Origin of the sequence: Comamonas aquatica, assembly GCF_018064205.1 — a bacterium.
GTDB classification, from domain to species: Bacteria; Pseudomonadota; Gammaproteobacteria; order Burkholderiales; family Burkholderiaceae_C; genus Comamonas; species Comamonas aquatica.
Genome location: NZ_CP072916.1, coordinates 1,530,102 through 1,582,826, shown reverse-complemented (window position 1 = coordinate 1,582,826; position 52,725 = coordinate 1,530,102). Strand labels below are relative to the sequence as shown.

Here is a 52,725-nt window from a genome sequence, read left to right as displayed (position 1 = left end):
GGGCCAGGCGCTGGTGCTTGCGGGGGGAGCGGTGGACTGGCGCAGCAGGGCTGCGGCGGCGCCCAGGGAGATCACGCCCAGCTGCACGCTGGCCTGGGGCCAGGCCAGCAGGGCGGCACAGGCCACGACAGCCAGGGCGCGGCGCCACAGGTCGGGGCACAGGCTGCGGGCCATGCCCCAGATGGCATGGGCGACCACGGCCACGGCCACCAGCTTGAGTCCGTGCAGCAGCCCGGACTGGGCCAGGTGCGGGGCGTGGGCCAGCCCCACAGCCAGGGCCACCAGGGCCAGCGCCGAAGGCAGGGTGAAACCCAGCCAGGCCGCCGCCATGCCGGCCCAGCCGGCGCGCCATTGCCCCAAGGCCATGCCGACCTGGCTGCTGGCCGGTCCGGGCAGAAACTGGCACAGCGCCACCAGTTCGGCATAGTGCGCATCGCTGAGCCAGCGCCGGCGCTGCACGAACTCGGTCTGGAAGTAGCCCAGGTGGGCGGTGGGTCCACCAAAGGACGTCAGCCCCAGTCGCAAAAAAATGGCAAACACTTCCAGCGTCCTGCGCCATGCAGGGGCAGGTGGGGGCAGCGTGGAGGGGGGACGGGACATGGCAGACGGTCGTGCGCAAAAGCGCCGGAAAGGGGGGGCACGGAAAGTGCACGATAGCCCCCGATTGTGACGCGGCGGCGTCTGCGGCGCCAACGGGCACCGCGCCGGAGCGCGGCGGCCTTCAGTCGGTGGCGCTGGGCTCGCGCTGCCTGAGGCGCTGGCCCACTGCGAGCACCAGGGCCGCCCCGCACACCGCCGCGATGTACTTCAGCGCCGGATACTGCTGGCTCACGCCCAGCAAGAGCTGGTCGTTGACGATGGTTTCCCCGGCCACCCAGCCGATCAGGGCCGCGCCCACCAGCACGATCCAGGGGAAGCGCTCCATCAGGCGGATCATCAGCGTGGAGCCAAACAGCACCAGCGGAATGCTCAGCGCCAGGCCGAAGACCAGCAACACCATGTCGCCCTGGGCCGTGGCGGCGACAGCGATCACGTTGTCCAGGCACATCACCAGATCGGCCAGCAGGATGGTGCGGATGGCGGTGAACATGCCCGCGTGGTGGTGGGGCGTATGCGTGCTGGTGGTGCTGGGGGCTTCCCCCTGGAGCAGGCCCACGCCGATCCACAGCAGCAGGCAGCCGCCCAGGATTTCGAGCAGGGGCAGCTGCATCAGCTGCGCGGCCACCACGGTCAGGGCCACGCGCAAGGCAATCGCAAACCCACAGCCCCACAAGATGGCCTTGCGTTGCTGTTCCGGGGGCAGGGCCCTTGCCGCCAGGGCAATCACCACGGCGTTGTCGCCGGAGAGGATGACGTCGATCCAGATGATCTTGAAGATGCCGATCCAGAAATCGGCCGTCAGCAAAGTGTCCATGGCGGTCAGTGTAGGCATGGGTGACAACCGCGCTCCAGCGGTCACGGCGATGCATGCGTGCCGGGCATGGGCTTGCTGCGCTGGCTTTACAAACCACGGCAAGCGGCGCATAAGACCTGCTCACCCCCCCCTGGATACGTCATTGCTCAGCCTTGTCGCACTACTTGTTCTGGCTGCAGCTTCGTTCCTCGTGCCAATCGCCAATCGAAGATGTGCAGGGCGGTGTTGGCAGCGCTCAGTGCGAGCGCGTTCTTTGTGAGAGACGGAGCGGCGGAGCCCGGCATGCCGAAGTCCAAGGACTGCCGTTTTGCTGAAAAAGTGAGCAGCCCAGGCAGTTTGTGCGTAAAAAGTTTCGTTTTTCGCCGTGGGTGTCCAAAACTCGCGGCATAATCTTGGCTTCTCTCAAGGGGAGTCGCCAAGTTGGTTAAGGCACCGGATTTTGATTCCGGCATGCGAGGGTTCGAGTCCTTCCTCCCCTGCCAGATTAGTTCTGGTCTGCACAAGCAGGTCAAAACGCCGTAGGGGAGTCGCCAAGTTGGTTAAGGCACCGGATTTTGATTCCGGCATGCGAGGGTTCGAGTCCTTCCTCCCCTGCCAAGACATCCAGCCCAGTTCGTGCAAGCGAACTGGGCTTTTTTTTGTCTGCACGGTCCAGTGCGCGCTGCGTGGCCCAGGCGTCGCGTGTGGCAAGGCCCCCGAGGGGGCAATGCCCTGTTTTTGGGGTTAAATTGGCCTCTGGCCCTTGTCCAGCGCGCGATATTAGCTATGAAAAAAGGCTCCGACAGGAGCCTTTTTTGTGCGCGGTTTGTGCACGACCGGGGGCAGGGGACTCAGGCCGCCACCAGCTCGACGGTGTAGCCCTGGCCCGTGGCGATGATCTCGAACAGGCGGTCGATGTTCGGATGGCTGCCGGGGTGCTGGCGGGCCGACTCCGTGTGCTCGGCAAACAGCTCCAGCCCTTCCTGGGCGGCGGCGGCGTTCAGGCTGCCGTGCTTGGCGGCCAGGGCAGCGTACAGGCGCAGCGAGCCGGCCTTGCCCGGCTGGTTGGGGATGACGGCGGCGACCTGGCCCTGGGCATCCATCAGGCGCAATTCGGCCAGGTGGTCGATGGAGGGCAGTTGCTGGAGGTTGTCGGCGAAGGCCATGCGGGCAGTCCTTATCAAAAATCAAAAGCGGAGGAAAAGCACCATTGTGCCCAAGCCATCAGGCCTCGAAGGCCTGGATGGGGTGGCGTGCATCTTCCAGCAGCCACAGGCGCTGGCGCGCGCGGGTCATGGCCACGTACAGGCGGTTGCGCTCCACAAAGGCCAGGGCGTGCGGCACTGGCGCGGGAAAGCGGCCCGGTGCCAGAAAGGGAATGGCCACGGCCTCGAATTCCTGGCCCTTGGCCTGCTCGATGCTCAGGATCTGGAAATGCGCCGGCTGGCCGGTGTGCTGCAGCCGTTGCCGGCGCTGCACCATGCTGTCAATCTGCTGCAGCACCTGGGGCACGGACAGCCCCGCCACCAGGTCGATGAAGCCCTGCACCCGGGTGCGCAGGCGCTGTGCCTCGGCGTGCGGCATGGGTGTGGCGGCAAACAGGCCCCAGACATCGGCCTGTTGCAGCAGGGCCTGGGCGTTGTCCTGCAGGGCCAGCGGCAGGTGCAGGAAGTTGCCGAAGGCGGCAAAGTTACGCCGGCCGCCTTGCGCGGTGTGCTCGCCGATCAGAAAGCGCCAAATGCCTTGCGGGTGCTGGTGCATCTGGGTGGCCATGGTTGGCAGGTCGCTGTCTTCCTGGCGCGTATCGACCCGGCCTTTGCCAAAGTACAGGGCCCCGTCGATGAAGCGCTCCAGAATCTGTGGCCCCAGCGGGCAGGGGCTGCTTTTCCAGTCGGGGGCCTGCAGGCCATGGGCGTACATCAGACCCAGCAATAGGGCCAGCTCGCGCTCTTCGTAAAAGTGCGGCAGGCCGTGCAGGCTGGCCACTTGACCGGCGGCGGCCACGGCCCATTCCAGCGCTGCGGCCTCGTGCGGGTGGCGCAGGATCACCGTCAGCGGGGGGGGCGTGGCGCCGTCGCGCGCGCTCAGGCTGGCCTGGGCTTGCAGCAACTGGCGGATGCAATCGGCATCGTCCTGGTACGACCAGCGGTAGACCGTGCTGTAGCGCTTGGCGGAGGCCTGCATGCCCACGGGGAACCAGCGGTTGACCGCCTGGGCCACGGCCGGGCCAAAGCGGCGCGACTGGGTCAGCGGCAGGGTGGCCGTGGTCTGCGGCAGAAAGTCGGCCAGCTGGTGCAGCTGGTTGCGGAACACGGACCAGGCCTGGGTGTCGATGTGCTGGTTGAAGTCCCCGGCGCCCAGAAAACGGGTGGCCGGGTCGTGCAGCAGGCGGCGCAAGACCGTCAGCGCGGCCAGGTCCAGGTCGTGCATTTCATCAAACAGCACCAGGTCATAGGGCGCGGGCAGGGGGCCCTCTTCTTCTTGCGCCAGGGCGTAGGTGCAGTCGCCCTCTGCGTAATAGCGCACATCGCCGCAGGTATCCAGGCGCAGGCGCTCGTAGGCGCAGAAGATGCGCGCCAGCGTGTAGTCCAGCAGGTGCTCTTCGCAGAACGCGGCCAGATCGCCGCCGGCATCCTGCACGCGCTGCAGCAGCAGGGACTTCTTGGCCGCGCGGTTGAAGGCCCAGAAGGCCTGCATGTCCACTTCCGCCGGCATGCTGATGCGCTCGTCGGGCTGGCGCTGTAGCTGGGCTTCCAGCTCCAGCAGTGCCTGCTGGGCTTGTTGGCGCAGCTCCACCGGGTCGGCCACAAAGCGCACGCCGGCATCGCGCTGGCGCAGGGCGCGGGCGCTCCAGCGCTCCAGCGTGGTGACCTGCAGCTGGCCGGGCACCTGGTGCACCAGCGCGCGCAGGCGGTGCTGGAAGGCCTGGACCCCGGCCCGGGAGTGGGCCAGCACCAGGATGCGGGCATCCGGCTGGGCGCGCAGGGCCTGCACCGCACAGCAGGCGAGGGTGGTGGTTTTGCCGGTGCCGGCCAGTGCGGCGATGATGGCCGAGGCTGCCTGGCTGTGGACGATGGCCTGCTGCTCCGTGGTGAGCATCAGGGGTTGGCCATGGTCGGTCGGGAAGGCATTGGTGCGTTGCATGGGCTGCAGCATACGTGAATCTGTACGTGCATACAGGGGCGTGTGGTGCCGGGATGGGCCACGGCGCAGCGTGCAGCCCGTTGGCCGTGGGGCCTTCAGCGCGGGGACTGCAGCACCGTGTGCAGGATGTAATCCCACTCCTCGGGCGTGACCGGGGTGATGGACAGGCGATTGCCGCGCTGCAGCACGCGCATGCTGGCCAGCGCCGGGTGTTCGCGCAGTTCGGCGATTGACACGTAGCGCGTCTTGCGCAGCGCCTGCACGTCCAGCATCAGCCAGCGCGGCTGGTCGGGGGAGGACTTGGGGTCGTAGTAGGGGTCGGCCGGGTCGAACTGGGTCGGGTCCACACGCAGATGGCCCGCAATGCGCGCAATGCCGTGGATGCCCGGGTCGGCGCAGCTGGAATGCCAGTACAGCACGCCGTCGCCGACCTGCATCTGGTCGCGCATGAAATTGCGCGCCTGGTAGTTGCGCACGCCGCTCCAAGGCATGAGCTGGCCAGGGGCATTCAGGGCGTGATCGATAGAGTATTCGTCGGGCTCATTCTTCATGAGCCAGTAGTGCGGCGTCGTCATGGCGCTATTTAAGCATTGCAGGCCTGGCCGCGCCGGTGTTCACGGTGGTGACCCTGGGGGCTGCGCCCCGGCCTGCACGGCCTGGGCCTGCTGCACCACCCGCACGCAGTCCTGGATGTGGCGCTCTCCCAGGTAGCGCAATGCGCCATAGCCCACGGCGGCGGCGATGGCCTGGCCGGCAAACGGGATGAACTTGGCCAACTGCTTGCTGCCCATGCGCAGGCCCACGGTGCGCGCCAGGCGCAGGATCATCTGGCGCGTCAGCAGCTTGCCGATGAACACGGAGCCGACCATGGCGACGGCTTTTTGCACGTGCGCGCGCAGGTCGGGGTCCAGGGCGTCCAACTGCTCGGGGCTCAGGCCGAAGTGCTCGCTGATCTGCGGCAACAGCTTGGACAGCAAGGCGGCATCCACGGCCCAGTCGAGCCCCGGGATGGGCACGGCACTGACGGCACCGGCCACCAGCGCCCGCTGGTGCAGCAAGGCCCGACTGCGCTGCTGGGCCTGTTGCAGCGCCTGGGCATCGCGGGGCATGGCACCCAGCCACGGCGGCGGGGCATCGGTGTGCATCGCGGTGCTCAGGACTTGCCTTTGCCGCGCACCAGGTTGTAGAGGAACAGCAGCACGATGGCGCCAATGATGGAGGCGATCCAGCCGGCGCTGCTGCCGGCCGGGTACCAGCCCATGGCGGCGCCAGCATAGCTGGCCAGCATCGAGCCGACCACGCCCAGCACGATGGTCATGATCCAGCCCATGCTGTCATCGCCCGGTTTGAGAGCGCGGGCGATCAGGCCCACGATGAATCCGACCAACAAGGTTCCCAGCAAGGACATCATGGCCAAGCACTCCTAGAAAGCGTTGAGGAACTGCCACTCTAGAGGGCTGCAGGGGCACCAGGCGTCGGACAAGACCTCCTTGTCCGGCGCACGCCGCCATGCCAGGTGCCAGCGCCCTTCAGTGCGCCATGTTGTGCGCGCGCAGTGCCGCCTGCTGTTGCACATGCCGTGCAAAGTGCTGTAGCAACTGGGCGGCTTGCGGCGTGTCGTCGCAATGCGGGCGGCCGCGGCCGGTGGGCGGCCAGGCTGTGGGCGGGATGTGGTCGATGTAGGCCTGCATGGCGGCGGCACTGAACTCCGGATGGAACTGCACGCCCCAGACGTTGTGGCGCCAGCGGAAGGCGTGGTGCGCCTCGTGCGAGTTGCCGGCCAGCGCGCGGGCCTCGGGGGGCAGCCGGCGCACGCTCTGGTAGTGCACAGCCTGGGCGTCGAAGCAGCCGGGCATGTGCCGCCACAGCGGGTCGTGGCTGACATCGGCCTGCACGGCGACGGGGATGGTGCCCAGCTCCAGGCCTGCGGGATGGGGGCCGACCTCACCGCCCAGCAGGTGCGCCAGGATCTGGTGGCCAAAGCAGATGCCCAGCACGGGCACGCCGGCATCGCACACGGGCCGCAGCCAGCCCTGCAGATCCTGCATCCAGGGGGCGTCGTCGGTGACCATGGCGTGCGAGCCGCTGATCACCACGCCGGCGCAGTCCGTTGCTTCGGGGTAGTGCAGGGCCGCATAGCGGCAGCTGGGGGCATCGATCACGGCCAGCCGCAGCCGCTCGGCCGGCAACAGCTCCGGCGGGTGCAGTCCTTCGGCAATCCACTGCTCAAAATCCCCCAGCGACTGGGCGATGTGGTCAAAGGTGTTGCCGGTCTTGACGATGTAGAGCGTGGGCATGGGCGTGAGACGGGGTCAAACGGTGCAAAAAACAAGCAAGTTATGCGCCAGAGCAGAGCTTGGACTGAGGTTTAACGCATAACTGGCTGCGCAGGGTCCATCGTGGGAGGAGAATGTCGCCCTTGCGTTTGGCGAGGTTGGCGTTGGGCGGCCCGGCTGCGCAGTGACTCAATTAAAGAAAAACACGGTATGCAACAACTGACTGAATGGCTCCAGGCCTTGAACGGATGGGTCTGGGGCGTCCCCATGATCGTGCTGATCCTGGGAACGGGTTTTTACCTGCAACTGCGCCTGGGCCTGATGCCTTTGCGCAATATTGGCTACGGTTTCCGGATGATCTGGAAGAGCCGCTCGGTGGACGATCAGCACCACGGCGACATTTCTCCCTACGCCGCCTTGATGACGGCCCTGTCGGCCACGGTGGGGACCGGCAATATCGCCGGTGTGGCGACGGCCATCGCCGTCGGCGGCCCGGGTGCCGTGTTCTGGATGTGGATGACGGCCCTGGTCGGCATGGCCACCAAGTACGCTGAGGTGGTGGTGGCGGTGAAGTACCGCGAGAAGAACGCAAAGGGCCAGTGGGTGGGCGGCCCCATGTATGCGATCAAGAACGGCCTGGGTCCGCGCTGGCGCTGGCTGGCCACGGCCTTTGCCGTGTTCGGCGGCTTTGCCGGCTTTGGGATTGGCGCCATGGTGCAGGCCAACGGCATTTCGTCGGCCATGCACGGTGCCTTCGGCCTGGACACCTGGATCACCGGCCTGGTGGTGGCGGCGCTGACGGCGGCGGTGGTGCTGGGCGGCATCCAGCGCATCGGTGCGGTGGCGGAAAAGCTGGTGCCCTCGATGTGCGTGGTCTACATCGTCTGCGTGCTGTGGGTGCTGGCGCATTTCTATGAGCAGATCCCGGGCGCGCTGGTGCTGATCGTCGAGCAGGCCTTCAACCCCACGGCGGCCGTGGGCGGCTTTGCCGGCTCGACCGTGCTGATGGCCATCCGCATGGGCGTGGCGCGCGGCATTTTCTCGAACGAGGCGGGCCTGGGTACGGCCGGCATCGCGCAGGCGGCCGGCAAGAGCAACGACCCCGTGTTCTCCGGCGTGGTCGGCATGATGGGCACCTTCATCGACACCATCATCGTCTGCACCATGACCGGCCTGGCCATCGTGGTCAGCGGCGTGTGGGACAGCGGCGCCAGCGGCGCCCTGCTGAGCACGCAGAGTTTCGAGGCGGCCATGCCCGGCGTGGGCAAGTACCTGCTGGCGATCTCGCTGGCGCTGTTTGCCTTCACCACCATCCTGGGCTGGGCCTATTACGGCGAGAAGTGCTGGAACTACCTGGTCGGCCCGGTGTGCGAGAAGCCGTTCCGCCTGCTGTGGGTGCTGGGGGTGTTTGTGGGCGCCGTGGTCACGCTGGACGTGGCCTGGCTGGTGGCCGATACGCTGAACGCGCTGATGGCGATCCCCAACCTGATTTCGCTGCTGCTGCTGTCGCCCGTGGTGGCGCGGCTGACCCGCGAGTATTTTGCGGCGCGCAAGGCCGGGGAGCACCACTGAGTGGTCTGGGGCTGCGCAGCGGCGCAGCCCCCTAAAAAATGAGCGGTTTGCGCTTTAGGTATGCGGTTTTCAGGTTGAAAAGCACCTGAAACCTTGTGAATACCAGCGCCAACCGCTCTTTTTTTATGGGCCAAGTGGTGGCACTAGGCCGCGGCAGTGGTGTCGTCGCCGAAGTAGGCGCGCAAATGCTGCAGGGCATTCGGGTGCTTCATGCCGGCGCGCTGCAGGACCTCGTCCACGCTGCAGCCCGCATCCAGCCACTGCACCAGCACGGTGTTGCGCAGCACCTGCGGGCCCATGCGCGCGGGCTCTGGCAGGTTGTGGCGCTGGGCGGCCTGCTGCAAGGTCTTGGTCACCAGGTGCAGCAAGGTGTGGTTGGACAGCTGCGGCGCCTTGCGCGTGCAGAACAGCGCGCTTTGCCCCTGCATGGCGTGGTAGCCGGCGCGCGCTTGCAGCCAGGCGCTGAGTGCGCTGTGCAAATGGGCCGACACCGGCAGGCTGCGCGATTGGCGGTCACGCTGCCCCACCACATCAATGGCCTCGATCACGCGCGGCGTGCCGTCGCTCCAGCGCAGGTGACCAATTTCCAGCAGGCGCACTTCCTCGGGCGTTAGGCCGAGCTCCATCAACAGCACCAGCACGGCGCGGTCGCGGCTGCTGACCAGGTCGTCCGGGGCGGGCAGTTGGCGCTGCAGCGCGCGCCACATGCGCGGCGACAGGATGGCCCCCTTGGGGTCTTCGCTGGGCGGCATGTCCTGGGCGGTGATGCCCTGTGCCGGATTGCTGCGGATCCAGCCTTGCAGCAGGGCATGGTCGTACACGCGGTCCAGCACACGCCAGTAACGGCGGCGTGTGATGTCGCTGGGCTGGGCCTGCTTGGGGCTTTGCGGGCTGTGGTTGATGAAGTCCAGCACCTGCACGGCGCTGGCGTGGGCCCAGGCCTGCTCGTCCCCCGCCGCGTGGCCGGCCAGAAAGCGCAGCCACGATTGCCAGATGAAGCTGTAGGGCTTGGCCGCCTCGGGGCTCAGGGGCGACCAGGGGTTCTGGCCGCAGTGCAGCAGCCAGTGATCAAACACGTGCTCGCCGCGCAAGGGCGGCAGGGCAGGGGCCGGTGGGGCCGGGGCAATCAGGTCGGGCATTCAGGGCAAGCAAACAGGCGGCGGGCCGCGGGGGGCGCCCGGCAGCCCGGGCGGCCCAGGGATTTTCCTTGATCTGCGCCGCATTGGTGGGCGTGGACGGTGGGCTGGCGGGCAGCGGCTGCAGGTCGGCACCGGCGCCCACCGGCACCAGGGTGCAGATGCAGCCCAGCTGCAGCGACTGGATGCCGTAGGGCTGGCACAGCTGCTGTGCCTCCACCAGGGTCTGGGCCAGGCGCTGCGTCATGTGCAGCCAGGCTGCGGGGTCCTGGATGCCCGGTAGGGCCAGCGCCAGCTGGTGGTCCTGCCAGCGTGTCGGGGCTGCGCAGCTGCTGGGGCAGCCATTGCGCCAGCCAGGCCATGGCCGCGTCGTGGTTGGCTGCGGTGGGCTGGGTGGCGGGGCTGGCCTGCGGGCACAGCTGGACGATGGCCACCCCCAGAAAGGTCGATTTGCGCTGGCTGTGCTGCAGCTGGCTGCCCAGGCGCGCCATGAACAGCTGCGGGTTGGGCAGGCCGGTGGCCGCGTCGTGCAGGGCATCGTGCGGCAGTTGGGCTTCCAGACCGGGGCGTTCGGTCACGTCGCTGGCCACGGCAATGAAATGGTGGGGGCGTTGCAGTTCGTTGAGCACCGGCGAGATCGACAGCCGCAGCACCCAGGCGCTGCTGTCGCGGCGGGTGAGCGTGATTTCGTCCTGCCAGTAATGCGCGGTGGCCACGGTTTTCCAGAGTTTGCCGGTGTCCGGCGGCAGGTCGGCATCCTCGTAGAGCGCCTCCAGTGGCTTGCCGATGCAGCTGTCACGGGTTTGCTCCATCAGGCGCAGAAAGGCGGGATTGGCCTCGGAGATGTTGTGGTTGGCGTCCACGATCGCCACCCCTTCGCGCACGTGCTGGAACACGCTGGCGGCAATGCGCAGTTGTGCATCGGTGCGCTTGCGCTCGGAGATGTCCTGCAGATAGCCGACAAAAATGGTGCCCGATGGGGTCTGGGCCTTGCCGATGGTCAGTTCGATGGGAATCAGGCGCCTGTCCTTGCGCAGGCCCAGCACCTCGCGGCTGTGGGCGCCGATGGGTTTGTCGGGCTGGTTGATGTGCTTTTGCACATGGGCATCGTGCTGCTCCGCCAGGGGGGAGGGCATCAGCATCGACACATTGCGGCCCAGCACCTCGTCCCGGCTGTAGCCAAAGATCTGCTGCGCCGCGGGGTTGAAGTCCTGCATCAGTCCCTGGGCGTTGATGGTGATCACGCCGTGGCTGGCGGTGTTGATCATGGCCGCCAGCCGTGCGTCGCGGATGGCCACGGCCTGCCACAGGTCGCGGTAGCGCAAGATGGTGCTGGCCAGTCCCAGCACCACCACCACCAGCAAGCTCACCAAGGCCACGATCAGGGCCAGGGTCTCGGGCATCAGTTGGGGCTCTGCGGCGGGATGCACGGCCGCATGCTCCAGGCGCAGCGACAGCATGGACAAGTAATGCATGCTGGCCATGGCCGCCGTCAACAGGGCTGCGGGGGCGCAGCACCAGAGCCCCCGCGTGGGCGGTGCCTGGGTGCGCAGGCGGCGGTGCAGCGCAAACGCAGCCACGGAAAACACCAGCCCGGTCAGCAGTGACAGCAGAAACAGGGGGCCGTCGAACCGCAGGTGCCCGGGCAGGTCCATGGCGGCAATCCCGCTGTAGTGCATGGTGGCAATCCCCAGGCCCACCAGGCAGCCGCTGGTGACCAGCCGGGCGTTCGTGGGGCGGGGGCCTTGCAGTGACCACATGGCCAGCCCCGCCGCCGCCAGGCCCGGCAGGATGGACAGGGCGGTCCACTGCGGGTTATAGCTGACGGCCGGGTGCAGTTCCATGGCCAGCATGCCGATGAAGTGCATGGCCCAGATGCCCAGACCCAGCACCAGGCTGGCGCACAGCAGGGCCAGGTGCCGGTGGGGGGGGCTGCTGGCCTGCCGATTGGTCTGGGCGATGTAGAAGGCGGCACAGCTGCTGGTGAAGGCCACCGCCAGCGACAAGGCCACCAGACTGCCGTCGTGGCTGGCCGACTACCCGTCGGCAGCCAGGGAGGAAGCGTCAAAGATCAGGAGATCCAGCATGGTGAGAGGCCTCGGGTGTCATGGTCGCGGCAGATGGCGGACTTTTGAATCTACATTACATGTAACGTCTATCCATCCCACAGATCGACTGCACACAACCCAGTCTGGAAACAATAGGGCAATTTCTGCGGTCTGCCATGGTTTTTCCAGGGAAATCGGTCATGCGGCGGGCAGGGGTTGGTTTTTGGCTGCAGCCAGCCCGTTTGCAAAGTGCGTGTGCATGGCCTGCCGTGCCGCACCGGGGTTGCGCTGGGTCAGGGCCTGCACGATGGCGGCATGTTCCTGCAGGCTGTCCTCGATGCGCCCGCGTTTGAACAGGGATTGGTGGCGGTTGAGCTTCATCACCTTGCGCAGGTCGGCCACCACCTGGGACAGAAAACGGTTGTCGCACAGGGCCAGCAGCTGCATGTGGAAGGCCTCGTTGACGCGGAAGAACTGGTCGGCATCGGCGACCGCCGCTTCCAGTTCCTGGTGCAGCCGCTGTAGTTGCTCAAGCTGCGCAGCCGTGGCCTGTTCGGCCACGGTGGCCGCGGCATCGCTTTCCAGCAGGGACAGCAGGTGATAGACATCGCGCAGGTCTTTCTCCGACACTTCCGTCACATAGGCACCGCGCCGCACCTTCATGGTGACCAGGCCTTCGGCGGCCAGCACCTTCAGTGCCTCGCGCAGGGGGGTGCGGCTGATGCCGAAGGCCTCGGCCATCTTCATCTCGTCGATCCAGCTGCCGGGCTCCAGCTCGCGGCTGTAGATGCGCTGCCGAATCAATTCGGCCACCTCGACGTACAGCGGTTTGGGCGTGAGCAGGGTGGTGGTGTCCGTCATGGATGTATTAGGGCTAACCCCATAAGTTTCGTCATGGTTATGAATCAATAATTATGAATCACGAAAAGTTCCGGAGAACTGGCGTTTTCCAGAACATGACCATCACGGAGATTGTTTTACCCATGGGCATCGATGCAAAGCAAGGCCAAGCGGCGGCCACAGGAACTCCCGAGGAATTTCCCACCGCCAGCCTGACGGACTGGGAGAAGGCGGCCAGCAAGGCAGCCCCCCAGGGGGATCTGCGCAACCTGAACTGGGTCACGCCGGACGGTATCGAGGTCAAGCCCTTGTACACCGCCGCCGACACGGCCGATCTGCCCTATGCCAACACCTTGCCGGGTTTTGCCCCCTACATCCGTGGCCCTCAGGCCACCATGTACGCCGGCCGTCCCTGGACCATCCGCCAGTACGCCGGGTTCTCCACCGCCGAGGAATCGAATGCTTTCTACCGCAAGGCGCTGGCGGCCGGTGGCCAGGGCGTGTCCGTGGCGTTCGACCTGGCCACGCACCGCGGCTATGACTCTGACCATCCGCGTGTGACGGGCGACGTGGGCAAGGCCGGCGTGGCCATCGACTCGGTCGAGGACATGAAGGTGCTGTTCGACCAGATCCCGCTGGACAAGGTCTCGGTGTCCATGACCATGAACGGCGCCGTGCTGCCCGTGCTGGCCGGCTACGTGGTGGCGGCGGAAGAGCAGGGCGTGAGCCAGGACAAGCTGTCCGGAACCATTCAGAACGACATTCTGAAAGAGTTCATGGTGCGCAACACCTACATCTACCCGCCCCAGCCGTCGATGAAGATCATCGGCGACATCATCGAGTACACGGCCAAGCACATGCCGAAGTTCAACTCGATCTCCATCTCGGGCTACCACATGCAGGAAGCCGGGGCCAACCAGGCGCTGGAGCTGGCCTTCACCCTGGCCGATGGCAAGGAATATGTGAAGACCGCGATTGCCAAGGGCATGGACGTGGACGAATTCGCCGGCCGCCTGTCCTTTTTCTGGGCCATCGGCATGAACTTCTACCTGGAAGTGGCCAAGATGCGCGCCGCGCGCCTGCTGTGGTGCCGCATCATGCAGGGCTTCAACGCCAAGAACCCCAAGAGCCTGATGCTGCGCACGCACTGCCAGACCTCGGGCTGGTCGCTGACCGAGCAGGACCCCTACAACAACGTGGTGCGCACCACCATCGAAGCCATGGCTGCCGTGTTCGGCGGCACCCAGTCGCTGCACACCAATGCGCTAGACGAAGCCATCGCGCTGCCCACCGAGTTCTCGGCGCGCATCGCCCGCAACACGCAGCTGATCATCCAGGAAGAGACCCACATCACCAACGTGATCGATCCCTGGGCCGGCTCCTACATGATGGAAAAGCTGACCCAGGACATGGCCGACAAGGCCTGGGCCATCATTGAAGAGGTCGACGCCATGGGCGGCATGACCCAGGCGGTGGACAGCGGCTGGGCCAAGCTCAAGATCGAAGCCGCGGCCGCCGAGAAGCAGGCCCGCATCGACTCCGGCAAGGAAGTCATCGTCGGCGTCAACAAGTACAAGCTGGCCAAGGAAGACCCCATCGAAATCTTGGACGTGGACAACGTCAAGGTGCGCGACAGCCAGATTGCCCGACTCAAGGATTTGAAGCAAAAACGCGATGTAGCCAAGGTGCAGCAAGCGCTGGATGCTCTCACAACTGCAGCGCAGAGCGGCGAGGGCAACCTGCTGGATCTGGCCATCCAGGCCGTGCGCCTGCGCGCCACGGTGGGCGAGGTCAGCGATGCGCTAGAGAAAGTCTTTGGGCGCCACCGCGCCGATACGCAAAAGGTGACTGGTGTGTACGCTGCTGCTTACGACTCGGCCGAAGGCTGGGAAAAGCTCAAGTCCGAAATCGACGAAGCCGCCGAGCAGCTGGGCCGCCGCCCCCGCGTGATGATCGCCAAGCTGGGCCAGGATGGCCATGACCGCGGTGCCAAGGTGGTGGCCACGGCCTTTGCCGACCTGGGCTACGACGTGGACATGGGCCCGCTGTTCCAGACCCCCGAGGAATGCGCCCGCCAGGCCATCGAGAACGACGTGCACGCCGTGGGCGTCTCCACGCTGGCCGCAGGCCACAAGACCCTGGTGCCCGCCATCATCCAGGCGCTCAAGGAGCAGGGCGCGGACGACATCATCGTCTTCGTGGGCGGGGTTGTGCCGGCCCAGGACTACGATTTCCTCTACAACGCGGGCGTCAAGGGCGTGTATGGCCCCGGCACCCCGATTCCGGCCAGCGCCAAGCATGTGCTGGAACAGATCAAAAAGGCGAATGCGCTGTAACCATCCCTGGTCCGTTCGACGAAAAAGAGGACAGCGCGCGTGACGCCTGAGCAAATTCAACACGGCATCCTGCAGGGCAATCCTGCGGTGCAGCGCCGGGCCATGGCCAAGGCCATCACCTTGCTGGAATCGACCCGCACTGACCACCGGGTGCAGGCCGATGCCTTGCTGACCGGCTTGCTGCCGCACACCGGCCAGGCCTTGCGCTTGGGCATCAGCGGTGTGCCGGGGGTGGGCAAGTCCACCTTCATCGAGGCCCTGGGCCTGTTCCTGACACGCCAGGGGCACCGGGTCGCGGTGCTGGCCATCGACCCGTCGTCCACCGTGTCCGGTGGCTCCATCCTGGGCGACAAGACCCGCATGGAGCAGCTGTCCGTGGACCCGAACGCCTACATCCGGCCCAGTCCATCCAGCGGCACCCTGGGCGGCGTGGCCGAGAAGACCCGCGAAGCCATGCTGGTCTGCGAGGCCGCGGGCTACGACGTGGTGATCGTCGAAACCGTGGGCGTGGGGCAGAGCGAGATCGCCGTGCATGGCATGACCGACATGTACTGCGTGCTGCAGCTGCCCAACGCCGGCGATGACCTGCAGGCCATCAAGAAGGGTGTGATGGAGCGCGCCGACTTGGTGGTGATCAACAAGGCCGACATCGACCCGCACGCCGCCACCCGCGCCCAGGCCCAGATCACATCCAGCCTGCGCCTGCTGGGCATGCACGGCCACCCCGAAAACGCGGCCCACAACGAGCAGCTGTGGCAGCCCCGGGTGCTGCAGCTCAGCGCACTGAAGGCCGAAGGGGTGGAGCAGTTCTGGCAGTCCGTGCAGGATTTTCGCCAGCTGCAGACCGCCAACGGCCGGCTGGCGCGCCGGCGCGAGCAGCAATCACTGGCATGGATGTGGGAGCGCATCGACGCTGGGCTCAAGCAGGCCTTCCAGCAGCACCCCAAGGTCCAGGCGTTGCTGCCGCAGGTGGTGGGAGAGGTGTCCAGCGGCCGCCTGGCCGCCAGCACCGCCGCGCGCCAGTTGCTGGCGGCGCAGGCAGGTCCGTGAGAGCATGCGCTGCGGCCCGAGATTCTTGAATCCACATTACATGTAATTGAAATACCGTCCCAACAAGGAACCGAGGAAGACAAGCATGGAACAAGCTGACAACATCCTCCAGCAACTGGAGAAGAAACGTGAACTCGCCCGTCTGGGAGGCGGCCAAAAGCGCATTGATGCCCAGCACAAGAAGGGCAAGCTCACCGCGCGTGAGCGCATCGAGCTGCTGCTGGACGACGGCACCTTCGAAGAATGGGACATGTTTGTCGAGCACCGCTGTACCGACTTCAGCATGGAGAACACCAAGATCCCCGGCGACGGCGTCGTGACCGGCTACGGCATGATCAACGGCCGTCTGGTGTTCGTGTTCAGCCAGGATTTCACCGTGTTCGGCGGTGCGCTGTCCGAAACCCATGCCGAGAAGATCTGCAAGGTCATGGACCAGGCAATGAAGGTCGGCGCCCCCGTGATCGGCCTCAATGACTCCGGCGGTGCGCGCATCCAGGAGGGCGTGGCCTCGCTGGGCGGTTATGCCGACGTGTTCCAGAAGAACGTGCTGGCCAGCGGCGTGGTGCCGCAGATCTCCATGATCATGGGCCCCTGCGCGGGTGGCGCCGTGTACTCGCCGGCCATGACCGACTTCATCTTCATGGTCAAGGACAGCAGTTACATGTTCGTGACCGGCCCCGAGGTGGTCAAGACCGTGACGCACGAGGAAGTCACGGCCGAGGAACTGGGCGGTGCCGTGACCCACACCAGCAAGAGCGGCGTGGCCGACATGGCCTTCGACAACGACGTCGAGGCGCTGATGATGCTGCGCCGCCTGTACAACTACCTGCCCTTGAACAACAAGGAAAAGGCACCCATCCGCAGCACCACCGACCCCGTGGGCCGCGCCGACCCGTCGCTGGACAGCCTGGTGCCCGAGAACCCCAACAAGCCCTACGACATGAAGGAGCTGATCCTCAAGACCGTGGACGATGGTGACTTCTTCGAGCTGCAACCCGACTACGCCAAGAACATCCTCATCGGTTTTGCGCGCATGGCCGGGCAGACGGTGGGCATCGTGGCCAACCAGCCCCTGGTGCTGGCCGGCTGCCTGGACATCAAGTCGTCCATCAAGGCCGCGCGTTTCGTGCGCTTCTGCGACGCCTTCAACATCCCCGTCATCACCTTTGTTGACGTGCCCGGTTTCATGCCCGGTACCAGCCAGGAGTACGGCGGCATCATCAAGCACGGCGCCAAGCTGCTGTACGCGTATGCCGAAGCCACGGTGCCCAAGATCACCGTCATCACGCGCAAGGCCTACGGCGGCGCCTACGACGTGATGGCCTCCAAGCACTTGCGCGGCGACGTCAACCTGGCCTGGCCCAACGCCGAGATCGCCGTGATGGGCGCCAAGGGTGCGGTGGAGATCATCTTCCGCGAGGACAAGAACGACCCCGCCAAGCTGGCCGCCCGCGAGGCCGAATACAAGGCCCGCTTTGCCAATCCGTTTGTGGCCGGTGCCCGTGGCTTCATTGACGACGTGATCCAGCCGCACGAGACGCGCAAGCGCATCTGCCGCTCGCTGGAGATGCTCAAGAACAAGGAGCTGGAGAACCCCTGGCGCAAGCACGGAAACATCCCTTTGTGAGCACAACAAGAACAACCAGGAGATCGCACACCATGTTTACCAAAATCCTGATCGCCAACCGCGGCGAAATTGCCTGCCGCGTCATCGCCACCGCCCAGAAGATGGGGATTGCCACCGTCGCCGTCTATTCCGACGCCGACAAGGAAGCGCGCCACGTCAAGCTGGCCGATGAGGCCGTGCACATTGGCGCCGCGCCCAGCCGCGAGTCCTATCTGGTGGCCGACCGCATCATTGCTGCCGCCAAGCAGACCGGTGCCCAGGCCATCCACCCCGGCTACGGCTTTCTGAGCGAGAACGAGGCCTTCGCCAAGCGCTGCGAGGACGAGGGCATCGCCTTCATCGGCCCCAAAGCGCACTCGATTGCCGCCATGGGCGACAAGATCGCCTCCAAGAAGCTGGCCAACGAGGCCCAGGTCAACACCATCCCCGGGTACAACGACCCCATCGCCGGCCCCGAGCAGGCGGTGGAGATCGCCAAGGGCATCGGCTACCCCGTGATGATCAAGGCCTCGGCCGGCGGCGGCGGCAAGGGCCTGCGCGTGGCCTTCAACGACAAGGAAGCCTTCGAAGGCTTTGCGTCGTGCCAGAACGAGGCGCGCAACAGCTTTGGCGACGACCGCATCTTTATCGAGAAGTTTGTCGAGCAGCCACGCCACATCGAAATCCAGATCCTGGGTGACAGCCACGGCAACGTCATCTACCTGAACGAGCGCGAATGCTCCATCCAGCGCCGCCACCAGAAGGTGATTGAAGAAGCGCCCAGTCCCTTCATCAGCGACGCCACGCGCAAGGCCATGGGCGAGCAGGCCGTGGCCCTGGCCAAGGCCGTGCAGTACCAGTCGGCCGGCACGGTGGAATTTGTGGTTGGCAAGAACCAGGACTTCTACTTCCTGGAGATGAACACCCGCCTGCAGGTGGAGCACCCCGTGACCGAGTGCATCACCGGCCTGGACCTGGTGGAGCAGATGATCCGCGTGGCCGCCGGCGAGGCACTGACGATCCGCCAGGAAGACGTCAAGCGCGACGGCTGGGCCATGGAGTGCCGCATCAACGCCGAAGACCCGTTCCGCAACTTCCTGCCGTCCACCGGCCGCCTGGTGCGCTTCAACCCGCCCGAGCAGAGCATGTGGCAGGGTGATACCGCCCACCTGCACGGCGTGCGCGTGGACACCGGCGTGTACGAGGGCGGCGAGATCCCGATGTTCTACGACTCGATGATCGCCAAGCTCATCGTGCACGGCAAGGACCGCGCCGAGGCGATCGCCAAGATGCGCGAAGCCCTGAACGGCTTTGTGATCCGTGGCATCAGCTCCAACATCCCGTTCCAGGCGGCGCTGCTGGCGCACCCCAAGTTCCAGAGCGGGGACTTCAACACCGGCTTTATCGCCGAGCACTATGCGCACGGCTTCAACAGCAGCGATGTGCCGCACAGCGACCCGGACTTCCTGGTGGCCCTGGCCGCCCACATGAACCGCCGCTACCGCGCGCGCGCCTCCACCATCAGCGGCCAGATGCGTGGCCATGAGGTGGTGGTCTCGGCCGACTACACCGTGGTCGTGCTGGGCGCCGAAGGGCAGAACCAGCACCACCCCGTGACGGTGAGCGATTTCGAGTACGACAGCCGCAAGAGCACGGTCACGCTGAACGGCAAGCGCTATGAGTTCCAGAGCTTCAGCGCCATGCGCGAGCTGCGCCTGCAAGGCAGCTGCAACGGCCAGCCCTTCACCGTCCAGGTGGAGCGCGGCACGCCCAAGAACCCGCTGGCCCTGCGCATCACGCACAACGGCACGCAGATCGACGCCATGGTGCTGTCGCCCCGGGGCGCCCAGCTGCACCAGCTGATGCCCTACAAGGCGCCGCCCGATCTGTCCAAGTTCCTGCTCTCGCCCATGCCCGGCTTGCTGGTGGATGTGGCCGTGCAGGTCGGCCAGAAGGTGCAGGCTGGCGAAAAGCTGGCCGTGATCGAGGCCATGAAGATGGAGAACATCCTGTTCGCCACGCAGGATGGGGTGGTCAGCAAGGTCAGCGCCGGCAAGGGCGATTCCCTGGCCGTGGACGACGTGATCCTCGAATTCGAGTGATGCGTGGGTATGGGCCCCGGTGCGCGGCGCCGACATGGCGGCTTGCGCCTGCGCACCGGGGCTGACAGGCAGGGCCCGCATGGCTTAGGCTGTGCGGGTTTTTCCTTCTCTGATCATTTATGCCAAATCCCCCTTCAACGCTGATCCAGCCTGCGCAGACAGCTATGGCTTTGCAAGCGCAACGTTCTTCCTCCCGCGGCGCGCAAGTGGCCCGCGGGCTGCTGGCCGTGGTGGGGGCGGTGCTGCTGCTGGATGCGCTGGTGCTGATCGCCCTGGGCCACTTCAACGTCGGCGTACAGGTGCCGGCCGTGCTGGGCGCTGGCGCGCTGGTGCTGGCCTGGCAGTGGCCGGCGGTGCAGGCCTGGCGCCAGGCCCGGCCCTGGCGCCACCGCATGTGGCGCGCAGCCTGGGTGTTGCTGGCCCTGTGGGTGCTGAGCGTGCTGTGGTTCTGGAGCCGCTTGTTCAGCCTGGGCCTGGAGCCACCGCAGGTGCCCGCCGTGCAGGCCATCGTGGTGCTGGGCAGTGGCACCCTGGACGGGCAGCCGCGCCCGGTGCTGGCCCAGCGGCTGGACACCGCGGCCGAGCTGGCCCGGCTGCAGCCCGGGGCACTGATCGCCGTGTGCGGCGGCGTGGACTGGGGCGAGACCGAATCCGAGGCCGAGGTCATGGCGCGCTACCTGCGGCAGCGCCACGGCATTGCGCCCGAGCGCCTGGTGCTGGAAAAGCTCAGCACCAGCACGGAGCTGAACCTGCAGCTCAGCCGCCCGCTGCTGGCCGCGCGTGGCGTGGTGGCGAATGCGCCCACGGCCCTGGTCAGCAGCGACTTTCACCTCATGCGCGCACTGCGCATTGCCCAGCGCCAGGGGCTGAGCCAGATGTACCCCGTGGCCGCGACCACGCCGCTGGCCACCCGCTTCAACGCCTGGCTGCGCGAATATTTCGCCATGGCCAGCAGCTGGGTGCTGCGCGAAGTCTGAGGATTTCAACCATCAAAACAACCTCCAGCGCTTGCTGTGCTTGCGCTGACAGCTATTCAATAAGGATTCACACCATGCACCAACGTCCCTTCAAAGTCCTGGGCATCCAGCAGGTCGCCATCGGCGGCACCGACAAGCAGCGCATGAAGCGCCTGTGGGTGGACATGCTGGGTCTGGAGCAGACCGGCACCTTCCAGAGCGAGCGCGAGAACGTGGACGAGGACATCCTGGCCATGGGCCAAGGTGCCATGAAGGTGGAAGTGGACATCATGCAGCCCATGGACATCGAGAAAAAGCCCGCCGTCCATGCCACGCCGCTGAACCACATCGGCCTGTGGATCGACGACCTGCCCAAGGCCGTGGAATGGCTGACCGCCCACGGCGTGCGCTTTGCACCGGGTGGCATTCGCAAGGGCGCGGCCGGTTATGACATCACCTTCTTGCACCCCAAGAGCAACGACGAATTCCCGATTGCCGGGGAGGGCGTGCTGATCGAGCTGGTGCAGGCCCCGGCCGAAGTGATCGCCGCGCTGGGCTGAGGCCCCACGCACCGCCGAACCCGCTGGCGGTGGGCCTCCAAGGCGGCACCCCCGTCGCCTTCCGTCGCAGTCGCACTGTGGGGGCCGGGCCGCCTGAAGCCTGCGCGCCATAGGAGGTGTGCATGCCCCGCCATGCGGCACCCCCTGAATTTCAAGAAAGCCCGACATGCGCTGGATTGCCATCTTCACCGACACCCCCACCATGCTGGCCGTGCGGGCCCAGCAGGGCCAGGCCCACCTGGATTTTCTGGCGCGGCACAAGGCCGAGATCGTGCTGGCGGGCGGCTGCCGCAGCGATGCCGGCGGCGACTACGTCGGCGGCCTGTGGGTGCTGGAAGTGCCCGACCGCGCCCGGGCCGTGGCGCTGATCGAGCAAGACCCGTACTACCTCAGCGGCGCGCGCCAGTATGTGCTGCGCACCTGGGGCAAGGCGTTTGAGGAAGACCGGGTGGTGCTGTAGCCGCGCATGGGCGTCGCAGCGGCCTGTGGTGGTGCTCTGGCGAATAAGTTTGGCCCGCTGCGGTCTTCAGCACTTCCGTTGCTGATGGCCGCCTGTCGCAGCGATGTCTTGGACCCGCGTGATCGGCCGTAGTGCCGCTACCTGAGCGACCGACATTGGGATTTAGCTGGCTTGCAAGGGCAGGCGAATGCCAGCTGCTATCAGGGACGATACATGCGGAACTTCTGCGCATCGCCGATGGCGAAATAGTCTGCGGGGCCCCCCGCGCGCAGGATCGCCCCGGAATTGGCCGTGTCGAACACCCCGTCCTTGAGCAGCCGACGATCGATGTAGACCTTGACCACTTCCCCAAGCACAAGCCAGGACGGAATCGGCTCATGGCTGGCGGTCCGCAACTGGTGGATGTCCGTCAAACGGCATTCGAAGGTCACCGGGCTTCGTGCAACTCTGGGTACCTGTATCAACTCCGAATCCACCGCCTCTAGCCCTGCCAGTTCGAACTCATTCACCTCCGGAGGGACGGCAGCACAGGTCTGGTTCATGGCCTCGGCCAACTCACGTGTGGCCAGATTCCAAGCGAACTCTCCGGTCTCCTGGATGTTGCGTACCGTGTCTTTCCAGCCGATGCTGGAGAAGCCGATGATGGGAGGGACGTAGTTGAAGGCGTTAAAGAAGCTGTAGGGTGCCAGATTGACCTGCCCGCTTGCGCTCCTGCTCGAAATCCATCCGATTGGTCGCGGCCCGACGATGGCGTTGAAGGGGTCATGCGGCAGTCCGTGCCCTTTGCGGGGCTCATAGGTGTGCGAGTCAGTTTTCATCGATGGTTGTTGCAGCGTCTGGCCTGTCGGGAGAAACACCCAGTGGCATGCGTGGGCGAGGCTACCAGTCTAAAGGGGCGACCTGGAGATCGGGTTGCTGGGGGCTCCACCTAGCCTGCGTGAACCGGCCAGCTTTTCCCAGAAAACGTCCAACTTCGGGGAGTGACGGGAGGGACATCTCTCAACTCTATGTGTAAGCCATGCCTGTGACCCAGGCGGTATTGGGCGCCATGGCCGTTATGGCTGCTCCTGCAGATGAGGCGCAGCCATAGCGGCTGCAACGCCTCGTGAGCGTGCTCTTCGGTCTTAAGCTTTTTGGGCCTTCGATCCCCCACGTCGCAGCAGCTTGACAACGTGGTACCTGCTATAAGGCCCCCTGTCATGCATCACCAGTGTCAGCGGGCGATCGCCATCGACACCACCGCTATGTGTACTCACGCCTCCAGGAAGTGAAACATCGACCACGCTGTGGCGGATTCCAAAAATTCAATGGGGCTTAAAGCCCCATTGAATTGATTGGAATAATTAGTTGCTGCTGTTTTGATTCCTGGTTTTAAATAGTGAGAAAACAATACCTGCAGCCAAAAGACCACCTGTGACTGCCAAGCTGATAGAGGCCGGCACCTTCCCATCAAACATAAAGTCTCCCAAGAATATTTTGGCACCAATAAATATCAGAACCAAAGCCAACGCATACTTGAGGTAATGGAATCTGTGCACCATAGCTGCCAAAGCAAAGTACAGCGCTCTCAACCCTAGGATTGCGAAGATATTGCTGGTGTAAACAATGAATGGATCAGGTGTGATCGCAAAGATAGCGGGGACAGAGTCAATCGCAAACACCAAATCCGCGATTTCAACCAGTATCAAGCACAACAGCAAGGGGGTTGCAAATAGGGCGGTTTTTCCAGAATTTTGGTCAATTTGTCGCACAGTGAACGCTTGGCCGTGCAATGTCTCTGTCACCCGCATGTGGGATTTTAAAAAACGGAGCACGGGGTTGTTGGAAATATCTGGTTGATGATCAACCATAATGAGCATTTTTATACCTGTTGCCAACAAAATAACTGCAAACAAGTACATCACCCAGGAAAATTCCATCACCAGCGCCGCGCCAAGACCGATCATGACTGCTCGCAGCACGATTACGCCCAGGATGCCCCAGAAAAGTACGCGATGCTGATATTCACGAGGCACTGCAAAATATGTAAATATCAAAGAAATAATAAATACATTATCCATTGCCAATGTCTTCTCAACCAGATAGCCTGTCATATACAGCTTGACGGCTATCCATCCTCTTTCTTCTGGACTGGCTGCCGCTGCAATTTGCGGATCCACGGCCCCCGTGCCAGAGTAATGGACATAGATCCAGTAAACAGCTGCAGCCCAGGCAAGGCCCAAACCTATGTACAAGCCTGACATTTTCAAGCTATCGCTGATTTCGATGGCGCGCGCATCTTTGTGCATGATGCCAAGATCGAAAGCCAAAATAGCGATGACAGTGCTCAAGAAGGCAAACCATATCCAGAGTGGCATGCCTAACCAAAGGGTAGAGAGGAATTCCATGATGTGAGAGGATGGGTTGATAAACCTCACTCATTGGAGTGAGATCAGTGTCGACGCCTCCATTCTTCTCAACGTAACAGCACTAAAAAAGCAGCTTTATAATGATCTGCACTTCGTTTTTTTCGAAGTATTCATGCATCCACTATGCTCAACTATCGACACCTCTACTACTTCTGGGTTGTGGCCAACGAAGGTGGCTTTGCCCGAGCAGCGGAGCGTTTGGATATGGCCATCCAAACAATCAGTGCACAAGTGCGACTTTTAGAGTCCTCGATAGGCCATCAATTGCTCAAACCTTCCGGGCGAACTGTGGTTCTCACCGATGCAGGCCGTGCCGTATTTTTGCGTGCGGATGTAATATTCCTGCTAGGGTCACGCATCCCAGAGGAGGCTGCCGCAGCAGCAACCGGGCCATCGGTACGTTTATCCGTAGGTCTTTCAGACGGAATAGCAAAGCTCGCAGCACACAGACTGCTTCAACCAGTACTGGCAACTTCTGGTTTAAAGCTTATCTGCCATGATGGCGAGCTTGAGCAGTTGATGGCAGAGTTGGCTTTGCACAAGCTGGATTTGGTATTGGCCTGTCAGCCACCACCGCATAACTCCAGCTTTCGTTTGTCGAGCGAGCGTTTGGTTGCTTCTCGGGTCGATTGGTATGGACCTGCCGCTTTGGTTAGTGATCAGAAAATTGCGGATTTTCCGCAAAGTCTTAAAGATTTGCCCATACTTGCACCGACATACCATGCAGCACTGCGTGAGCGCATGGATCGCTGGTTAGAAAATCTGGGCATACAAGCTCAGATTGTTGGCGAATTCGAAGACAGTGCCTTGTTGAGTATTTTTTCTGCCCAAGGGATGGGCGTTTTTCCTGTGACAGAGTTAGGTTCTGCAGATCTTGTAAATATACAAAGCCTGAAACTTCTTGGATGCAGCGATGGGCTTAATGAAGAAATCTACGGGATATATAGCTCACGTAGCAGAAATCACCCCTTGGTAAGAAAAATATTAAATATTTAGATTGTTTTACATGAAATAATTTTATACTTTTAATTATTTAATTTGATCCACTTTAATTTTAAAATCATTCACTACTGAGTGGCAAATTTATATATTCTTGATTTTGAATGTGCAAGAAGTTTCTCGCATGAAATAGCCACAGGGCGAGTCAATCATTTTTCAAAAAATTTTCGAAAACTTCGCGGCCTGAGTCTGAAACGTGCGCGGCAAGCACGAGTTCCGCTGCAGATGGCAAGTACAGATAGCTTGTGATGATTTCGGATTCAAGCTGCCGACTTGGCTTCAGCTCCATCTTTTGGAGACTCTAGGGCGCGCAACAGATCAACCAGTTGCAAATCCAATTCGTGCAGCGCATCGGCAGACAACGCTGAGAGCAGAGCATGCTCGTTGACCACGTGTGCTTCGACAACACGCTCAATCAGCGCCAGTCCATCGTCGGTGAGCCGCACCAGGGTGCTGCGTGCATCCTGGTCATTGGGGACACGTTCCACCCAGCCCCTGGTTTCCAGACGTTTGAGCCGATGGGTCATGGTGCCTGAGGTGACCATGAGCATAGAGAACAACTCCGTAGGACTGAGGCAGTAGGGCGCGCCAGACCGCCGCAGCGTGGCCAGCATATCGAACTCCCACATGCTGAGTCCAAACTTCGCAAACTCCGCTTCCAGCCGCGCCTCCAGCAGCACTGCACAGCGTTTGATCCGTCCAATTGGGCCCATGGGGCTGACATCCAGATCGGGGCGCTCACGCCGCCACTGGCCAAGGATGACATCCACGGCATCACGTGGCGGAGAGAACGTAAGGTCTTTCATTTGTCTTGACTTCAAGGTAATTGGTTTGCACAATGAATTGTCTTGATTTGAAGATAACACATGCCTGCTGATACTCCTCCACGCCCATGGCGTGACGCACTGCTGACGGCATGCGCTCCTGTAATCTGGGGATCCACTTACATCGTGACCTCGGAGTTTCTACCGCCGGATCGGCCCTTCACCGCCGCACTGATTCGCGCGCTGCCTGCAGGGCTGTTGCTGCTGCTGGTTACGTGGCGGTTGCCGCACAAGCAGCATTGGGGGCGATTGGCCGTGCTCAGCGCTTTGAACATTGGTGTTTTTCAGGCACTGCTGTTTGTCGCCGCCTACCGTTTGCCAGGCGGCTTGGCAGCGGTGTTGGGAGCGATTCAACCGCTTTTGGTCATGTTGCTGGCATGGGCTGTAGACCGCCAGGCGCCAAGGGGCATCACCGTGTGCTGTGCTGCTGCAGGTGTATTTGGCATGGCCATGTTGTTGCTGTCGCCGCAAACCGTGTTCGAACCCATCGGCATGGCAGCGGCCTTGCTGGGTGCGGCCTCAATGGCCACAGGTGTTTGGTTGACACGCTGTTGGCAGATCGGATTGCCAGTGCTATCCATGACGGGCTGGCAGTTGGTGCTGGGAGGGATGATGCTGGCCCCAGTTGCATGGCTCGTAGATGCGCCACTGCCTGCATTGACGGCATCGCAGTGGGCGGCCTACGCCTATCTCAGCGGGGCAGGTGCGCTTGTGGCCTATGTGCTGTGGTTTCGGGGTGTGGCACGTCTGCCGTCCGTGGCTGTGGCGTCGCTGGGCCTGTTAAGCCCTCTGACCGCAGTCATTCTGGGATGGGTGTTGCTATCCCAGTCCATGGGCGGTATTTCGCTGTTGGGGCTGCTGGTTGTGTTGGTCAGTGTGTTTGGCGTGCAATGGACATCCAGTCGCTAGTCCCTGTGCGGCAGTGCCGCACCTCAATCGACCAGTTTTCCTGTTGCGACCCATATGACCGCAGCGGACCAAGCAGTCATCGCATCACGCATGCCATCCATACGTTCCATCATTCAAAGCTGTACCCCAACTTCACCCCCACGGCGGTGGCTGAACTCTGGCCAAAATGGGCCATGGGTGTGCGGGTGCTGGAGACATCGGTGGCACCCAGGCGCTGGTAGCTGATCCAGGGCGTGATCTTGACGCGCTCGTGCTGGTAGCTCAGGCCCAGGGTGTAGCCCATGCGCCCGCTGCTGGGGCGCAGCGGGGACAGGGGGGTCTTGCCGCTTTTGGGGTCATAGCCCAGTGCCACAAAGCCAGACCACTGCGGGCCCAGTTTCTGCGCCAGCCCCAGGGTGTAGGTGGTGGCGTCGTCCAGGTCCGTCAGGCTGCGCCCCTGGGTGGCGGCGGCAAAGGCCTGGGGGCTGAGCTGGAACTGCGACCACTGGCTCCAGCGGATCTGGCCAAACACCAGGGTGCTGGGCGTCAGGCCGGTCTGCAGGTCCAGCGTGAAGCTCTGGGGGGAGTTGGACTCCGTGGTCGTGGTCCCCGCCCGCAGGTTTTCGCGGGTGGTGACGTGGTGCTTGATGGCGGAGTAATAGGTGCCCGCGATGCGCAAGCCGATCTCGGGGCGCTCGTAGCTCAGGCCCAGCAGGTAGCCGGGGCGGGTGCTGGGTGCAAAGTCCACGCGGTAGCCATTGAGCGGGCCAAACGCCAGGCCGTTCAGGGCCACATGGCCTTCGGAGCGCTGCACGCGCAGCCCCCCGTGCACGGCCCAGCGCTCGGTCCAGCGGTGGCGCAGCGCGCCCATCAGCTCATAGGTGCTGATGCGGGCCTGCGTGCCGCCAAACAGGCGGGAGGACTGGCGGTCGTAGTCAATGTCCAGGCCATAAGGGCGGGTCAGCATGACCAGCACGGAGTTGCGGGCGTCCACGTCCTGCTTGTACGCAAAGCCCCATTGCGCAAAGCGGGGCGCCACCTGGCCGGTGGATTGGCCCCACGCGTCCGTACCCTGGATCTGCGGGCGCGAGGCATAGGCCTCGACGCTCAGGTGCGCGCCTTTTTCAAACAGCGGCGACAGGCTGTGGCTGGTTCTGTCCACGCCGCCGGCGAGGGCGCAGGTGCTCAGCGCCAGGGTTGCACAGGCCATGCCGGCCGGCTTCATTCGCAATGCATTCACCGACGGGGACATGGTGGATATGTAAAACAATGTTTTTTAGGAGCGCGCATTGTGCATGGAATCGGCCAGGCTGCAGTGGCGTGTGTGAATGCATGGCCTGGACCCCACAGTTGTCGCGTCGGCGTCATGCCGTGGTGGATGGAAGAGGGGCGATGTGCTGGATAGCCAACGCTGCACCGTATGCTGCGCACTGTCTGTGTCGGCGGCGTGCACTGCCGCCCAACCCTGTTGGACCCTGCCATGGATGCCACCCCTGCTTATTTCGACCGTCAGTACAACGCTCGCGCCAGCGTGCAGGATGCCGGGGCGCTGATTGCCCGCTACACCCAGCACAGCCAGGCCGCCTTCGCCTTGCCCGGTGCCGTGCGCCACCAGCGCTACAGCCCCCGGTCTACAGATCTTCTGGATATCTATCTGCCTCCAGCCCAGGCTGGACAAGTGCCAACAGCTCCTGTTTTCATCTACCTGCATGGCGGCTACTGGCGTGCGCTGGGCAGGGACGACTCGGCCTTCATGGCCCCGGCGCTGACGCAGGCGGGCGCCATCGTCGTCGTGCCCGACTACGACCTGGCCCCGGCGGTCAGCTTGGACCACATCGTCGACCAGGTGCGCCAGGCCTTTGCCTGGGTGGTGCGCAACATCGCCATCTATGGCGGCGATGCCCGCAACATCTGTGTCTGCGGCAGCTCGGCCGGCGGGCATCTGGTCGGCATGCTGCTGGCACGCGGCTGGCAGGACGACTACGACCTGCCCGCCAGCGCGGTGCCGGCTGCTGCCTTTCCCTTGAGTGGGCTGTTTGACCTGCAGCCGCTGCTCCACACCCACATCAACGACTGGATGCGGCTGGACGATGCCGCCGCCGTGCGCAACAGCCCGCGTTTTGCGCTGCCGGATGCGCGCACGCACGGCCACTGCCAGCTGCGCGTGGCCTGCGGCGAGTTTGAAAGCCGCGAATTCCACCGCCAGTCGCGCGAATACCTGGCCGCCTGGCGCGCGCGCTGCCTGCCCGGGCAGTGGGTGGAGGCGCCGGCCACCAACCATTTCGACCTGCCGCTGCAGCTGGCCGAACCCGATTCCACAGTCCACCAGACCGCGCTGCAGCTGATGGGGCTGTCAAGCAAGCTTGCACAAAGCTGAGGGCATGTGAGCATGCATGCAACAAGGGCCGGCCATAAGCTGCACAAAACAGAGCAGCCTGTGTAGGCTGTGCGGCGTTGCGCCCGCGCACCTTCCCACCATCCAGACAAAGAGACAAGCACCATGACCCCAGCCCGCCGCCGCTTCCCCTTGGCACCTTCCGCCCTCGCTGCTGCCGCCCTGTGCCTGGCCGCCGGCAGCGCCAGCCTGGCGGCCGCTGCGGCCGAAACCATCAAGGTTGGCGTGGCGCTGGACATTTCCGGCCCGTTTGCCGGCCCCGGCGCGGAAATCCGCGACGGCCTGAACCTGGCGGCCAAGCAGCTGGGGAACAAGCTGGGCGGGCTGCCGGCCGAATTCCTGCAGGCCGACACCGCCGGCAACCCCGAGACCGCGCGCCAGGTGGCGGACCGCTTCCTCAAGCGCGACAAGGTGGACTTCTTCACCGGCCCCGTGGGCTCCAACGTGGTGCTGGCCGTGGGCCCCAGCGTGTTCGGTGCCAAGGTGCCGTTCCTGTCGGCCAACCCCGGCCCCAGCCAGCTGGCGGGCGCGCAGTGCAACCCCTTCTTCTTCGGCACCAGCTACCAGAACGATGCCATGCACGAGGCCGCCGGCCAGCATGCGGCCAACAAGGGCTACAAGAAGGTGGTGGTGCTGGCCCCGAATTACCCCGCCGGCAAGGACGCGGTCAACGGCTTCAAGCGCGCCTACAAGCAGCCCGTGGCCGACGAGGTCTACACCAAGGTCGGCCAGCTGGACTTTGCCGCCGAGCTGGCCCAGTTGCGCGCCGCCAAGCCCGATGCGGTCTACATCTTCCAGCCCGGGGGCATGGGCATCAACTTCATCAAGCAGTTCATGGGCGCGGGGCTGAACAAGGACATCGTGCTGATCTCCTCGCCCTTCACGGCCGACGAGGACATCATCGCCGCCGTGGGCGAGCCCATGGTCGGCATCTACAACGCCTCGTCCTATGCCCACGACCTGGACAACGCCACCAACAAGCAGTTCGTGGCCGAGTTCCAGAAGGCCTATGGCCGCCTGCCCACGCTGTACGCGGCCTTTGCCTATGACGTGGTGATGAACATCGACGCCGCCGTCAAAAGCCTGAACGGCAAGCTGGACGACCGCGCCGCCGTGGCCAAGGCCGTCAAGACGGCCAAGTTCAGCTCGGTGCGTGGCCCCGTCAGCTATGGCAACAACCAGTTCCTGGTGCAGGACTACTACCTGCGCCAGGTCGTCAAGACCAAGGACGGCAAAATCACCAACGCCCTGCAACCCGGCAAGCTGTTCACCGCCCACCAGGACAGCTACGCCAGCCAGTGCGGCATGAAGTAAGGCGGGGGAGGGCATGCAGACCATCTCGCCCCGCGATTTCACCGGCCAGCGCGCCTGGGAGGCCTTGCCCATCGCCACGCTGAGCGGCACCACCAGCGTGCGCCTGCACTGGACCGACCAGCCCTACCGCTGGCACGTCAACGATGGCCACGAGGTGTTCGTCGTGCTCGACGGCGTGGTGCACATGCACACGCGCCAGCACGGGCAGGAACAGGTGCACCGCATGCAGGTGGGCGACATCTTTTACGCCGCCCCCGGCGACGAGCACGTGGCCCACCCCCAGGGGGCGGCGCGCGTGCTGGTCGTGGAACGCGAGGGCAGTGTCTGAATGCACCAGGAGCCCCCATGGAACTGATTGGCTGGGACGACTTCACGCGGGTCGAACTGCGCGTCGGGCGCATCGTGGCGGCCGAGGTCTTTGCGCAGGCCCGCAAGCCCGCCTACCTGCTGCAGGTGGACTTTGGCCCCGAGATCGGCATCCGCAAGTCCAGCGCCCAGATCACCCACCACTACACCCCCCAAGGCCTGATCGGCAAACAGGTCGTGGCCGTGGTGAACTTTCCCAAAAAGCAGATTGGCCCCGTCATGTCGGAATGCCTGGTCACGGGCTTTCACGACGCCGACGGCGGCGTGGTGCTGTGCGTGCCGGACCAGCCCGTGCCGCTGGGCACCAAGCTGCTGTAACCCCTTTAGCGTATGGATGCGGTTTTTTTGTTGGAGCAGGCCCTCAACGGCCTGGGGTACGGCCTGATGCTGTTCCTGCTGGCCGCCGGGCTGACCCTGGTGTTCGGCATCATGGACACGCTGAACCTGGCCCACGGCGCGCTGTTCATGGCCGGCGGCTATGTGTCGGCCACGGTGCACACACACACGGGCTCGTTCCTGCTGGCGGTGGTGGTGGCCATGGCCGTCACCGTGGCGCTGGCGGCGCTGCTGGAGGCGGCCCTGGTGCGCCGGCTCTACGCGCGCGACCACCTGTCCCAGGTGCTGGCCACCTTTGGCGTGGTGTTGGTCGCCGATGACGTGGTCAAGTACCTCTGGGGACCGTCGCCCATCATGGCCGACACGCCCAGCGCGCTGTCCGGCCCGGTGGAGCTGTTCGGCTTTCTGCACTATCCGGCCTACCGCTTGCTGCTCCTGGGCGCCGGCCTGGGCGCGGCGCTGGCCCTGTACCTGCTGGTCAACCACACCAGGCTGGGCATGTGGGTGCGGGCCGGGGCCTCCAACCGCGCCATGGCCGAGTGGATGGGCGTGCGCGTGCGCCGGGTGTTTGCCCTGGTGTTTGCCATCGGTGCGGCCCTGGCCGCCCTGGCCGGTGCGCTGGTGGCCCCCATCACCGCCGTGCAGGTGGGCATGGGCGAGAGCATTTTGATCCCCGCCCTGGTGGTCATCGTGATCGGCGGCATCGGCTCGGTGCGTGGCGCGCTGGTCGCCAGCCTGCTGGTCGGCCTGGTCGATACCGCTGGCCGCGCCTTGCTGCCGCCGCTGCTGCGCGAGGTACTGTCGCCCAGCCTGGCGGCCGACGTGGGCCCCGCCGTGGCCAGCATTGCCATGTACCTGCTGATGGCCGGGGTGCTGGTATTCAAGCCTTCCGGCCTTTTCCCTGCGCGCGCATGAATTCCGTGTCCGATTCTTCCCAGGCCTTGGCCAACACGTCTGTGCCGCCCCCGCTGGCGGCCCCCCACCATCCCCGCTGGGCCGGCGCTGCCGTGCTGGCCGCCCTGGTGCTGCTGCTGGCGGTCTTTCCGTGGCTGGCCCCGCTGTGGGGGCTGGACTATTACGTGGACCTGGTGCGTCGCATGCTCACCGTCAGCATCGCCGCGCTCAGCCTCAACTTCCTGATCGGCCGCGCCGGGCTGGTGGCCCTGGGCCATGCCGGCTTCGTGGGCGTGGGTGCCTATGCCGTGGTGGCCATGGTGGAGGGCGGCTTTGCCAACGCCTGGCTGATCTGGCTGGTGGCCGCGCTGGCGGGCACGGCCGTGTCCGGCCTGATCGGCCTGGTCGCACTGCGCACCCGCGGCGTGTACTTTCTGATGATCACCCTGGCGTTTGCGCAGATGCTGTACTACCTGGCCGTGTCGCTGCGCGCCTACGGCGGGGACGATGGCTACACGCTCTACACCCCGCTGGTGCTGCTGCGCCAGGCCGATGGCGACGTGCTGGCACAAGGCAATTGGCTGTTTGTCGTTGTGCTGCTTGCGCTGACAGCTATCTTTTTGTGGCTGTCGCGCATGGAGCGCTCGTACTTCGGCCGCGCGCTGGAAGGCATCCGCGACAACGAAACCCGCATGCAGGCCCTGGGCTACCCCACCTTCCGCCTCAAGCTGCTGGCCTTTGCCCTGGCCGGGGGCGTGGCCAGCCTGGCCGGTGCGCTGCTGGCCACGCAGAACGGCTTTGTCAGCCCCTCGCTGATGCACTGGACCCAGTCGGCCCTGCTGATCGTGATGGTGGTAGTGGGCGGCATCGGCCTGCGCTGGGGCGCGCCGCTGGGCGTGGTGCTGTGGGGCGCGCTGGAAGAAGTGCTCAAGCACAGCACCGACTACTGGCACGCCCCCATGGGCGTGCTGCTGATTGCCGTGGTGTTCTTGGCGCCCAAGGGGCTGGCGGCGTTCTTTGCCAAAAAAAATAGCACCCAGCGCAAGGAGGGCGCGGCATGAGCCTGCTTTCCATTCAAAACCTGGTCAAACGCTTTGGCGCCTTGACCGCCACCGACCACGTCAGCCTGGCGGTCGAGCGCGGCCAGATCCACGCCCTGATCGGCCCCAATGGCGCGGGCAAATCCACGCTGGTGCATTTGATCTCCGGCCTGCTGCCGGCCGACGGCGGCAGCCTGACGCTGGATGGCACGGAGCTGATCCACCTGGCCCCGCACCAGCGCGTGGCCGCCGGCCTGGCGCGCTGCTTTCAGATCACCAGCATCTTCCCCCGGCTGACGGTGGCCGAGAACCTGCTGCTGGCCGCCCAGGCGCAGGGCCGCAACAGCTTTCGCAGCTTCCACGTGCGCGATGACGACCCTGCACTGCTGCAGCAGGCCTGGGCCCTGGCCCAGCGCGTGCAGCTGCAGGCACGCTGGAACGATGTGGCCGGCACCTTACCCCATGGCGCCCAGCGCAAGCTGGACGTGGCCCTGGCGATTGCCGCCCAGCCCAAGTTGCTGCTGCTGGACGAACCCATGGCCGGCATGGGGCCGGTGGAATCCAGCGAGATGGTGGCGCTGATCCAGCAGTTGCGCGCCAGCTCGCCCGACATGGCCATCCTGCTGATCGAGCACGACATGGACGCCGTATTCCAGCTGGCCGACTGCATCACCGTGCTGGTCTACGGCAAGGTGCTGGCCCAGGGCAGCGCCGCCCAGATCCAGGCCGACCCGCGCGTGCAGGCCGTGTACCTGGGGCAAGAAGACGAGGTCGACGCCAGCCTCCCAGAACCCCAGGAGGGCGCAGCATGAGCAATGCCACCACCCCCTTGCTCGAAGTGCGCGGCATCGAGGCCGGCTACGGCGCCAGCCAGGTGCTGTTCGGCGTGAGTTTGACGATGGAACCCCACCAGGTCGTCAGCCTCATGGGCCGCAACGGCATGGGCAAATCCACCACCATCAAATGCATCACCGGCGCGCTGCCCGTGCGCAAGGGGCAGATCCTGTTCGAGGGGCGTGACATCACCAACCTGCCCGCCGATGTGATTGCGCGCCTGGGCATCGCCATCGTCCCGGAAGGGCGGCAGTGCTTTCCCAACCTGACGGTGCGCGAGCATTTGGTGGCCTTTGCGCGCCCGCCTGCCCAGCCTCAAAAAGGAGAGCTGACTGCGCAGGCTGCACCTTGGGATTTGGCCAGAATCTATGAACTGTTCCCGCGCCTCAAGGAGCGCGAGCACCATATGGGCAACCAGCTTTCCGGTGGCGAGCAGCAGATGCTGGCGATTGGGCGGGCTTTGTCGACCAATCCCAAGCTCTTGATTCTGGACGAGGCCACCGAAGGTTTGGCGCCAGTGATTCGGGAGGAGATTTGGACGTGCTTGGCGCAGCTCAAGACGGAGGGCCAAGCCATTTTGGTGGTGGACAAGTATGTGAACCGCCTTTTGGAGATTGCAGCTCTGCATTGTGTGTTGGGTCGCGGTCAAGCGGTTTGGCAGGGCAACTCCGTGCGGATGCTCGCAGAAAAATCCACCATGTCCGAGCATCTGGGATTTTGAAAAAATCACTGTCTTTGCTTTGACAGCAAAGCGTCAATTGCTACGAAAATAAATAGCTTATGAACGTACAGAAAACCGCTATGATCATCGCCGGTGGCTCCGGCATGGGCGCTGCTGCGGCCCGCAAATTCGCTGCCGATGGCTACCACGTCGGCATTCTGTCGTCCTCCGGCAAGGGCGAAGCACTGGCCCAGGAGCTGGTTGGTATCGGTGTCACCGGCACCAACCAAAGCCAGGCCGATATCCAGCAACTGGTCGATCAGGTCATGCAACGCTGGGGCCGGGTGGATGTGCTGGTCAATTCCGCAGGCAAAGGCCCGCGTGCGCCGGTGCTGGAATTGACCGATGCCGACTGGCACGCCGGCATTGACGCCTATTTGCTGAACGTGGTGCGCGCGGCGCGTTGTGTGACGCCCATCATGGTGCAGCAGGGTGGCGGGGCCATCATCAATATCTCCACGGCCTGGGCGTTTGAACCGGTGGATTTGTTCCCCACCTCGGCCGTGGCGCGCGCGGGGCTGGCCAGCTTTACCAAGCTGTTTGTGGATGAATACGCCCGCCACGGGGTGCGCATGAACAATGTGCTGCCCGGCTGGATCAACAGCCTGCCCGAAAAGGACGAGCGCCGCGCGGCCGTGCCCATGCAGCGCTATGGCACGGTGGAAGAGATTGCGGGGACGATTGCCTTCCTGGCCAGCGATGCGGGGGCCTATATCAACGGCCAGAACATCCGCGTGGATGGCGGGCTGATGCGTTCGGTGTAAACGCCGCGGCGGTGAAGGATGCCCGTGGCCTGCGCAGGGCCACGGGGTGTGCACCGTACGCAGGGCGCGCACGCTCCTGGGGGGGGCGGCCATGCAGGGCAAGCATGCTTGCGGCGCCCGCACATTCGGCAGCTGTGCCGCTGACCTAGGGCCGTCGGCGGTCAGGCTAAGCCCTGTAGGGCTGTGGATGCGCACCGGGCCAGCTTTCACAGTGTTTTAGCCATCTAGCCCAGGTCCATCAAGCGCAACCCGCTATATTTTTAGATGGCCCAAACGCTGCCCGCCGACGCATGGGCCTGCGACCCGGGTGCGGTATCAGGCGTAGACGTGGTCAAAGAACTGTCGCTCCAGCTGGACGGCGCGCTGGAAGTAGCGGGTGGCTTCGGCACTGGCCTCGGGGCTCAGCGTGGGGCCGACGCGGTCCAGCTCAGCGCGCAGCCAAGCGACAAAGCCACGGAAGAAGTCGTTGGCGTGCAGGGTGATCCATTCGGCATGCTCAAAGCGCGCGGGCAGGGGCTGGTGTTTTTTGGCGGGCTGGTCGGCCCAGTCCAGGTACAGCCCCTCGGCCACGGCCAGCACGGCGATGCAGTTGGCGTAGTTCAGGCTTTGCGCGGCCTCGTGCATCAGCTGCTGGAAGGCCTGGGTGGGCGCGGTCAGCGCGGGCTGCAGGCGATCGGCTGGTGGCACGCCCAGCACGTCAAAGCTGCGCAGGAAATAGGTGTTCTCGTCGCTGGTGATCATGGCCGCGAACTGCGACAGCGTGACGCGCGGGGCAAACACGTCGGCACTGGCAATGGCCGCGCCCAGCAGGGCGACAAAGCGGTTGATGAACTGGTAGTCCTGCACCAGATAGCGGCGCAGCACTTCGTCGCTGAGGCTGCCATCAAAGATTTCGTCCACAAAACGGTGCTGGATGCAGGCGTTCCAGTCCTCCCAGCACGACTGGCGCAGCTGCTCGGCAAAACCCAGGCTGGCGTCGGTGGCGGAGAGGGTGGCAACGGGGGCGGTGGACATGGGCGGGCTCCTGGATGTTCCGGTTCAAAGCAAGGGGGGTATTGTGACCCGCGGCCACGGCCTTGCTGCCCACCGCGTGCGGGGTGCGCCAGGTGCGGGCGCTGGGGATGGTGGGGTGGGGGTGTGGAAAGCGGGCAGGGTGCCGACGGCATGCGGCAAGCCGCTCACGGTGAGGCGATCAGGCTGAATGGCGATGGTGCGGGACCATGCCGCCAGTCGAGGAGTGCCACGCTGCAGCCAGGGCGGTGTGGGCATCTGCCGCCCGCACCGTCACTCCGCCGGGATCTGGAAGGCCGCAAAGTGGTTGGCCAGGTGCATGGCGTGGGCCTGCTCGTACTCGGCATGCGTGAGTGCGCCATACGCAAAGTGCGGCTGCAGCGGCCCGCGCCACTGCAGAAACTGCCCGCAGGCCGTCAGCAGGCGCAAGCTGGCAGCGGCCAGCGGGGTGCCGGCCGCCAGAGCCGGGCTGCCGGGGATGGGCGCGGTCAGGTCGTGCCGCATCTGGCCGCGCCAGGCAAACAGCTGGAACGCGGGGCGTCCCGCCAGCCGCTGGAACAGCGCGGATTGCTGCGTGGGGTAGCCGGTCATGGAGTACTCGACGCTTTGCGCCAAGTGTTCCAGCGTCTGGGCCCAGCCCCAGGCGGTCTGGGATTGCAGCGCCGGCGCGGCCCCCAGGCGGCGCATTTCGTCCAGCGCGGCGGGCAGGCTGGACAGGCGCAGATCGCGCAGCTGCGGGCCGCAGCCCAGCAAAGGCGCGGTGCCCAGTGCGGCACCGCTGGCCAGAAAAGCTCGGCGGGAATGGGGCATGGCGGTGTGGACTCCCTCTTGTCTATATAGATAGTCAGCCTGCTTTTATGCCCAGCGCGCCCGCGTTTGCCCAGAGGGCATGTGCTAGGGCCAGGCCACAGTGCAATCGTTGGAGGGCGCGCGGCCGATGGCCTGCGGTGCTGCCGTTGCCGGGAGTGGGGCGGGTGCTGCAGCGCGGTGCCTGGGCGGTGCGGCCATGGGCCCGCGCGGTCGTGTGTCGGAGGGGTGTTGGGCGCTGTGTGCCTGGTGCTCAGCCCGCAGGTGGTGGGGTGTGGGGGCGCTGGGCCACGAGGTCGGCCAGCAAATGCAGCTGTTCGCGCTGCAGCGCAATCAGCTCGGTCCACTGGTTTTTCTGCAGCTGGTCAATTTTGTCGTGCAGCATCATGATTTCCAGCTCGGCCTTGAGATTGACCTCGTAGTCGTGCTCGCTGCGCACGCGGTCCTTGTCGGCCTGGCGGTTTTGCGACATCAGGATGATGGGCGCCTGGATGGCCGCCAGCATGGACAGCACCAGATTCAGCAGAATGTAGGGGTAGGGGTCGAAGGTGTGGCCCTGCCAGGCCAGCAGCACGGCATTCATGCTGACCCAAATCAGCATGGTCAGTCCGAACAGCAGCACAAACGTCCACGAACCGCCAAAGCCGGCAACGGCATCGGCCGCACGCTGCCCCAGCGTGCCCTGGCCGCGTTCCAGCTCCTGGCCAAGGTTGCGCGAGATGTGGCGGCGGTGGGTGATGTGCTCGGCCACCTTGCGCGCGCGTTCATCGAGCGCGTCCAGCGCCGTGGTGCGCAGGGTGGGAGAGGCAGGGTCTGGGTGGTGCATGGCGGCTCCTCACAGCGAAGACGGAATCGCACCCAGTATGGCCGCAGCGGGCGTAGCGCGAAAGCCGTCGGACTCCGTGTTCAGTCCACCCTGCAGGCGGTGGCTGAGGCCGCTTCCCGGTGTATGCCAGCGGCAGAATATGACAGGCGCTGCTGTGGCGCAGGCTGGCTGCACTGGTCTGGCATACAAAGCCCGGCTGGTCGATCAATCCTCGTCCATCAAGTGTGCCGCCTGGTTGCGGATGACGGATTCCGCCCGGAAGTAGCCCAGCACCGTGGCCACGCTCTGGTGGCCGGTCAAGGCCATGGTTTCGGCCAGGGGCACGTTGCGCTTGCCGGCTTCGGTCACAAAACCGGAGCGCAGGGAGTGTGCGGAAAAATCGCCTTCGATCCCGGCCAGCGCACAGCGCTCCTTGACGATGGCGCGCACGGCGGCGGCCTGCAAGGGCTCGCCCAGGTGGCCACCCTTGCGAATGCGCCGAAAGATGGCGCCTTCGCGGATGCCGCTGGCGGCCAGCCAGGCGGCCAGGGCCTGACCAGCGGCCCCCAGCACGGGCTTGCTGTTGTCAGGCAGGTCGGCACCACTCTGGTTGGTTTTGGAAAACGCCAGCTCATACAGGTATTGGCCGGGGCCGATGCACTTGAGGTACTGCATGTCGGCATGGCTGACCTCGGAGCGACGGCGGCCACCACTGCTCCAGGCAAACAGCAGCAGGGCACGGTCGCGCAGACCACGCAGGCTGTCGTCGCAGGTGGCCAGCAATTGCTGCAGCACGTCCTTGGTGATGGCGGCTTTCTTCTGCGCGCGTTCCCCGCGCTTGGCGTAGGCCTTGCGCGTGCGCGAGAGCAGTTCGCGCACTTTTTCATCGTGGCAGGGGTTGGGCAGCCCCCGGTTCTGGTGCGCCTTCGACATGACCGCCACGCGGTGCACCAGGGTGTTGTGGCTGGGGGCACCCAGCCTGGCCTTGCAGCCCGATTGCACCAGGGCCGCATCGATGGAGGGGGGCAACTCACAGCGCAGGCCATAGGGCGTGCTGCGCTGGGCATGGTCGGCAATAAACAGCAACACGGTGTCAACCGGCAGTGGCAGGGCAATCGCCTGACCCAGCCGGAACTGGTGCCAGCCGGCCCAATAACGCATGGCGCTCTGGTAACTGCGCACCGTGTTCTCGGCTTCTCCCTCGCGCAGCAGCTCTCGCAGTGCGTGCAGGGTGCTGTCGCTGAGCTGGACAACGGCAGAGACGGGTTGTGCCAAGGAAAGTGCGCGGAAGTCGGTCATCTGTTGTATTTCTTCTGTCGTGCGTATTATGTAATATGTATTACATGTGATGTTGTACAATAATATTCAATAACTCACGATAACAATCTCTTATCGATGGTAATCTAACTTCTATGCAACCCACAGCACCCAAAACGCCGCGCGGCATCCAGGAAGCCGATGTATGGGCCGCAGCCGACGCGCTGCTGGCCGAAGGCCACAAGCCCACCATCGAAAAAGTGCGCCTGCACATGGGCCGGGGCTCGCCCAACACCGTGGCGCCGATGCTGGACGCCTGGTTCAGCACCCTCGGCGCGCGGCTGGGGCTGAACCAGCACACCCAGGATTTGCGCAACAGCGTGCCCACCGAGGTGCTGGAAGCCGCGCAAGGGTTGTGGTCGGCCGCGCTACAACACGCACAGCAAGCAGCTGACCAGGCACTGTCGGACCGCGAAGCAGAACTGCAACAAAGCCAAGCCCAGTTGAAAGCGCAAGAAGCCCGTTTGGCGCAGCGGGAAGAGGGCTTGCAGCAGCAAAAGGAGGCCATGGATGCAGCCCTGAAGCTGGCCCATGCACAACGCGAAGACCTGTCGCGCCGGTTGGATGAAATGCAGCAACAACTGCAAGAGCGCCATGCCCTGGTCGAAAGACTCCGCCAGGAAAATGCCGATCAGCGCAAGCACCAGGAAGCGTTGCGGGAGCAACATGCCCAGGAACTGCAAGTGGCGAGCCAGGAGCGCCAACGCCTGGCGGAACAGTTCGCCGGCAATGAACGCCGCATGCTGGCCGACCTGGACCGCAGCCGCCAGGAGGTGGAGAAAAGCAAGAAAGCCCAGCAGGACGCTGAACGCAAGGCCGAATCCCGTTACGAAGAGCTGCAGGCGCGTTACCTGCACAGCGAGGAAGAACTGCTGAGCGCCCGCGCCGCGAATGTGCAGCTACAGCAATCGACCGCGGTGGCGCAGGAGCGGGTGCAGGAGCTCAAGACACTGCTGGAAATGCGCGCCACGCAACAGGCCACCGTCACTGCAGTTGACTCACCAGCAGACAAGCAGCGCTCCAACAATCGCTCACTGCAACGCCGCGCCTTGTCGCAACGTGCGCTGCGCTTGCCGCGCAAGTGAGTTGAAACCCAGTGATTCGATGAAGGTCTGTCACTAGGATGGCAGGCCTTTTCCTTGCCGATGCCGCAAACCATATCAAGGTTTACGGCTCGCACTGGACAAACGTTTTTTCCTTATGTGTCGAGGCTGGCCAGGCAGATTCATACGGTTGAGCAACCTCAGCAGATTGCCGGTTGCAAAAGGGATGTCGTGCTTGCCGCTCAGCCAGTTATGCAAAGTGCTCTCAGTGACGTGCAGATACTTCGCACAAGCAGCCAGGTCCATGCCCAGGGACTGGTACATCGCATTGAACCTCGAAGCAAGCTGCATGCGGGAATCCGGGTTATGGCGGCGCAGGTGCCTACGCCGCTTATTTAAATACAATGGGGTTTTATGTACTTTTACAACAGCATAAGAGCCCACTTTTGCCGAAACCAAGGCCAGACACTTGCACTTGTCGCCGCATAAAGGTTGCCGGTATAACCAGTGCCCATGATTGAAGAAAAGATCTTCTGGGGCATCGTGATCGCAGGCGCAGTCCTGATCGCGTGGGTCACATGGCCCAAGAAAAGCGCCAACGTGCTGCGCTTCAAGAAGGTGCCCAAGCGCAAGCAAGAGCGCAGCCACCTCGACACGATTTACAACCCCAAGCAGTACCGACGCCCGAGGCGCTGACGCGCAAACAGCCGTGTTTATCAGCGACGAGCTGGCGGCGTGCCTGGTCGAATGGCATGCACCGCGAACCTGGCCAGTGAAGGCGCAACCGCTACGACGCGACAGTGTTTGACCTGGTTGAAGCGGGAAGCGATGGCCAGGCGCGCAGGTGGCCGGGTGAGCACATCAAAGGGCAGGCGCGCGAGAACCGGCGAACTGCTGGCGACAGGCCCCAAACAAAGCATGCGCGCACATGGTCCTGTTAGAACTGCCAGCCCTTGCGGGTACCGACCACGGTGCCAGTCCATGTGGGCGTGGCGTCGACCGGGGGCCGAGGGTCTGGGTACCAGTCGACATTGCCACCGGCCAGGAGGTTCTTGGGGGTGACGGTCATGATTTCACAGGTGCCGGGCTCGGGGGCCATGGGCTGTCCAGTGTCGTCGTAGCAGTTGCACCTGGTGCTGGAGCGCACGCAGCCGGCCAGGGTGGGGCCTTTGGGCTTGGCCTCGGGGGCTGGGGCCGTAGTGGCGGCCTGGAGGTCTGCTGCAGGGGCTGCAGCCTGGCTTGGCTTGGTCGGGGCCTGGGCGACGGTCTCGGGCTTCTTGCCACCGGCGATGCGTTCCTGCAGGCGGCCATAGGCCGTGGGGCCGAGGTACGCGGCAGACAGAACGCCAATCAGGATGAACCAGACCAGGCCGGGAATCTTGCGGGGCTGCTTGGTGTGGGCGTCAGCGCTGCGGTACAGCTTGAACACCTTTTTGCTGTAGCGCCAGGGCTGCTTGGTCAGGCTCTTGGCGTACAGCAGCTGGCGGCTGCAGTGGTCCCACTCGTACACGATGCACATGTGCGAGTTGGCCATGCGGCGCACATGCAGGTGACGACCGACCAGGCCGTGCACGTGGCGGTCGGTGTTGATGACGTTTTGCGTGATCAGGATGAAATCCACGCCCATGTGGCGGTGGGTGTCCAGGGCCTGGATATCGTCGGGGACTTTGGAGCCGTTGGCCCGGGGCGGCCAGGCGCGCTGGAATTCGTCGAACACGATCACGGCACCAGGCTTGGCCCAGGTGTGCCAGTCGCGCAGACCTTGGTTGTCTCCGGCGTCGATCAGCTCGTGTTCGATCAGCAGACCCCGGATGTTCGTGTAGATCACCCGGGGGTGCAGCGTGGTGACGCCGTCGTCATCGGTCACAGGCACATGGGTGCCGATCAGGGGCAGCAGCAGCTTGGTGATGGCGTACAGGGTCTTGCCTGCACCTGGGGTGCCTGTGATGACGGTGATCATCCGGGGTTCCTTCCAAGAATCTGCGTCGCACGCTGCACTTGCCACAGCAACAGCTTGGTCGTGATGGCGCCGAGGATCATCCCCAAGCCTTGACCACCGCCTGCGTACAGAAACAGGTTGAGCATGTCCGCGGGCAGCGTGTTGATGCCATCGCGCACCATGTTCTTGACGGTATCAATCACGAGCTCGAAGCCGGTGATCGTGACGACGCTGAATCCGAGGGCTGCCAGGATGCGACCGATCAGCGGCTGCATCATGGACAGGAGCCAGGTGCCGAGCTTCATGATTCAGCCCTCCCAGGCATGACGATGAACAGCGCGCCGAGGGCACAGAGCACCAGCAGGATGGGGCGCACGTAGGTGGCGACGTAGTCGCAGGTCTGGGCCCAGTCGTAGACCTTGATGGACTTGCCTGCCAAGGTGGCATATTTGTCAGCAGGGCAGGAGCCGTTGCCCCAGCTGTTCTCTATCGAGTACGAGACTTCAAACGTCGACTTCGGGATTTCTTCCTCAGGGGTGTCCAGCTCGGCGCAGGCCAGGGACTTCGGGTTCTTGTCGCAGAAGTCGCGGTCTTCTTTGCCATCCTCCCGGGGGGTGTCGGTGCCCGGTTCTGTGGTGGGTTCTGGTGAACCTGTTGGGCTCTCCGTGGGGCGGTTCACGGGCTTCACGTCGACCTGCCAGGGGGCGCTGGGACTGGGTGCAGGCTCCACCTTCACGCCAGGCTGCACGAAGGGCTGGTTGGAGGGCGAGACGGGCTGACTGGGGTTGTAGCTGGGGTTCGGCACGGGGTTGCCCGTGGGGATGAACATGGGCTGATATTCGGGCAGCTCAACAGGCAAGGGCTCTGGGATGTGGCGAGGCACATCGGCAGGCATGGGGCGCTTGATCATCTCTTCAATAGCCTGGTCTTGTGTGACTGTTTTTGGTGGTGGAGTTTGAACGCAGCCTGCTGGGGTGATGTACCAGCCAGATGGGCAACTGGATGGACGCGAACTAGCATTTTCGGTGCTGTATGTCTTGTACGTGGAGTCGTAAAGTGTGTAAGAAGACTGCCCCGTGCCAGACACAGAAAACCGGTTGTAGCCATTAACTGTGTTAAGCCAGGCAGCGTGATGTGCACCAGCTTGGGAAAGTGTCGGGAAATACTTGCCAGGATTGCCAGGGCCGTACCATTCAAGACCAGTAGAAACAGGGGAAGAGGTATCAGGGGCTGACCAAGTGCCCGAAACCTGGTCATATGCAAGTGAGGCCAGGCCGAGCCAGCCAGCGACAGCTGCGGCGGTGCGAAGGTAGGGGTTCATCATGACCGCTGCAGCAGCCAAGCGGGGGGCGTTGGCTGCAAAACGCATGGTGGCAGGGATGGAGACTGCACGGCCACCGACATTCAAGGAAGCGTTAGTGGTAACGCTGCTACTCAGGAACGTGGCTCCGTTTGCAGCCTTGGTGCCTGTGAAAGCGCCACCAGCACCACCACCGGCAGACCATCCAGCTGGCGGAGTGGCCTGAGCATAGCCTGCATGGGCTACTTGAAAGCAACCCAGAGCAGCAGCAAGAGAAAGCCCGCATAGAACATTTCGAGCGAACTGAACATGGGGGCTCCTAGTCATGGTCAGGGTTCACAGAAAAGAGGTTAAGCACCTGCTTGGAGCACCAGACAACGATCACCACCACCAGCGCCAGGCCGAAGACCGTGGTGAGGTCCTGCAGGCGTTCTTCGTCCGGTGGTGCTGGTTCGACCTGCACGACGACCGTGAGGGTCTCCGTGCTAGCCGTGGCGGTGTTCGTGTCTGCCATGGCTTAGCGCCAGCCCAGCTTGGATGCCAGCTTCAGCAGACCCCAGACGGCAACCATGGCACCGATCACCAGGCCAACAGCGGCCAGCATGTCGGTTTGTGCCGAGTCGATAGCGTCAGATACGCCAGCAGGCAGTGCAGCATGAGCGGTGCCAACGGTGGCGAGAACGAAGGCCGGAATGGCGGCCAGGCGGGCTTTGATTGCTTTGGACATGTGTCCTCCTTTCAACACTGCGGGATTGCAGCCGGTAGCCCTGCACGCAAGGCTACGAGCTGGAATCAGGCGGTCTTCACAGCGGTGCCTGGTGCACGCACAGGCTGGGGGTCGTTGGGGACCACGGAGATGGAGGCGATCTCTTGAACGCGCTTGCCCCAGCGCATGACGTCCTGCATTTCGAGGTCGCAGTAGGCGGGCAGGTTGATGCCGTCCAGCTTGCGCAGGACAGCGGGTTCGCACTGGTATTCCGAGCCCATCATTCCGCGGGCACCATCGCCAGCCATGGGGAGGGCGGTGTGCAGCTTGCCGATGGAATAGGGCTTGCCAGTGGCTTTGGCGACGCCTTCCGAGATTTGGAGACCGATTACGTATGCTTTCATGGCCTTAGCTCCTTGGGTAAGGGTTTTGCGAGAGACGACCCCGCGATGAATCCGCCCTGGCTGGCCTTTTCCAGTCGTCTTGGAATGCCGGGGCGGGAAATAACGTCCATGAGCTCGTCGGAATCAACGTGGACACGCAGGACGTTGACCAGCTTTCCGTAGGCTTCACGGCAGTGGCTGACCATGCGTTCGACGGTCAGCTCACCTTCTTTTTGGTGGGTTTTGATGCGCTCGCCAGCAACGGGCAGGAGCTGCTGGAGGCATTCGTAGGCCCCGACGAAGTACTCATCGCAGCGGGTGAGGACGTCCAGGGGGATGTCGCGGTCTTTGCGGCGCAGCTCGACCTCGAAGCGGGTCCACTTGTCGCCGGAGCCGGGCAGGAGCTGGAGGCCTTTTTCGTAGGCGCGGAGCATCTTTCCGTTCTCGCGGCGTCCGATTTCCAGGGTGCGACCGTAATACGGGGTTTCAGAAAGCCAGTCGCCAGGGGTTGAGTGCCGGGGAGGGGCTCCGGTGCCAGCGGTGAACAGGCCTTCATGCAGCCAGTTGCGGGCATCGTCGACGGTGAATTCACCATCAAGGCAGTCAACGGCCAAGTCAACACGGGTGATGGTGCAATCCCAGGCGCCGTACAGGAAGTCCTGCATGCCTTGCCAGTTGGCGATACGGCTGCAGGCGGAGCCGGAAAGATCAAGGCGAGCACGGCCACGCATGCGCTCACCTCCCCAATCAAGCAAGCCAACCTGATGTCTAGCGCCATCGTCGAGGAGGACATAAAGACGAGCCCCTTGCTGGAAACCGAAATGGCCGTTGCCGTCTTCGGCGTGTACCTTGAGACCGTGGCCGCGCAGGAGTTCGACGACCGTGGCCAGGATGTGTTCGTCGGGTTCAGGCAACCAGGTGAAGGTGAGCCAGTCGACTTTTGCACCGCCGATGGCGGGACGGGGAGTTTCCCCCAGTGTTACAGCACTGGGGGAAGCCGAGGCGTGCTGTGCGCGGTGGGAGCGGGTCATGCGTACACCATCAAAGACATGTCGAACACAGGTGCAGGCTTGGAGGCCTCGACCACGGCAAAGACCGGTGCATGGTCTGCATGCACGGTCACAGTGCGGCCGAGCTTGCGAAGGGCGTCGACGTATGCGTAAAAGGCTTCACCGTTGGCGAAGCTCTTAGAGGATTGGCCTTTGCCGAACATGCCCATGGGGCCGTCGACCACGTAATTGCCTGGAGTGCCGGTCATGGGTTGGGCTCTCCTATGTCACGTCCCTCAGCCGTGCGGCGCTCCGCTTGCCCGGCTGCGTGCCGCGCCATCTGCGAGCCCTTAGCCACGATCGTGGCGACCAGGGCGCGGGCTTGTTGGGCGGGGGAGGGCTTGCGCTTGAACTTGGGCAGGGGCTTTTGTTCCTGCAGGAACTTGGCGATGGACAGCCACTGATCGCGGTTGCGCTGGTTGCGCATGAAGGGGGTGGTCATGCGCCCACCTCTGCGCGAATCTGTGCCCAAACGCGCTGTGCACGTTGTCGCAGCACCTTCGCCTCATTTTCAAAATGCGGCGAGCCACTCATCAAGCCAGAGCGCACAAAGTTCAGGCTGTAGCCACCAGTAAGCAAAAGCCAGAGGGTGTCCGACTCAGGGACTTCAACTGGCAATTGGGTGCCCCCCACCTGGTCAACCTGGGCGGGAGCCGCCAGGCTAGCGGCCAGGTGTTGGTGACCAGGCGGGGAACTTATCGGGGTGTTGGGTGTGTGGGACATGCTGGCGGCTCCTTGGGGTTCATGGAGCAGCCCTGCTTCTGGCGGTAGGACGGGCTGTTGATCACTGCACGCTGTCCGGGTGGCTCCGTGAGAAAATTGCTGCAAGTTGTTGTTAGGAAATGGCTTACAGCACTGCCGAATGTAAAGAGAAAGGATTACTCAATGTCGTTGGTAATAACCCTTATTGAAAAGGCAGCAAAAAACCTTGGAAGCCAAGCTGCACTCGCTCGGGAGCTTGGTGTGCATCGCGCACAGATCACAAATTGGAAGAACGGCAACGACAAGTGCCAGCCAGCAGACCTAGCCGCAATCGGCTATTTTGCTGGATACAACGCTCTGAATATCCTAGCTGCAGCCACTCTCAAGGAGACCGAAGGTACAGCGAAAGGTAAGGTGTTGGAGGCAGCGTTGGGAAAAGAGATTCCGGCCCTTGGTTGCTTAAACGCAAGTGGTTCGACGACCAAAAATGATGGGAATGACCGAGAGATACAATGTATATTATGTTTAATCGCAAAAACAGGCGTTTGCACGCGCCGTAGCAGCGACAGCAACACCCCTGTTTTCGACCCACTGCGCACGGCCTGATGTGACCAGCTTTGCGCATGTTCCGAGCACCTAGACCCGCGCAACTTCCGCACCTTCATTCGCTGCTGGACAACATCGGGCGCAACGATGCAGATCTAGCCAAATTCCTCGACATTTCGCCCCGAACTTTGGGCAGCTACCGCAGCAAAGGCCAAGCGCCGCGTGTGGTTATGCTGGCCCTGTTTTGGGAGTCCACATGGGGCCAATCGGCGGCAAACTGCGATGCCGTGAACTGGGGAAGGCTCCAGTTTCAGGAAAACGCCATGCTCAAACGCCAGGTTGCCAAGCTGCAGCGCCAGATTCTTGAGCTCGAAAAAGCGCTGGCCGAGGTGGACAAGGCAGCCAACAGCCCCATTTTTGACGTTCGCTAGTCCCAATCAAACCCGCAGCGCCTGCGGCGCGAACAGCCTTGTTTATCAGCGACGAGCTGGCGGCATGCCTGGGCAGGCAACACGCCACGCGTACCCGGCCAGCCCTTATGCGAGCGCCACGACGCGACAGCTTTGATGCAAGCACCTCAGGAAGCGATTGGCAGGCGCGCCAGCCTGCTTTGTGAGCACATCACGAGGTAGGCGCGCGAGATAAGGCGAACTGCTGGCCGCAAGCCCCAAACGAGGCATGCGCGCACATGATCCTGTGATTTCTGCGGCCGCAGATTGCGCTTGCAGGTTTCTTGCAAAAAATTGCGTCGATCGTGAAATATTCCTGCGGGCACATTTTCGTGCCAAGAACACGGACAGGGTGCCTCCCGTTCACCCAGCTTCCCGCAGGTGCTATACAGCACCTGCAGAAAGACTAGGTTCTCTCCCGGCTGCGTGAAGGCAATCTCCAGGAGATTGCCTCGCCCTAGACGAAAGTCTCAGCTTTGCATCCAGCGCTTGACGAGGCCCAGGACGATGACCAGCAGGACAAGCAGACCAACCTTGCGGAAGTTGGACGCCCAGGCGCTGCGGTACTTTTTGCGCTTGTGTTCTGCTACGCCAATGCGGAAATCGGCGTTCTCTGTATAGCCATCACGCTTGTTAAAGCGCTTTTTCCAATAGTCACGGGTATCTAGTGCCATGGGCACCGATGCTAGCGCACTTGCATCTGGAGGTATCTGCGCGCCAGTCGGAGCTTTTCGTCTGGCGTGACATTGAGCGACGCAATCAGATCAAGAGCCCTACTGCGCGGCTTCGGCGCCGGCCTGGCTGGTGCACCAGGTAGCAATCGCGACCTGATGGCCTGAATGCGCTCACGAAACACATCACCGGGGAGCTTTTCAGGCTCCCAATCCCAGGGCGGCAGAACGCTGTGCGCGCCATGCGGATAGTCAGACTTGAAGACCTGGCGCGTGTCGTAGAAATCGTGCAGCTCAGTGCCGCGATACATCCATTTCTCAGCAATGATGGCGTTTTGGCCGTAGCCGGTGCGCGCCGTGACGGTGTGCATCTTCGGCAGGTAGCCCCATGATTTTTTGATGAGGCCCAGGATGTTGCCCACGAATGGGAGCTTCACCTTGGACAGATTCATGCAGCGGCACTGGTATTCAATCAGGGCTTCGCGCACTTGCTTGTCGATCATGCCCTCATCCTGCACGATGAGGTACACGTCCCAGCCGAGCTTGCGGGCGTGGATCATCCAGTCGATCACAGCCGCCCTACCCTTGTCCTGAAAACTGCGGGTGTTCAGCCAGGTGCCCAGCTCATCAAGAATCAAGACGCCGTTTTTGTCTTCGTCGTAGCTATCGGGGTTACCGTGGCCAATCGCATCCAGATCGAAAGCGGTAGGCTTGTCCGGCAGGCGCACGTAATGCCGACGCCGGTACTTGTTCATCAACCAGGGCTTGAGATCGACATTGGAGGCCACGCGGCGGCCCTCTAGCAGCGCATTGCGGGCCTGATAGACCGCAAACTTTGTCTTGCCAGTGCCGAGCTTGCCCACAACTCCGTAAACAGCCATTACTTGCCCATCGCCGCCTTTGTCAGGCTGGATACGTAGTGCACGCCGTAGACGCACACCCAGTAGGAAGACAACGAGGCAATGACAGTCCCTGAAATTGGCGGAAACAAAAGACCCAGCACCGAGCCATAAGCGGTATTAAAAATGCCTTGAAGCCAAGGGACGATCATCGTAGAAAAGTAGCTGACACAAGCAATGTAGATGCTAGCCAGCGCCAAAACGGCAGCAACACGGGCGGCATGCTGTGCACCCACCAAATAGACAATAAATCGGTAGAGGACTTGACCAATGCTTCCGAGAAATAGTGCTGCTAATGGCATTTAGGCCGCCTTTGAAAATGTAGAACGCCAGAATGTGGAAATAGCACCAAACAAGCCACCAAGCACCCAAACAACACTCATGATGTCGTGAAAAATGGGCTGAAACTGGCAAATGTCGATTTCTTGAAGCCACGGCGCGAAAGCAGGAATTGCAATCGCGGCGCAACCAGTTGGCAAAGCGAAATCCCAACGAATTTGCGGAAAGGTAGGCCAAAAGGTCTCAGGATTTACAGAAAGCCTTTTCAAATCAACCAAGGCATCATCAACGTCTTTTTTGTGCGTATCCTGCTGAGCTTCTGGCGTGCCATCTTCGTTAATTTTGCAGGCTGGAGTATTTGGCAGACCACAGGTTTCTATATCTTGCTGATCATTGGTTTTGCCGTCCTCAATTTTTGTAAGATCGGGCACTTCCTGACCGTCGATTTTTACAGTAGTAGTTGTAATTGGTTTTACCCTAACCGAACCATCCTCATTAACATTAACCTGATAGCTAGTTTGTTTAGTTGTTTCCTTTAATGAGGTAGTGCCATCTGCATTTATTATTTTTTCAGTAGTTACTGTTTTTTGAGCATTTGACGGAGTGACTACAGGGTCAGAGGATAAAGTTGTCTTTGTAACCTGAACACCAGTTGAATACGCTGGCGCACCATAGCCGGATTCATTGCCAGCTTTGTATTGAGCTTGGAGCAATGGAATTAAAACATCATTCGGAATTGGCTGAGCAGCAAGCCTATCAGCATAGGATTGCGAAAAACTTCCATAAACAAGCTGATCAGGCGTTCTAGCAGGCCCTTGCAAGACAACATCACTACCACGAATATTGTATTGGCACCGCCAACCGATAAATTCTTGAGTTATGCTTTTAAGGTAATCGCCAGATATTGATATACCAGCCAAACAAGCAGATCGCACAGAAGGATAATATTTATTGGTGGTGCTAGACAAATAAGAATAGCAACTTGAAAAACAAAGCTCAGGATTTGATAAATCAGCGACAATATTATTAGAACTTGTCGGCGAAGGATTTAGAGAGATTCCATTATTATTAAGCCACTGACCTAATGCAGCACTACCCGCTGTCATAGCTGTAGCGCACAAAAAATTCCCCATGCAACGCTGCAAACTAGCAATGACAGAAGCACCACTAATTAAGCTTGAAACATTAACAGGAATTTTCGTATTAGGACCAACTGGCAACTGAGCGCGCCCGCGAACCTCAAGCCCCTGCGGGTGTGTTGCAACTGACATTTGACCAGCATTAACCCAGCCACCACCAGGCGTAAGATTAGAAATGCGCTCAGCAGCTATCGGAGTACCGTTTGATGCCATGGAGATGGTATGCAAACCACCGCCAAGGGATTTGTGCATGAATCGGTCAAAAGACGATCTGTCAACGTCCTGCGCATGTACAAGTGACGACAGCGCAAACGCTGCCAGAATAAATATTTTTTTCATAGCAGCCCCTTGCCAAAGGCCCGCACGCGGGCCAATGGGAAGGAGCCGCGATTAGGAAGCGCGGGGAATCTTCTTCACGTACTTGATGGCAACCCAGAAGGCCACAGAAGCCGCAGCGACACCGACAAGGGCAGCGCCATAGGATGCGACCTTGGTGCCGACGTCAGCAACAGCCGTATCAAATGGGTCCGTGGACTGCGCGCGCGCGGCCAGGGCCACAGGCAGGGTACCGACCACCACGACAGCGCGAGCCGCGTTATTCAGCGCCATTTGGCGCAGAGCTTGGAGCTTTTCTTTCATATCGAACTTTCGAGAAATAACCGGAAAAACGTCCGGCACGTCAAACAACATCGCGCAGCTTTCGCACCCATGCGACCGACTGCCCGATGCCGTAACCAAGGACCCACACAGTCATGCATGAGCCGATGACTTTGGCGATGGTTGGAGCATCAATCGTTGCAATCACAGCTTGTTCCCTGAGTTGAAGCCATGCAAAAAGATGAGCATCAAACCGATGACCATCAGTACTTGCAAGATGTGGTTGGTGTTAGACCAGTCCATGTACCCACGCCTTTTGGAATTCATGCGCAGCCCGCCCTGCTTCGCGGCGCTCGACAGCGTATGAACACGCTGCGAGCAGTGCGAGGACTGCAAAGGAGAAAGCCAGAGCCTTCACGACCTGCCCCGCAACGCTTCGCCCGCCGCGCCCCGCTCACCGCGTGACGCGGCGCTCTGCGCATTGCGTGGCTGGTGGCTAGAGGCCGGCAAAAAACCGAGGACGTTCAGCTCATCCGATGCGCGATCAACGGCGGCAGCTTCACGGCCAGGAGTGCCGCGCACGAATCGCCAAAAGCTGATGGCGCTTGAGATGAACCAAATCAAGCTGCACACGAACAAGGCGAAGGAAAGGGCCAAGAGCAAGTCAAGCATTTGTCAAAGCTCCGACAAGTCAACGATCTGCGCTTTGTGGAAAGGATCGATGTGGTCTTCAATCATTTCCACTGCGGTTTCGTAATCAGGGACTGCATGCGCCTCTCGCAGCAACATGACCCAGCGCGGCTGACCGTCTTCAGGGTCAGGAGCCAGGAAAGCCCCGGTGTAAGCCGACTGGATCACGTAGGCCATGGCTTAGGCCGCCGCTTTAGGACGGATATCGACCAAGGTCAGCTTGGAACTGTTGTCAGCACCAGCAGCCACATCGAACACGGCATCGACTGCGATACCGCCAGCAGGCCACTTGCCCTTCATGTTTTTCCACTTGGCGAACTCGGTGGAGGTGCCCAGCTTGAAAGGACGGGTCACGGTGCCGATGGTTTCGCCCGTGGACTTTTCGCCGAGATCGACAGCCAGGTGGAAGGTGGTGGAATCAAAGGTGCGACCTTCGTATTCGCCCTTGGAAGACTGGATGCCAGTCAGAACAGCTTCAGCGGTAAAGCGCATGGTTTTTCCTTGGTTCGGGCATTAAGCGAATGCGGGTTCAGCACGCCCTTTACTGCTGATCCGCTTGAAAACGTGGAGGTATGCAGCCTTGACTTCGGCCATAGAGAACTTGCGAAGACGGCCAGGAATGCGGCTTTCGTCATCAACCAGGGTGAACATGGTTTTTTCGTCGAGGTACTTGATGGCCAAGCAGGCCGAGGCCCCCGCCGTGCGGAGGAACCAACGTGCATTGCGTTCAACTTCCGCTTCGATGGTCTGGATGGGCAGACGGGCCTCGCATGGCACGGGCTCAGGCAATGCCTGGGCTCCGTGTTCGCGCAGGATTGCCGTATGCCAGTCGCTGGCCCCGGCGAAGAAGTCGGCAGGACGGCGCAGCATGTCAGTGGGCAGCAGGCGCTTTTGATTGCCGTAGCGCAGCTCAAACCGGGTCCACTGGCTGGTGGATTCGGGACCGTAGAGCTGGAGCCCTTTTTCGTAGATGTTGGTCAGCTTGCCGGAGGCACGGTTGCCCAGATAGAAGCTGCGACCCTTGTTAATCGCAACGTCATCGCAGTCCCATGTTCCATCCAGGCGGTGACCAGGGCGCTGGCCCAGGTGATCCATCAGGCCGGACTTGTACTCATCACGAAAGCGTTCCAT

Annotated in this window: 62 protein-coding genes and 2 tRNA genes (2 of these 64 running past the window's edge); 25 read left to right on the top strand and 39 right to left on the bottom strand. The window is 62.8% G+C overall.

The window, feature by feature from the left end; all coding sequences use genetic code 11:
• Together chrA and KAQ61_RS07520 are read right to left on the bottom strand one after the other, a co-directional pair.
• Positions 1-600: the 5' portion of a chromate efflux transporter gene (gene chrA, locus KAQ61_RS07525; protein ID WP_210931135.1), read on the bottom strand. 624 nt of this gene lie to the left of the window's left edge; the window shows 600 of its 1,224 coding nt (coding positions 1-600); its start codon is at positions 598-600; its stop codon lies beyond the left edge, outside the window.
• Positions 601-721: 121 nt separating this feature from the next.
• Positions 722-1,414 carry a TerC family protein gene (locus KAQ61_RS07520; RefSeq protein WP_210931133.1) on the bottom strand — a complete coding sequence of 231 codons (693 nt, stop codon included), beginning with the start codon at positions 1,412-1,414 and terminating at the stop codon, positions 722-724.
• A gap of 405 nt (positions 1,415-1,819) precedes the next feature.
• Between KAQ61_RS07520 and KAQ61_RS07515 the strand changes: the two genes are divergently transcribed.
• Positions 1,820-1,896: transfer RNA gene (locus KAQ61_RS07515), tRNA-Gln, on the top strand.
• A gap of 38 nt (positions 1,897-1,934) precedes the next feature.
• Positions 1,935-2,011, top strand: a tRNA-Gln gene (locus tag KAQ61_RS07510).
• A 233-nt stretch (positions 2,012-2,244) separates the two neighbouring features.
• Here KAQ61_RS07510 and KAQ61_RS07505 read toward each other — a convergent pair.
• From KAQ61_RS07505 to KAQ61_RS07480, 6 genes are all read right to left on the bottom strand, one after another.
• Positions 2,245-2,559: a DUF2322 family protein gene (locus tag KAQ61_RS07505; protein ID WP_042419197.1), complete on the bottom strand. Its 315-nt coding sequence runs from the start codon at positions 2,557-2,559 to the stop codon at positions 2,245-2,247.
• Positions 2,560-2,617: 58 nt separating this feature from the next.
• The gene (locus KAQ61_RS07500) at positions 2,618-4,537 is read right to left on the bottom strand and encodes a UvrD-helicase domain-containing protein (protein ID WP_210931131.1); all 1,920 of its coding nucleotides are present in this window, start codon (positions 4,535-4,537) and stop codon (positions 2,618-2,620) included.
• A gap of 95 nt (positions 4,538-4,632) precedes the next feature.
• A complete protein-coding gene (locus KAQ61_RS07495) occupies positions 4,633-5,112 on the bottom strand; it encodes an EVE domain-containing protein (protein ID WP_210931129.1) in 480 nt (159 codons plus the stop codon).
• Between the two features lie 39 nt (positions 5,113-5,151).
• On the bottom strand, positions 5,152-5,682 hold the full coding sequence (locus KAQ61_RS07490; RefSeq protein WP_244983018.1) for a hypothetical protein: 531 nt from the start codon (positions 5,680-5,682) through the stop codon (positions 5,152-5,154).
• Between the two features lie 8 nt (positions 5,683-5,690).
• Positions 5,691-5,948 (bottom strand): GlsB/YeaQ/YmgE family stress response membrane protein, encoded by a 258-nt coding sequence (locus KAQ61_RS07485; protein ID WP_042419191.1) that lies wholly within the window; start codon positions 5,946-5,948, stop codon positions 5,691-5,693.
• A gap of 118 nt (positions 5,949-6,066) precedes the next feature.
• Positions 6,067-6,834, bottom strand: a complete 768-nt coding sequence (locus tag KAQ61_RS07480; protein ID WP_210931127.1) for a glutamine amidotransferase — start codon at positions 6,832-6,834, stop codon at positions 6,067-6,069.
• Between the two features lie 189 nt (positions 6,835-7,023).
• Here KAQ61_RS07480 and KAQ61_RS07475 point away from each other — a divergent pair, with 189 nt between their 5' ends.
• Entirely contained in the window at positions 7,024-8,385 is a 1,362-nt protein-coding gene (locus KAQ61_RS07475; protein WP_210931125.1) for an alanine/glycine:cation symporter family protein, read from the top strand.
• A 143-nt stretch (positions 8,386-8,528) separates the two neighbouring features.
• Here the strand turns inward: KAQ61_RS07475 and KAQ61_RS07470 are convergent, their stop codons facing one another.
• From KAQ61_RS07470 to KAQ61_RS07460, 3 genes are all read right to left on the bottom strand, one after another.
• Positions 8,529-9,524, bottom strand: coding sequence for a site-specific integrase (locus KAQ61_RS07470; protein ID WP_210931123.1), 996 nt, complete (start codon positions 9,522-9,524; stop codon positions 8,529-8,531).
• Positions 9,512-11,533, bottom strand: a complete 2,022-nt coding sequence (locus tag KAQ61_RS07465; protein WP_210931121.1) for an MHYT domain-containing protein — start codon at positions 11,531-11,533, stop codon at positions 9,512-9,514. Before KAQ61_RS07465 ends, KAQ61_RS07470 begins: the two co-directional genes overlap by 13 nt.
• A gap of 234 nt (positions 11,534-11,767) precedes the next feature.
• Complete coding sequence (locus tag KAQ61_RS07460) at positions 11,768-12,430, bottom strand: GntR family transcriptional regulator (protein WP_210931119.1); 663 nt, start codon at positions 12,428-12,430, stop codon at positions 11,768-11,770.
• A 122-nt stretch (positions 12,431-12,552) separates the two neighbouring features.
• Between KAQ61_RS07460 and scpA the strand changes: the two genes are divergently transcribed.
• The 7 genes from scpA (at position 12,553) to KAQ61_RS07425 (ending at position 21,479) form a co-directional block, all read left to right on the top strand.
• Positions 12,553-14,745 (top strand): methylmalonyl-CoA mutase, encoded by a 2,193-nt coding sequence (gene scpA / locus KAQ61_RS07455; RefSeq protein WP_210931776.1) that lies wholly within the window; start codon positions 12,553-12,555, stop codon positions 14,743-14,745.
• A gap of 39 nt (positions 14,746-14,784) precedes the next feature.
• Entirely contained in the window at positions 14,785-15,795 is a 1,011-nt protein-coding gene (meaB, locus tag KAQ61_RS07450; RefSeq protein ID WP_210931117.1) for a methylmalonyl Co-A mutase-associated GTPase MeaB, read from the top strand.
• A gap of 85 nt (positions 15,796-15,880) precedes the next feature.
• Positions 15,881-17,422 (top strand): acyl-CoA carboxylase subunit beta, encoded by a 1,542-nt coding sequence (locus tag KAQ61_RS07445; RefSeq protein ID WP_210931115.1) that lies wholly within the window; start codon positions 15,881-15,883, stop codon positions 17,420-17,422.
• Positions 17,423-17,454: 32 nt separating this feature from the next.
• Positions 17,455-19,503 (top strand): acetyl-CoA carboxylase biotin carboxylase subunit, encoded by a 2,049-nt coding sequence (locus KAQ61_RS07440; protein ID WP_042419166.1) that lies wholly within the window; start codon positions 17,455-17,457, stop codon positions 19,501-19,503.
• 164 nt (positions 19,504-19,667) lie between these two features.
• Entirely contained in the window at positions 19,668-20,480 is an 813-nt protein-coding gene (locus tag KAQ61_RS07435) for a YdcF family protein (RefSeq protein WP_210931113.1), read from the top strand.
• Positions 20,481-20,554: 74 nt separating this feature from the next.
• Positions 20,555-21,019, top strand: a complete 465-nt coding sequence (locus tag KAQ61_RS07430; protein ID WP_043386653.1) for a VOC family protein — start codon at positions 20,555-20,557, stop codon at positions 21,017-21,019.
• Positions 21,020-21,185: 166 nt separating this feature from the next.
• Entirely contained in the window at positions 21,186-21,479 is a 294-nt protein-coding gene (locus KAQ61_RS07425; RefSeq protein WP_043386656.1) for a YciI family protein, read from the top strand.
• 200 nt (positions 21,480-21,679) lie between these two features.
• Here the strand turns inward: KAQ61_RS07425 and KAQ61_RS07420 are convergent, their stop codons facing one another.
• Together KAQ61_RS07420 and KAQ61_RS07415 are read right to left on the bottom strand one after the other, a co-directional pair.
• Entirely contained in the window at positions 21,680-22,297 is a 618-nt protein-coding gene (locus KAQ61_RS07420) for a flavin reductase family protein (RefSeq protein ID WP_210931111.1), read from the bottom strand.
• 525 nt (positions 22,298-22,822) lie between these two features.
• Entirely contained in the window at positions 22,823-23,866 is a 1,044-nt protein-coding gene (locus KAQ61_RS07415) for a TerC family protein (protein ID WP_210931109.1), read from the bottom strand.
• Between the two features lie 144 nt (positions 23,867-24,010).
• On the opposite strand from KAQ61_RS07415, the gene KAQ61_RS07410 reads away from it, so the two are divergent.
• Entirely contained in the window at positions 24,011-24,883 is an 873-nt protein-coding gene (locus KAQ61_RS07410) for a LysR family transcriptional regulator (RefSeq protein ID WP_210931107.1), read from the top strand.
• A gap of 263 nt (positions 24,884-25,146) precedes the next feature.
• On the opposite strand, the gene KAQ61_RS07405 is transcribed toward KAQ61_RS07410, so the two are convergent.
• Positions 25,147-25,692, bottom strand: a complete 546-nt coding sequence (locus KAQ61_RS07405) for a MarR family winged helix-turn-helix transcriptional regulator (RefSeq protein ID WP_210931105.1) — start codon at positions 25,690-25,692, stop codon at positions 25,147-25,149.
• A gap of 60 nt (positions 25,693-25,752) precedes the next feature.
• Between KAQ61_RS07405 and KAQ61_RS07400 the strand changes: the two genes are divergently transcribed.
• Positions 25,753-26,619 carry an EamA family transporter gene (locus tag KAQ61_RS07400; protein WP_210931103.1) on the top strand — a complete coding sequence of 289 codons (867 nt, stop codon included), beginning with the start codon at positions 25,753-25,755 and terminating at the stop codon, positions 26,617-26,619.
• Between the two features lie 109 nt (positions 26,620-26,728).
• Here KAQ61_RS07400 and KAQ61_RS07395 read toward each other — a convergent pair whose 3' ends face one another.
• Positions 26,729-27,850: an OmpP1/FadL family transporter gene (locus KAQ61_RS07395; protein WP_244983017.1), complete on the bottom strand. Its 1,122-nt coding sequence runs from the start codon at positions 27,848-27,850 to the stop codon at positions 26,729-26,731.
• A gap of 228 nt (positions 27,851-28,078) precedes the next feature.
• Between KAQ61_RS07395 and KAQ61_RS07390 the strand changes: the two genes are divergently transcribed.
• The 9 genes from KAQ61_RS07390 (at position 28,079) to KAQ61_RS07350 (ending at position 35,262) form a co-directional block, all read left to right on the top strand.
• The gene (locus tag KAQ61_RS07390; RefSeq protein WP_210931101.1) at positions 28,079-28,975 is read left to right on the top strand and encodes an alpha/beta hydrolase; all 897 of its coding nucleotides are present in this window, start codon (positions 28,079-28,081) and stop codon (positions 28,973-28,975) included.
• A gap of 123 nt (positions 28,976-29,098) precedes the next feature.
• Complete coding sequence (locus KAQ61_RS07385) at positions 29,099-30,307, top strand: ABC transporter substrate-binding protein (protein ID WP_210931099.1); 1,209 nt, start codon at positions 29,099-29,101, stop codon at positions 30,305-30,307.
• Positions 30,308-30,320: 13 nt separating this feature from the next.
• A complete protein-coding gene (locus tag KAQ61_RS07380) occupies positions 30,321-30,635 on the top strand; it encodes a cupin domain-containing protein (protein WP_210931097.1) in 315 nt (104 codons plus the stop codon).
• Positions 30,636-30,652: 17 nt separating this feature from the next.
• Entirely contained in the window at positions 30,653-30,991 is a 339-nt protein-coding gene (locus KAQ61_RS07375) for a tRNA-binding protein (protein ID WP_042419651.1), read from the top strand.
• A gap of 12 nt (positions 30,992-31,003) precedes the next feature.
• Positions 31,004-31,924 carry a branched-chain amino acid ABC transporter permease gene (locus tag KAQ61_RS07370; RefSeq protein WP_210931095.1) on the top strand — a complete coding sequence of 307 codons (921 nt, stop codon included), beginning with the start codon at positions 31,004-31,006 and terminating at the stop codon, positions 31,922-31,924.
• Between the two features lie 5 nt (positions 31,925-31,929).
• Positions 31,930-32,964, top strand: coding sequence for a branched-chain amino acid ABC transporter permease (locus tag KAQ61_RS07365; RefSeq protein ID WP_244983016.1), 1,035 nt, complete (start codon positions 31,930-31,932; stop codon positions 32,962-32,964).
• On the top strand, positions 32,961-33,755 hold the full coding sequence (locus KAQ61_RS07360; protein ID WP_210931091.1) for an ABC transporter ATP-binding protein: 795 nt from the start codon (positions 32,961-32,963) through the stop codon (positions 33,753-33,755). Before KAQ61_RS07365 ends, KAQ61_RS07360 begins: the two co-directional genes overlap by 4 nt.
• Positions 33,756-33,772: 17 nt before the next feature.
• Positions 33,773-34,498 carry an ABC transporter ATP-binding protein gene (locus tag KAQ61_RS07355; RefSeq protein ID WP_210931772.1) on the top strand — a complete coding sequence of 242 codons (726 nt, stop codon included), beginning with the start codon at positions 33,773-33,775 and terminating at the stop codon, positions 34,496-34,498.
• Positions 34,499-34,557: 59 nt separating this feature from the next.
• Positions 34,558-35,262 carry an SDR family oxidoreductase gene (locus KAQ61_RS07350; protein WP_210931090.1) on the top strand — a complete coding sequence of 235 codons (705 nt, stop codon included), beginning with the start codon at positions 34,558-34,560 and terminating at the stop codon, positions 35,260-35,262.
• Between the two features lie 315 nt (positions 35,263-35,577).
• Here KAQ61_RS07350 and KAQ61_RS07345 read toward each other — a convergent pair whose 3' ends face one another.
• From KAQ61_RS07345 to KAQ61_RS07330, 4 genes are all read right to left on the bottom strand, one after another.
• Entirely contained in the window at positions 35,578-36,276 is a 699-nt protein-coding gene (locus KAQ61_RS07345; protein ID WP_210931088.1) for a TenA family protein, read from the bottom strand.
• Between the two features lie 270 nt (positions 36,277-36,546).
• Positions 36,547-37,083: a DUF1569 domain-containing protein gene (locus tag KAQ61_RS07340; RefSeq protein WP_210931086.1), complete on the bottom strand. Its 537-nt coding sequence runs from the start codon at positions 37,081-37,083 to the stop codon at positions 36,547-36,549.
• A 250-nt stretch (positions 37,084-37,333) separates the two neighbouring features.
• Positions 37,334-37,906 (bottom strand): DUF1003 domain-containing protein, encoded by a 573-nt coding sequence (locus KAQ61_RS07335; protein WP_210931084.1) that lies wholly within the window; start codon positions 37,904-37,906, stop codon positions 37,334-37,336.
• 204 nt (positions 37,907-38,110) lie between these two features.
• Positions 38,111-39,184, bottom strand: a complete 1,074-nt coding sequence (locus KAQ61_RS07330) for a site-specific integrase (protein WP_210931082.1) — start codon at positions 39,182-39,184, stop codon at positions 38,111-38,113.
• A gap of 113 nt (positions 39,185-39,297) precedes the next feature.
• Here KAQ61_RS07330 and KAQ61_RS07325 point away from each other — a divergent pair, with 113 nt between their 5' ends.
• Positions 39,298-40,287, top strand: coding sequence for a DNA-binding protein (locus tag KAQ61_RS07325; RefSeq protein ID WP_210931080.1), 990 nt, complete (start codon positions 39,298-39,300; stop codon positions 40,285-40,287).
• A 75-nt stretch (positions 40,288-40,362) separates the two neighbouring features.
• Here the strand turns inward: KAQ61_RS07325 and KAQ61_RS07320 are convergent, their stop codons facing one another.
• Positions 40,363-40,596 carry a helix-turn-helix domain-containing protein gene (locus tag KAQ61_RS07320; protein ID WP_210931078.1) on the bottom strand — a complete coding sequence of 78 codons (234 nt, stop codon included), beginning with the start codon at positions 40,594-40,596 and terminating at the stop codon, positions 40,363-40,365.
• Positions 40,597-40,758: 162 nt separating this feature from the next.
• Here KAQ61_RS07320 and KAQ61_RS07315 point away from each other — a divergent pair, with 162 nt between their 5' ends.
• Positions 40,759-40,941 (top strand): hypothetical protein, encoded by a 183-nt coding sequence (locus KAQ61_RS07315; protein ID WP_210931076.1) that lies wholly within the window; start codon positions 40,759-40,761, stop codon positions 40,939-40,941.
• Positions 40,942-41,182: 241 nt separating this feature from the next.
• Here KAQ61_RS07315 and KAQ61_RS07310 read toward each other — a convergent pair whose 3' ends face one another.
• The 9 genes from KAQ61_RS07310 to KAQ61_RS07270 form a co-directional block, all read right to left on the bottom strand.
• Positions 41,183-42,205 carry a zonular occludens toxin domain-containing protein gene (locus tag KAQ61_RS07310; RefSeq protein WP_210931074.1) on the bottom strand — a complete coding sequence of 341 codons (1,023 nt, stop codon included), beginning with the start codon at positions 42,203-42,205 and terminating at the stop codon, positions 41,183-41,185.
• Positions 42,202-42,489: a DUF2523 domain-containing protein gene (locus KAQ61_RS07305; RefSeq protein ID WP_052369978.1), complete on the bottom strand. Its 288-nt coding sequence runs from the start codon at positions 42,487-42,489 to the stop codon at positions 42,202-42,204. Before KAQ61_RS07305 ends, KAQ61_RS07310 begins: the two co-directional genes overlap by 4 nt.
• Positions 42,486-43,094, bottom strand: coding sequence for an IgG-binding virulence factor TspB family protein (locus tag KAQ61_RS07300; RefSeq protein ID WP_210931072.1), 609 nt, complete (start codon positions 43,092-43,094; stop codon positions 42,486-42,488). The genes KAQ61_RS07305 and KAQ61_RS07300 overlap by 4 nt, the downstream gene beginning before the upstream one ends.
• A 709-nt stretch (positions 43,095-43,803) precedes the next feature.
• The gene (locus KAQ61_RS07295; protein WP_210931070.1) at positions 43,804-43,998 is read right to left on the bottom strand and encodes a hypothetical protein; all 195 of its coding nucleotides are present in this window, start codon (positions 43,996-43,998) and stop codon (positions 43,804-43,806) included.
• A gap of 3 nt (positions 43,999-44,001) precedes the next feature.
• Positions 44,002-44,211: a major capsid protein gene (locus KAQ61_RS07290; protein WP_210931068.1), complete on the bottom strand. Its 210-nt coding sequence runs from the start codon at positions 44,209-44,211 to the stop codon at positions 44,002-44,004.
• A 65-nt stretch (positions 44,212-44,276) separates the two neighbouring features.
• Positions 44,277-44,594, bottom strand: coding sequence for a hypothetical protein (locus KAQ61_RS07285; RefSeq protein WP_042419689.1), 318 nt, complete (start codon positions 44,592-44,594; stop codon positions 44,277-44,279).
• A complete protein-coding gene (locus KAQ61_RS07280; protein WP_210931066.1) occupies positions 44,591-45,604 on the bottom strand; it encodes a replication initiation factor domain-containing protein in 1,014 nt (337 codons plus the stop codon). Before KAQ61_RS07280 ends, KAQ61_RS07285 begins: the two co-directional genes overlap by 4 nt.
• Positions 45,601-45,831, bottom strand: coding sequence for a hypothetical protein (locus KAQ61_RS07275; protein ID WP_210931064.1), 231 nt, complete (start codon positions 45,829-45,831; stop codon positions 45,601-45,603). Before KAQ61_RS07275 ends, KAQ61_RS07280 begins: the two co-directional genes overlap by 4 nt.
• Positions 45,828-46,064 carry a hypothetical protein gene (locus tag KAQ61_RS07270; protein ID WP_210931061.1) on the bottom strand — a complete coding sequence of 79 codons (237 nt, stop codon included), beginning with the start codon at positions 46,062-46,064 and terminating at the stop codon, positions 45,828-45,830. The genes KAQ61_RS07275 and KAQ61_RS07270 overlap by 4 nt, the downstream gene beginning before the upstream one ends.
• 368 nt (positions 46,065-46,432) lie before the next feature.
• Here KAQ61_RS07270 and KAQ61_RS07265 point away from each other — a divergent pair, with 368 nt between their 5' ends.
• Together KAQ61_RS07265 and KAQ61_RS07260 are read left to right on the top strand one after the other, a co-directional pair.
• Positions 46,433-46,930 (top strand): YdaS family helix-turn-helix protein, encoded by a 498-nt coding sequence (locus KAQ61_RS07265; RefSeq protein WP_210931060.1) that lies wholly within the window; start codon positions 46,433-46,435, stop codon positions 46,928-46,930.
• 17 nt (positions 46,931-46,947) lie between these two features.
• On the top strand, positions 46,948-47,301 hold the full coding sequence (locus KAQ61_RS07260) for a hypothetical protein (protein WP_210931056.1): 354 nt from the start codon (positions 46,948-46,950) through the stop codon (positions 47,299-47,301).
• Positions 47,302-47,789: 488 nt separating this feature from the next.
• Here KAQ61_RS07260 and KAQ61_RS07255 read toward each other — a convergent pair whose 3' ends face one another.
• From KAQ61_RS07255 to KAQ61_RS07215, 10 genes are all read right to left on the bottom strand, one after another.
• On the bottom strand, positions 47,790-47,993 hold the full coding sequence (locus tag KAQ61_RS07255; RefSeq protein WP_210931054.1) for a hypothetical protein: 204 nt from the start codon (positions 47,991-47,993) through the stop codon (positions 47,790-47,792).
• Positions 47,994-48,004: 11 nt separating this feature from the next.
• Complete coding sequence (locus KAQ61_RS07250; protein WP_210931052.1) at positions 48,005-48,871, bottom strand: zonular occludens toxin domain-containing protein; 867 nt, start codon at positions 48,869-48,871, stop codon at positions 48,005-48,007.
• Entirely contained in the window at positions 48,871-49,191 is a 321-nt protein-coding gene (locus tag KAQ61_RS07245) for a hypothetical protein (RefSeq protein WP_210931050.1), read from the bottom strand. The genes KAQ61_RS07250 and KAQ61_RS07245 overlap by 1 nt, the downstream gene beginning before the upstream one ends.
• Positions 49,192-50,646, bottom strand: coding sequence for a hypothetical protein (locus KAQ61_RS07240; RefSeq protein ID WP_210931048.1), 1,455 nt, complete (start codon positions 50,644-50,646; stop codon positions 49,192-49,194).
• A 51-nt stretch (positions 50,647-50,697) separates the two neighbouring features.
• Positions 50,698-50,997, bottom strand: coding sequence for a hypothetical protein (locus KAQ61_RS07235; protein ID WP_210931046.1), 300 nt, complete (start codon positions 50,995-50,997; stop codon positions 50,698-50,700).
• On the bottom strand, positions 50,987-51,112 hold the full coding sequence (locus KAQ61_RS18940) for a hypothetical protein (RefSeq protein ID WP_276514458.1): 126 nt from the start codon (positions 51,110-51,112) through the stop codon (positions 50,987-50,989). The genes KAQ61_RS07235 and KAQ61_RS18940 overlap by 11 nt, the downstream gene beginning before the upstream one ends.
• 206 nt (positions 51,113-51,318) lie before the next feature.
• Positions 51,319-51,576 carry a hypothetical protein gene (locus KAQ61_RS07230; RefSeq protein WP_210931044.1) on the bottom strand — a complete coding sequence of 86 codons (258 nt, stop codon included), beginning with the start codon at positions 51,574-51,576 and terminating at the stop codon, positions 51,319-51,321.
• Between the two features lie 3 nt (positions 51,577-51,579).
• On the bottom strand, positions 51,580-51,771 hold the full coding sequence (locus tag KAQ61_RS07225) for a hypothetical protein (RefSeq protein ID WP_210931042.1): 192 nt from the start codon (positions 51,769-51,771) through the stop codon (positions 51,580-51,582).
• A 3-nt stretch (positions 51,772-51,774) separates the two neighbouring features.
• Positions 51,775-52,086: a hypothetical protein gene (locus KAQ61_RS07220; protein WP_210931040.1), complete on the bottom strand. Its 312-nt coding sequence runs from the start codon at positions 52,084-52,086 to the stop codon at positions 51,775-51,777.
• Between the two features lie 21 nt (positions 52,087-52,107).
• Positions 52,108-52,725 carry the end of a replication initiation factor domain-containing protein gene (locus tag KAQ61_RS07215; protein ID WP_210931038.1) on the bottom strand. 645 nt of this gene lie beyond the right edge of the window, so only the last 618 of its 1,263 coding nucleotides appear in the window; its start codon lies off the right edge, out of view — the gene reads right to left on this strand; it ends in the stop codon at positions 52,108-52,110.

What these genes read in the sequence shown, in the direction of transcription:
- KAQ61_RS07520 (WP_210931133.1), bottom strand. Translation starts at nt 1,414, where the DNA reads ATGGACACTTTGCTGACGGCCGATTTCTGGATCGGCATCTTCAAGATC.
- KAQ61_RS07505 (WP_042419197.1), bottom strand. Translation starts at nt 2,559, where the DNA reads ATGGCCTTCGCCGACAACCTCCAGCAACTGCCCTCCATCGACCACCTG.
- KAQ61_RS07500 (WP_210931131.1), bottom strand. Translation starts at nt 4,537, where the DNA reads ATGCAACGCACCAATGCCTTCCCGACCGACCATGGCCAACCCCTGATG.
- KAQ61_RS07495 (WP_210931129.1), bottom strand. Translation starts at nt 5,112, where the DNA reads ATGACGACGCCGCACTACTGGCTCATGAAGAATGAGCCCGACGAATAC.
- KAQ61_RS07490 (WP_244983018.1), bottom strand. Translation starts at nt 5,682, where the DNA reads ATGCACACCGATGCCCCGCCGCCGTGGCTGGGTGCCATGCCCCGCGAT.
- KAQ61_RS07485 (WP_042419191.1), bottom strand. Translation starts at nt 5,948, where the DNA reads ATGATGTCCTTGCTGGGAACCTTGTTGGTCGGATTCATCGTGGGCCTG.
- KAQ61_RS07480 (WP_210931127.1), bottom strand. Translation starts at nt 6,834, where the DNA reads ATGCCCACGCTCTACATCGTCAAGACCGGCAACACCTTTGACCACATC.
- KAQ61_RS07475 (WP_210931125.1), top strand. Translation starts at nt 7,024, where the DNA reads ATGCAACAACTGACTGAATGGCTCCAGGCCTTGAACGGATGGGTCTGG.
- KAQ61_RS07470 (WP_210931123.1), bottom strand. Translation starts at nt 9,524, where the DNA reads ATGCCCGACCTGATTGCCCCGGCCCCACCGGCCCCTGCCCTGCCGCCC.
- KAQ61_RS07460 (WP_210931119.1), bottom strand. Translation starts at nt 12,430, where the DNA reads ATGACGGACACCACCACCCTGCTCACGCCCAAACCGCTGTACGTCGAG.
- scpA (WP_210931776.1), top strand. Translation starts at nt 12,553, where the DNA reads ATGGGCATCGATGCAAAGCAAGGCCAAGCGGCGGCCACAGGAACTCCC.
- KAQ61_RS07445 (WP_210931115.1), top strand. Translation starts at nt 15,881, where the DNA reads ATGGAACAAGCTGACAACATCCTCCAGCAACTGGAGAAGAAACGTGAA.
- KAQ61_RS07440 (WP_042419166.1), top strand. Translation starts at nt 17,455, where the DNA reads ATGTTTACCAAAATCCTGATCGCCAACCGCGGCGAAATTGCCTGCCGC.
- KAQ61_RS07435 (WP_210931113.1), top strand. Translation starts at nt 19,668, where the DNA reads ATGGCTTTGCAAGCGCAACGTTCTTCCTCCCGCGGCGCGCAAGTGGCC.
- KAQ61_RS07430 (WP_043386653.1), top strand. Translation starts at nt 20,555, where the DNA reads ATGCACCAACGTCCCTTCAAAGTCCTGGGCATCCAGCAGGTCGCCATC.
- KAQ61_RS07425 (WP_043386656.1), top strand. Translation starts at nt 21,186, where the DNA reads ATGCGCTGGATTGCCATCTTCACCGACACCCCCACCATGCTGGCCGTG.
- KAQ61_RS07420 (WP_210931111.1), bottom strand. Translation starts at nt 22,297, where the DNA reads ATGAAAACTGACTCGCACACCTATGAGCCCCGCAAAGGGCACGGACTG.
- KAQ61_RS07415 (WP_210931109.1), bottom strand. Translation starts at nt 23,866, where the DNA reads ATGGAATTCCTCTCTACCCTTTGGTTAGGCATGCCACTCTGGATATGG.
- KAQ61_RS07410 (WP_210931107.1), top strand. Translation starts at nt 24,011, where the DNA reads ATGCTCAACTATCGACACCTCTACTACTTCTGGGTTGTGGCCAACGAA.
- KAQ61_RS07405 (WP_210931105.1), bottom strand. Translation starts at nt 25,692, where the DNA reads ATGAAAGACCTTACGTTCTCTCCGCCACGTGATGCCGTGGATGTCATC.
- KAQ61_RS07400 (WP_210931103.1), top strand. Translation starts at nt 25,753, where the DNA reads ATGCCTGCTGATACTCCTCCACGCCCATGGCGTGACGCACTGCTGACG.
- KAQ61_RS07395 (WP_244983017.1), bottom strand. Translation starts at nt 27,850, where the DNA reads ATGTCCCCGTCGGTGAATGCATTGCGAATGAAGCCGGCCGGCATGGCC.
- KAQ61_RS07390 (WP_210931101.1), top strand. Translation starts at nt 28,079, where the DNA reads ATGGATGCCACCCCTGCTTATTTCGACCGTCAGTACAACGCTCGCGCC.
- KAQ61_RS07385 (WP_210931099.1), top strand. Translation starts at nt 29,099, where the DNA reads ATGACCCCAGCCCGCCGCCGCTTCCCCTTGGCACCTTCCGCCCTCGCT.
- KAQ61_RS07380 (WP_210931097.1), top strand. Translation starts at nt 30,321, where the DNA reads ATGCAGACCATCTCGCCCCGCGATTTCACCGGCCAGCGCGCCTGGGAG.
- KAQ61_RS07375 (WP_042419651.1), top strand. Translation starts at nt 30,653, where the DNA reads ATGGAACTGATTGGCTGGGACGACTTCACGCGGGTCGAACTGCGCGTC.
- KAQ61_RS07370 (WP_210931095.1), top strand. Translation starts at nt 31,004, where the DNA reads ATGGATGCGGTTTTTTTGTTGGAGCAGGCCCTCAACGGCCTGGGGTAC.
- KAQ61_RS07360 (WP_210931091.1), top strand. Translation starts at nt 32,961, where the DNA reads ATGAGCCTGCTTTCCATTCAAAACCTGGTCAAACGCTTTGGCGCCTTG.
- KAQ61_RS07350 (WP_210931090.1), top strand. Translation starts at nt 34,558, where the DNA reads ATGAACGTACAGAAAACCGCTATGATCATCGCCGGTGGCTCCGGCATG.
- KAQ61_RS07345 (WP_210931088.1), bottom strand. Translation starts at nt 36,276, where the DNA reads ATGTCCACCGCCCCCGTTGCCACCCTCTCCGCCACCGACGCCAGCCTG.
- KAQ61_RS07340 (WP_210931086.1), bottom strand. Translation starts at nt 37,083, where the DNA reads ATGCCCCATTCCCGCCGAGCTTTTCTGGCCAGCGGTGCCGCACTGGGC.
- KAQ61_RS07335 (WP_210931084.1), bottom strand. Translation starts at nt 37,906, where the DNA reads ATGCACCACCCAGACCCTGCCTCTCCCACCCTGCGCACCACGGCGCTG.
- KAQ61_RS07330 (WP_210931082.1), bottom strand. Translation starts at nt 39,184, where the DNA reads ATGACCGACTTCCGCGCACTTTCCTTGGCACAACCCGTCTCTGCCGTT.
- KAQ61_RS07325 (WP_210931080.1), top strand. Translation starts at nt 39,298, where the DNA reads ATGCAACCCACAGCACCCAAAACGCCGCGCGGCATCCAGGAAGCCGAT.
- KAQ61_RS07320 (WP_210931078.1), bottom strand. Translation starts at nt 40,596, where the DNA reads ATGCAGCTTGCTTCGAGGTTCAATGCGATGTACCAGTCCCTGGGCATG.
- KAQ61_RS07315 (WP_210931076.1), top strand. Translation starts at nt 40,759, where the DNA reads ATGATTGAAGAAAAGATCTTCTGGGGCATCGTGATCGCAGGCGCAGTC.
- KAQ61_RS07310 (WP_210931074.1), bottom strand. Translation starts at nt 42,205, where the DNA reads ATGATCACCGTCATCACAGGCACCCCAGGTGCAGGCAAGACCCTGTAC.
- KAQ61_RS07305 (WP_052369978.1), bottom strand. Translation starts at nt 42,489, where the DNA reads ATGAAGCTCGGCACCTGGCTCCTGTCCATGATGCAGCCGCTGATCGGT.
- KAQ61_RS07300 (WP_210931072.1), bottom strand. Translation starts at nt 43,094, where the DNA reads ATGATCAAGCGCCCCATGCCTGCCGATGTGCCTCGCCACATCCCAGAG.
- KAQ61_RS07295 (WP_210931070.1), bottom strand. Translation starts at nt 43,998, where the DNA reads ATGGCAGACACGAACACCGCCACGGCTAGCACGGAGACCCTCACGGTC.
- KAQ61_RS07290 (WP_210931068.1), bottom strand. Translation starts at nt 44,211, where the DNA reads ATGTCCAAAGCAATCAAAGCCCGCCTGGCCGCCATTCCGGCCTTCGTT.
- KAQ61_RS07285 (WP_042419689.1), bottom strand. Translation starts at nt 44,594, where the DNA reads ATGAAAGCATACGTAATCGGTCTCCAAATCTCGGAAGGCGTCGCCAAA.
- KAQ61_RS07280 (WP_210931066.1), bottom strand. Translation starts at nt 45,604, where the DNA reads ATGACCCGCTCCCACCGCGCACAGCACGCCTCGGCTTCCCCCAGTGCT.
- KAQ61_RS07275 (WP_210931064.1), bottom strand. Translation starts at nt 45,831, where the DNA reads ATGACCGGCACTCCAGGCAATTACGTGGTCGACGGCCCCATGGGCATG.
- KAQ61_RS07270 (WP_210931061.1), bottom strand. Translation starts at nt 46,064, where the DNA reads ATGACCACCCCCTTCATGCGCAACCAGCGCAACCGCGATCAGTGGCTG.
- KAQ61_RS07260 (WP_210931056.1), top strand. Translation starts at nt 46,948, where the DNA reads ATGTTCCGAGCACCTAGACCCGCGCAACTTCCGCACCTTCATTCGCTG.
- KAQ61_RS07255 (WP_210931054.1), bottom strand. Translation starts at nt 47,993, where the DNA reads ATGGCACTAGATACCCGTGACTATTGGAAAAAGCGCTTTAACAAGCGT.
- KAQ61_RS07250 (WP_210931052.1), bottom strand. Translation starts at nt 48,871, where the DNA reads ATGGCTGTTTACGGAGTTGTGGGCAAGCTCGGCACTGGCAAGACAAAG.
- KAQ61_RS07245 (WP_210931050.1), bottom strand. Translation starts at nt 49,191, where the DNA reads ATGCCATTAGCAGCACTATTTCTCGGAAGCATTGGTCAAGTCCTCTAC.
- KAQ61_RS07240 (WP_210931048.1), bottom strand. Translation starts at nt 50,646, where the DNA reads ATGAAAAAAATATTTATTCTGGCAGCGTTTGCGCTGTCGTCACTTGTA.
- KAQ61_RS07235 (WP_210931046.1), bottom strand. Translation starts at nt 50,997, where the DNA reads ATGTTGTTTGACGTGCCGGACGTTTTTCCGGTTATTTCTCGAAAGTTC.
- KAQ61_RS07230 (WP_210931044.1), bottom strand. Translation starts at nt 51,576, where the DNA reads ATGCTTGACTTGCTCTTGGCCCTTTCCTTCGCCTTGTTCGTGTGCAGC.
- KAQ61_RS07225 (WP_210931042.1), bottom strand. Translation starts at nt 51,771, where the DNA reads ATGGCCTACGTGATCCAGTCGGCTTACACCGGGGCTTTCCTGGCTCCT.
- KAQ61_RS07220 (WP_210931040.1), bottom strand. Translation starts at nt 52,086, where the DNA reads ATGCGCTTTACCGCTGAAGCTGTTCTGACTGGCATCCAGTCTTCCAAG.